Raw genomic sequence first — 49,261 nt, forward strand, 5'->3', positions numbered from 1 at the left:
GATAGTTGGTGGTACATCTATTCTAACCAAGGAATCGGGTTCATGTCTCCTTTTTTGTTTAGTTGTAAATTTATGTCAGTGAATTTGCTCATCTACAGTGAATAAAGAAAAAATGTTAGAGTTAATAAATAACAACCGTATTCATTTTGGAGAGGATGAAACCACTATACCATGTTACAAACGTTACTTATTTGAAAGTGAGTACCAAGTCCCATACAGTGTTTTTTATCAGGATAATAGAAGCGCTTCAAAGAGATTGAAAGATTTATTTGGAAAAAAAGTATTCGATTTCCCTAAAGATGAAAATATAATAAAAAAATTAATTAGTATTGCTTCATATGCCCAAGAAGGTGCAAATAGTTCGACTAATGATATCATTTTAGATTTCTTCTCCGGCTCGGCCACAACTGCCCATGCAGTCATGCAGTTAAACGCGGAGGATGGCGGCAATCGCAAGTTTATTATGGTCCAGCTGCCGGAAAAAACGGATGAAACGTCGGATGCGTATAAAGCGGGATATAAAAACATTTGCGAAATCGGCAAGGAGCGCATCCGTCGGGCGGGGGAGAAAATCGTTCAAGAAACCGGAAAGACCGATTTGGATATCGGTTTTAAAGTGTTTAAGCTCGATTCTTCCAATATTAAAGAATGGGATCCGGACTTTGACAACCTCGAACAAACGCTTTTCGATTTGCAGAATAACATTAAGGAAGATCGGACGAAAGAAGACTTGTTGTATGAGATTTTGCTGAAAATCGGGTTGCCGTTGACGGTGCCGATTGAGGAAATCGACTGCCGCGGCAAAACGATTTACAACGTCGCCTACGGTTCTGTGTTGGTCTGCCTAGAAGATGAGATTGACCTTGACCTTGTTCAGGAGATGTTGAACTACAGGTCCGAGCATATGCCGCCGAAAGTCATTTTTAAAGAATCCGGCTTTATGAGCGACGCGGTGAAAACGAACGCCTTGCAAACGTTGAAAAAGCACGGCATCACGGATGTTAGGAGTGTATAACCGATGAAGCTGAAGTTTAACGCGGATTTGGACTACCAACGGCGCGCGATTGAGTCGGTGGTGCATATTTTCAAAGGACAGGAATTGAGCCAGTCAAACTTCACCGTTTCGTACGGCCCTGAGGCGGGAATGCTTCAAACGGACTTGGGCGTCGGGAATCGGCTTGACCTGACGCCTGAGGAAATTTTAAAAAACGTCCAAGACATCCAGGTGAGAAACGGCCTGCCGCGCAGCGAGCGGCTCGATGGCATGCATTTTACGATTGAAATGGAGACGGGGACGGGGAAGACGTACGTCTATTTGCGGACGATTTATGAGCTCCATAAGCATTATGGATTTACGAAATTTGTCATCGTCGTCCCGTCCGTGGCGATTCGTGAAGGAGTATACAAGTCGCTGCAAATCACTCGCGACCATTTCGATGAACTGTACGACCGCACTCCGGCGGAATATTTTATTTACGATTCGCAGAAGCTTGATCAAGTCCGCAATTTTGCGACGGCGACAACGATTCAAATCATGATCATCAATATCGATGCGTTCCGCAAAAGCTTTGAAGATCCGGAAAAAGAAGATAAGGCGAACGTCATTCATCGGCCGAACGACCGTCTAAACGGGTATCGCCCGATTGAATTTATCCAACAGACGAATCCGATCGTGATCATCGATGAGCCGCAAAGCGTCGATACGACGCCGAAATCGAAGGAAGCGATCGCGTCGCTCAACCCGCTTTGTACGCTGCGCTACTCGGCGACGCATGTGGACAAGTATCATATGGTGTACCGCCTTGATGCGGTTGACGCCTATAATCAAAAGCTGGTGAAAAAAATTGAAGTCATGTCTGTCCGATCCGAACCGTCGTTCAATGTGCCGTACATCAAGCTCATTGAGGTGAAAGAGCGAAAAGCGAAAATTGAGCTCGATGTCGAATCGCGCGGGAAGATCAAACGGATGACGAAAACGGTCAAATACGGCGATGATTTGTATGACATTTCCGGAGAGCGCGAACTGTACCGTGGATATATCGTCGAGCAAATCGATTGGACGGAAGGAAATGAAGCGGTTGAAATCAACGGCTACCGACTCGGTGTGGGCGACGCAATCGGGGATGTCGATGACGATGCCATCAAGCGGTATCAAATCCGCAAAACGATTGAAGAGCATTTAAATAAAGAATTGTGGCTCCGCCCGCGTGGGATTAAAGTGCTCAGCTTGTTCTTTATCGACAAGGTCGCTCATTACCGCGACTATGATCAAGAAGGCCAGCCGGTAAAAGGAAAATATGCGATCATGTTTGAGGAAGAGTATCGGAACTTAATGCAAAAGCCGAAATACCGTCCCCTCTGGGAAGATCCGGGCATTGACCAAGATATCGAGAAGGTGCATAATGGCTATTTTGCCCAAGATAAAAGAGGACGGTTGAAAGATACGAAAGGGAATACAGAGGCGGATACGGATGTATACAATCTCATTATGAGGGACAAAGAACGGCTGCTCAGCCTCGATGAGCCGCTCCGCTTCATTTTCTCCCACTCCGCGCTCCGTGAAGGATGGGACAACCCGAACGTCTTCCAAATTTGCACGTTGAAAGACTCCTCCGGCACGTACGTATCGAGGCGCCAGGAAATCGGGCGCGGATTGCGGTTGGCTGTCGATCAAAACGGAGAGCGGGTGCATGACGATCATGTCAACATATTAACGGTGATGGCGAATGAGTCATATGAAGAATTTGTTGCCACTTTGCAAAGAGAGATTGAAGAAGATACGGGCATCCAGTTCGGCAAAATCGAAAAACATGTATTTGCCAAACTCGTTTATGTGGACGAGGCGACGGAAGAGCCGGTGCAAATGGGTTATGATTTATCATTGAAGCTGTATGAGGAATTAAAACAAAACGGCTATATTGACAAACAGAGCAAAGCAACGGAAAAACTCAAACGAGCCATTGAAAACTATGATCTCCATCTGAGCGATGAATTCCAGCCGTGGCTATTGTCCATCGTGAAAGAGATCAAACGCCATTTGCAAGCATTGCCGATCAAAGACGGGACGAAAAAGAAAAAAGTCCATGTCAATATGGCGGTCCTTAATCAAGAGGAGTTCACGCGGCTGTGGGATAAAATCAAATATAAAACCGTTTATTCCGTTGATTTTGACAGCGAACAGCTCATTGACTTGTGCATTGCCGCCATTCAAGAAATGAGGCCGATTGAGAAAATCCGCATTGTCAGCCGAAAAGGACGGGTGGAAATTGATCATGTGACAGGCGTACAGGCGCAAACGATCAGCGAAAAAGTGGAGGATTACGTGAGCTTGCACCATACGCTTCCGGATGTCATCACCGAGCTGCAAAACCGGACGAATTTAACGCGGAAGACGATCGTGCGCATTTTGACCGGCTGCAAACGGCTCGATGATTTCAAAAACAATCCGCAAAAGTTTATTGAAGAAGTGGCGAACATCATCCAGCGCCAAATGAGGCTGTTGCTGAAAGATGGCGTGAAATATTACAAAATTGGTGATGATGCGTATTACGCGGTCGAACTGTTCCAAAACGAAGAGCTGCTCGCCTATTTGAACGACAACGCCATCCCGAGCGAAAAATCGCCGTTTGACCATATCCTTTACGATTCCGATGTGGAAGAGCGGTTCGCCAAACGTTTTGAACACGATGAGAACGTAAAAGTGTACGTCAAACTGCCGAGTTGGTTTAAAATTGACACACCGATCGGCTCCTACAATCCCGACTGGGCGCTTGTCATCGAAAAGGATGGAGAGGAAAAACTGTACTTCGTCCTTGAGACGAAAGGACAGGAATGGGAGGGCGAACTGCGTCCCGGTGAAGCAGCGAAAATTGCCTTCGCCCGCAAACACTTCCAAGCCATCGGAACGGACGTGGAATTCATCGGACCGGAGAATGATGTCGAGCGGTTTATGTTACGAGCCTTAAGCCGTTGAAGGTGGGGACAAAACAGAAGCCAAGCGGGCTTCTGCTTTGTCTTAGCATCACATTATGAATTGACCCGGTTGAATGCAAAATCTTTGAGACATCCAAGAGCACATTCCCGAGCAGCAACAGGGCGCTAGTGTATTGCACACTTAGAGAAATAGGAGTTGATAAAAAATGAGCTTCAAAGCGGAAGCGTTGCGAGTTTTCATCGCTTCGCCATCGGAGGCAGAAAAGGGAGCGGCACCGCACCGCTCTTTTTGTATTTTTTGGTCGGTCGACAAAGTTCGACGGCAATGTTTTACAAAAGTTGATACAATCAAATCAATCGAATCTTTTTATCTATGACAAAGGGAGGGGACACGGATGGCGACGATTCGCAAAGCGGATTATTACTATGGAGCGCTTCTTTCCGCGCTGGTCAACGGCGGGTTGGCGCCGGCGCTGTTTGAAAAGGAAAATGACAACCGACAAATTTATGAAGTCACGACGAATAAAGCGAGCTATATTATGTACACGAAATACAACACGAATCCATCCGGCTCCAAAGATTTCACTTGGTCGTTTGTATTCAGCGATCATGAGATTGCTGAAATTAACAAGATTGATCTCGAACACAGCCAGGAAAAAGAAATCGTGTTTGCATTTGTCTGCGCACAGAAACAGCCGAGTGACTCCAATCAAGTGATTGCCATCGTCCGTTGGAATGAGTTTCTCGAGTGTGTCGACCTGCAAAGACAACAAGTGCGGGGAACTCCGCGGCTTTCCATAAAAGCGGTGAAAGGCTCTCCCAAGCTTCGCCTCTACGGCAGCAAGCGCGCAGATGTATTGGATGGAAAAGATCATACGATCAAAATTGAACGAAATCGATTAAACAGTTTGTAATTAGGTGAAGAACACCGATGGATGGGCTTATGTTATACGGTTTGTTCGTTTTGGCACATCTTAAATGTAGTGCCTATAGCGGTGAGCTATAGGCTCATTGTTTCGGCTCCTGTTTTTAGAAGAATGGCTGCTTCACAGTCGGAGCGATTTCTTTTTGCCAAAAGGAGGAACCCGGATGTCAAAATGGTGGATGATCCGCGCGGGCGACCGCAATGAACTGATTCCGCTTTGGCTGGAAAAGGGCATTGCATCGATCGGTTGGGCGAGATTGGGCGACCCGAAGAACTTTCAGTCGAAGGAACAGTTGCAGCGAAAGGCTGATGAAGTGTTCGCCGAGTCAAAACCAAAATCGAGAACGAGCTGGGTGAATCAAGTATGGCGTTTTGCCCATGAAATCAAAAAAGGCGATCGTGTGATCACATATTCGAAAGAGAAAAGGGAGTACATTGTTGGAACCGTGACAGAAGAGCATCGTTACGATCCTGCCATCGGGCATCCCTATTATCCGAACATCATCCGTGTAAAATGGGAAAATGCCACAGTTCCAAGGGATTCGTTGTCAGACGGAGCGAAGAACAGTTTAGGTTCGACGCTGACGGTTTTTCGAGTGGACGAATGGGGCGATGAAATCGAGCAGCGTTTAAACAGCCAATCATTCCCAAAACCTCGGGATGAATCTGAAGAGGGGGAAACGGAAGAAATCGTCGAAGACCTTGTTGGAAAAGCGTTGATGATGATCCAAGATAAGGTGGATCAGCTTGATCCGTGGCAAATGCAAGATTTAGTGGCAGGCTTGCTTCAAGCGATGGGGTACAACGTGCAAGTGAGCCCGAAAGGCCCTGACGGCGGTGTGGATGTGTTGGCCTATAAGGACGCGTTTGGCTTTGAAAAACCCATAATTAAGGTGCAAGTGAAGCATCGCAAAAGCGCCGCCTCGGCTCCGGAAATCCAGCAGCTTCTCGGAGCCAACCCGATTGATGCCAATTGCCTGTTCGTCTCAACAGGCGGTTTCACTTCCCATGCAGAGGCAGTCGCCAAACATAATTCCGTGAAACTGATTGATTTGGAAGAGCTGGTCAACTTGATTGTCCATTGGTATGAGAACATGCCCAGCGATGCAAGGGCGTTGCTTCCGCTGCAGAGAATGTATGTGCCTGAATTTTGATAAACATACGGCTTCATCCCCGCGTGACAAGTGCGAGAGGATGAAGCCTTTGGTGATGATCGATATGTTTTTACTCCAAAACGTTGCGATATTGATCGTACACCAGCGAGGTCAAACTAATCTTGTCTAAATAACGAATGGGGCACAAGAAGGTCACGGTGATGACCCCAGGATGTCGGCCAATTTCGATGGCGCCGGTAATCGTGGCACGGTTCATCACCTCAGGGACAGAGATGCCTAATGTTTTTGCTGCCCGTTGCAACCCGTTTTCTGTTGCCTCGTTTAAGTTGGCGCCTGTCCCGACAAAGGAAATCGGCAACGATTCTTCCAATTTGTTTACTCCCCATGATTGTGCCAAATCGAGGGCGATCTCTTTTTCTTTTTTTGTCAATGGCTTTGCCAAGTAGGGGAGGTCCTCAGCAACAGGAAGAAGAATCGGTCCGTCAATGGTCAACCCTTTGATCACTTTCACTTGAAGGGTGACGATGCCAGATACGTCGGTCGTATGCCCAGCAATTTCCCCGTCGCCCTGCATGGCATGCATATCACCGAGATAAACGCCTCCGCCCCGCACTTTCACAGGGCAGATCAACACGGCGCCTTCGCGTACACGGTTAATGTCCATATGTCCGTCCGTGCGATCTTCCAGCTGTTCTTTCGTAATCCCGTATTCATGTGGGGCGTTGATCAGAAATTGGCCAAAGTCGCCAGCATTATGTGAATCCGGCAACGGACGCGCCGGGGTGGTGCCGAGCTGTCCGAGGAACGGGCGGAGTCTGGCCACCGTTCCGACTAAGTCATGGGGCGCAAACGTGACGATCGGGTTTTGGACGGAGTTGTCGGGTGTCGCCATGTAGTACCGTCCTTGTCGAGCGATGTGTTCTGCCGCTTCTTTATGCACGGTCACGCCGATTTGTCGGTTTGGATCAAACGTCATCGTATAGCCGTTCGTAAATACAAATGGAGTCACGTCCGCGCCACAATTCGCGCACCGGATGGCTTCCGGGCCGATCCCCTCGATCTTCGTTTCCGGGTACATCGTTCCGCACTGTGGGCATTTGACAGCAACGAACGGATCGCCGACAAACCGACCTTCCATTGGCTTATCATTTCCTGAGGATGTGGCGATAGAGGTGACGCGAATCGATTTGATCTTAATCGCAATGGCGTCTCCTACTTCAGCTCCTTCGACAAAAACGGGCTTTGTCACTTCATGGCCACCGCGGATGCAAGGAGTGATCATCGGCCCCCAGCAGCCAGGAGTAGTATTGGCGACAATGTATCCCCCATCCTGCACGGGGCCAAGCATGTTTCCATGAGGATCTAAGATGCCGTTTGTGAACTCATTGACAAACACGGTTTGTTTCGCTTCCATGACGTTCCCCCTCTTTACTTTTAGGTTTTAGGATTGGTTACATAGGAACCTTGGATCGCTGACCACGAACCTTCGATAGATAATGTCTAACTACATTTTAGGAAATTCGGTAGAGTATTGTCAAAATAATCGTTGTAATATTTATTATATTTTGTTAAGAAAAAATATTTTGTAATTTAATTCTTGTAATGTATAATCATTTTGGAAGGGAGGCGACGAAATGAGAAGTAGCATAGAAAAGAAATTAAGAGAAAAAGGGATTAAGTGTTCAGAACAGGAATTGATGATGCTTGAGCATCAGTGGAAAGCCATTCAGCAACTAAAACAGGGAGTCGAAAAACTCGGTTTGAATGAGGAAGATATTGGAGTCGTCCACCAACCGGGAGGTGTGTATCGTGGAAAAACGGCTAAATACGAAAACAATCTCTGAACTTTCCCCTCTTCTAAAAAACAAAGAAGTTTCACCTGTTGAACTCGTTGACGATGTACTCGAACAAATTGAAACATTAAACGATAAGCTGAATGCCTATATAGAGGTGACAGCAGAGAAAGCACGCAAGCAAGCTGAGTTGGCGGAATCGGAAATCCGATCTGGAAATTACCGCGGCCCGCTACATGGCATCCCTATAGCAATCAAAGATATTCTTTACGTAGCTAATGAAACAACAACGATGGGGTCAAAAATTCACCGAAACTTCCGGCCAACTTACAGTGCGACAGTAATCGAGAAGTTGACGGAAGCGGGAGCAGTGTTTCCTGGAAAAACAAACTTGCATGAGTATGCTTGGGGAGCAACGAACAATAATCCTCATTTCGGACCTGCCCGAAATCCTTGGGATCCTGAACGCATTCCCGGAGGCTCAAGCGGAGGATCGGGGGTCGCAACGGCGGCGCATATGACGATTGCTTCCCTAGGAACAGATACCGGTGGTTCGATTCGAATTCCTTCTTCGTTTTGCGGCATTGTCGGTTTAAAGCCCACCTATGGACTAGTAAGCAAATATGGTTGTTTCCCGCTTGCATGGTCGTTGGACCATATCGGTCCGATGGCGAAAACGGCGAGGGACGCCGCCTATATTTTAGAAGCCATGGCAGGATACGACCCAAAAGATCCTACTTCCACCAATGCCCCTGCAACGAGTTATTCCACACAATTCATGGAGTCTGTTAAAGGTGTAAAAATTGGCATAGAACCGTACTTCTTTGATCATGTGGATGAAGGAGTCGAAAGAGCGGTTAAACAGGCGATTGCTTCTTTGGAACGCGAAGGTGCTGTTGTAGAAACCGTGCGAATTCCAACATTGCAATATGCGCAGTATGCGGAAATGATCACGATTCTTTCAGAAGCCAGCGCTATTCATCACAATCATTTAGTAGAAAGGGAAGAAGATTTTGGCGATGATGTCCGTTTCCTTTTAAAGCTTGGAGAACTCCCTTCCGCTGTAGACTACTTGGAAGCACAACAAATTCGTTTGAAATTGGATCACGAGTTCATGGAAATATTCAATAAGGTAGATGTTTTGATCACCCCAACCATTCCGTTTCTCCCTCCCAAAATCGGGCAGGATACGGTATGGATCAATGGAGAGGAAGTAAACTTTCTTGACCATATCATCCGTTTTACAGGACCGTTTAACTTGACGGGCTTGCCTGTTGTAACGGTGCCATGTGGTTTTGTTCAAGGACTTCCTGTAGGGATGCAAATCATCGGCCCAGCCTTTGGAGAAGGAACGATATTAAATGTTGCTGATGTGTTTGAAACGCTGCATCCTGAGCTGAAATACCCACCGGCCGTTCCAAGAAAGTAAAAGCAAACGCTGGTCGTGGCGATGTACTTACTGAAGGGCGGTCTCAAAAGGTGATGATGACATAACTTTTTGGGACATCCTTTTTCAACTGAGTGTTTTTCACTTGCGTTCGCTGCTGTTTGTATGACGGGGAGCAAGCACAAAACGGAGAGCTTTTTTCCTGGCTCTCCATTTTTTATGTCTTCCATGCAGGATTTTCGCCTCGTGCTCACGAATGATAGTTGGTGAACATCTTCATCGTGAGGTGATCGGATGGCGATTGACCATGACCGGTTGTTCAAAGAGCTGATCCAGACGTTCTTCGAAGAGTTTTTCCTCCTCTTTTTCCCCGACATGCACGAGCATATCGATTTCCGCCATTTGTCCTTTTTGTCCGAAGAACTGTTCACCGATGTGACCGCAGGAGAAAAATACCGCGTCGATCTGTTGGTCGAGACGAAGCTGAAAGGGGAAGATGGATTGATCATCGTTCATGTGGAGAATCAAAGCTGCGTGCAGTCGTCCTTTCCGGAGCGCATGTTTGTCTATTTCAGCCGTTTGTTTGAAAATACCGCATCCGCATTGTTCCCATTGCCGTCTTCAGCCATGATGCCCTCCGTGATGAACCGTCCGTGTTTTCGATTGAGTTTCCCTTTGGCGAGGTGCTGCAGTTCCGCTTTTTCCCGGTGGAGCTGCGCAAGAAACATTGGCGGGATTCTATTCGGCATGACAATCCGATTGCGGCTGCCCTCCTTGGCAAAATGGGGTATACTGAAAGTGAGAAAGTCGAGTTGAAAAAAGAGTTTTTGCGCATGTTGGTGCGATTGGAGCTGGATGAAGCGAGGCAGCGGCTGCTCTTGGGCTTTTTTGAAACGTATGTGAAGTTGTCGGAGGAGGAAGAGCAACAACTGCAAAGAGAAGTGAAGGCGATGGAAACGAAAGAAAAAGAGAAAGTGTTGGAGCTGATCATTTCCTATGAGCAAAAGGGAAGGAAGGAGGGGTTGGAAGAAGGGATCGAACGTGGAATTCAACAAGGAATGAAACAACTGATTCGTAACATGGAGCGCAAAGGAATGACGGTGGAAGACATTGCTCGGTTGGTGGATCTTCTAGAGGAAGATGTTCGGGGATTGCTTGAAGAGTAGGGAAATAAAAAACAAGGGGATGGCCATGGGGAATAAGAAGGTTGGTGACGACAAGCGGCCAATTGATCGTCGTATGGACGGCATGGCCTAAGGATGCCGAAGGGCCGCCGCGTTTGTGAAGACCGTGACCGCGGAAGCGCCTTGCTTGATTACGAAATTTGGCCGCCTTTCATCCTACGGTTTCCATTGCGGGATGAAAGACGGTGTTGTTTCGCATCTTCTTGTGAGGGAGGAAGAGAAAAATTGGATTTCCGTGATATCCCGCAACTCATTGCCCGAATGCTCATGGAAGTGATTCAAACGCATATACCGCACCAATGGATATACACCGCTGAACCATTCATCAACCCATACAACGGCAAGATCAGCTATGACTATTCCGGTGAAGTGAGGAAAATGAAGAAGGAAGAGTTTGCCGAGCTTGTCCGATCGCTGGGGAGAAGTAAGGGCTCGCGATTTTATTGTTCTCCGTTAGATGAGTTGTTAAACAACGTTTACATTGATCAATGGGTGCCGACGTATATGTCTAACTATGGAAAGCGTTGGGTGACATACTGTGACTTGCTTAGGGAAACATTTGATCAATGGAAGTACAGCCACTTTGAGATTTATGACGAGGACGGGAATGAGGTCAATGAAGATCTCAACTTGCAACTTGATGAAATATTCGAAGATTTTTTAGAGAATACTTCGCACGAGCCGTTTGTTAGAGAAATTGAAAAAACGATTGCCTAATGTAATGTTTGGGTGAAAAAACGTGATTTTTTCCTGGCAAATCCAATGTTCTGCAGGTAGCAATGGTGAAAACCATTGCTGTATAGATGCAATTTGAAGTTTTCACATTTATAGCTTTTACTGGGCATTGGATCGACTGTCGGGCGACCGAACAACACCGCTTTCAGCCCCATGTATGGGTCTGAGAAGCGGGGGGTTGTTCGGTCGTCCGTCACGCCAAGGCGTGACGGGGGCAAGCCTGCGGCTTGCCCTCGACAGTCGAAAAATCGATAAGTGGCTTTTCTGTCAAAGATATGTTAAACGTTTTGGTTGCATCTATATGGCTGTATCATGGTGTATACCGTAACGGCTAAGCGGGTTTGCCGTACTGGGTGTCTGTCATCAGCAAGAACCATTAGCCAGTAGAAGATCGAAGGGAGATGACAAAGACATGGAAGTGTTCGCAAACTATTTAGCTGGCATTGACAATCCGGACCATCGCAGCCGAACAGAAGAGGTTTTGAGGTGGGTCACTCATCAGTTCCCGAATTTGGAACCGCAAATGAAGTGGAACAAGCCGACCTTTACCAACCATGGCACATACATAATCATGTTTGCCGTTGCCAAGAACCATTTGAGTGTTTTGCCTGAAGAAAAGGCAATGGTTCATTTTTCCTCTGATATCGCTCAAGCGGGTTACAGCGCTTCGTCACGCTTGTTTCGCATAAAATGGACTCAGCCTGTTGACTATGAATTGCTTCGAAACATTATTGAATTTAACATTCGCGATAAGGCAGGGCATACGCGTTTTTGGCGAAAGTGAAATCCCTATACTTGATGGATGTCACCTTGGAATGTTTCGGGTGTAGATGGCTTATATGACGCTTTGGCGGCATGGAGCCGTCTTTTTTGCTGCTATGAAATGATTTCGTTTGTTTTTCATCAGTCTTCTTGAAAAATCTCTGCGTTTTTTCTCGAGATGGTGGCGAAATATTCAACGATTTTGTAAAATTATTGTGAAGGGCGATTGCGGATGGTCGTGTTGATGTCATGAATATGCAACGGTGCATTGAATTATATTAATATATTTTTGTTAAAATCGATAATAGTGACATACTATTAATCAATTGTGTTATAATAAATTTTGTAATCGCCCTCAAAAACAAAAGGGGTATCGGTGGAATCATTTCGAGCGATCGCTCGATGCTCTTTTACAACTATTCATGGATAGGGATGGTAAACATGGGCAACAAACAAGGAAAAACGGATGTCATTTTAATCGGCGCTGGCATTATGAGCGCGACGTTGGGGACGCTCTTGAAGGAATTGGCGCCAGAGTGGGACATTGTCGTCTTTGAAAGACTGGAAGAGGCAGGAGCGGAAAGCTCCAACGAGTGGAACAACGCCGGGACGGGGCATGCGGCGCTGTGTGAGTTGAACTATACGGTTGAGAAGGCCGATGGGTCGATTGACATCGGCAAAGCGATTAAAATCAATGAGCAGTTTTACGTCTCTTTGCAGTTTTGGGCTTATTTGGTCAACAGCGGCGTCCTTCGTGACCCGAAAGATTTCGTCCGTCCGCTGCCGCATATGAGCTTTGTGCAAGGGGAAGACAATGTGGCGTTTTTGAAGAAGCGCCACGAAACGATGGCGGCCAATCCGCTGTTTAAAGGGATGGAATTCACAGATGATCCGAAGAAGCTGGCCGAATGGGTGCCGCTCATGATGGAAGGGCGGGTGGTGGACGAGCCGATCGCGGCGACGCGGATCGAATCGGGAACGGACGTGAACTTCGGGGCGTTGACGCGTCAACTGTTTGAACATTTGAAACGGAAAAATGTCAACATTTACTACCGCCATCATGTCGAGGATATCCAACGGACAAGCGATGGCTTATGGGAGTTGAAGGTGCGGAATTTGGACACGGGCGCGGTGGAGCTTCATGCGGCCAAGTTCGTCTTCATCGGGGCCGGGGGAGGCAGCCTCCATCTGTTGCAAAAGTCCGGCATTCCGGAAGGGAAGGGAATCGGCGGCTTCCCGGTGAGCGGGTTGTTTATGGTGTGCAACAATCCCGAGGTCGTCGAGCAGCACCATGCGAAAGTGTACGGCAAAGCGAAAGTCGGCGCGCCGCCGATGTCGGTGCCGCATTTGGACACGCGGTTTATCGACAATCAAAAGATGCTGCTGTTTGGGCCATTTGCCGGGTTTTCGCCGAAGTTTTTGAAAAACGGCTCGATGCTCGACTTGTTCACCTCGATCAAGCCGCATAACGTCTTGACGATCTTGGCGGCGGGCGTGAAAAATATGTCCTTGACCAACTATTTAATCCAGCAAGTGCTGTTGTCGAAAGAACAGCGCATGCAAGAGCTGCGGGAATTCGTCCCGACGGCGAAAAGCGACGAGTGGGACATCGTCGTGGCGGGTCAGCGCGTGCAAGTGATCAAAGACACGGAAGCTGGCGGCAAAGGAACGCTGCAGTTTGGCACGGAAGTCGTCCATGCGGCTGATGGCTCGATCGCGGCGTTGCTCGGCGCTTCGCCAGGGGCATCGACGGCGGTTCATGTCATGCTTGAAGTGATGGAGAAGTGCTTCCCAGAACGGATGAACGAGTGGCGGGCGAAAGTGAAAGAGATGATCCCGTCTTACGGTGAGTCGTTGATGAAAAACGAGTCGCTTTTGCGGCAAGTGCAAGCGTCTACAGCGGAAGCGCTCGGATTGAACGGCCACTTTGCGATGCAGTTGGCGTAGGCTTATAGGTTTGAGCAATGGAAAGGAAAGCCGAGAGCCCGTTGCTTAGAAGGAGCAGCCGCCTGGAAATGAAGGGCGGCTGTTTTTCTATTTCGTTTGCCGCTTGGTGTCGGAATGAAAGGGGCCTTGCCCTGTGGTTTTCAGATGCACGGCGGGGCGCAATCAAGTATACTGGAAAACAAAGACGTGAATGGAATAGCAATGGATCATCGAGGCTTGTTGAGACGATCTTGCGCTGCGGCCGCTGTTATCTTCCATGGAGAAGCAGTTGAAGGGGGTGAGGCTATGACGAGATGGGTGTCCTATTCAGAAAAGCGGCAGTTCTTAACAACGTTTTTGCAGCAGCATCGTTTGAAGCATCCCGATGCCCGATTTGTGCTGCAATACTTGCTTCAACACCCCCATTTGCTTGAGAACGTCCATTTTACGGAAACCGAGCAAAAGCAGGCGCGGTGGCTGATCATTTCGACTGCGATGGCGGAAGAGGAAGGGCTCGTCTTTTATCGGCGCGGTCAAAAAAGCACGAGCCTTGCCTCGATTATGGGCGATTTGGCGCTGCATCCGAACGAGACGCTCTATTTGACGCTCCATTTTCCAGGAAAGGCAAGGAATTTTTCGTACCTTCGGCTTATTGATCACCAAGCGTTTGAAAATGTCAGGCGGCACGAGCGGCATGAGAAAATGGCGAAGGCGGCCGAGCAAGTGTTGGATGAGGCGCTGAAACGTCATGAACTATCGGTGTTGAAAATGCAAATTGACCAGGCGCTTGACCGAAAAGATATGGCGTTGTTTCAACAGCTGACGGAACAGTTGAAAAAATACGAAGGACAAAACAGCTAAACGGGCTGCGGGCCTGCATGGGGCAAGCCCGCAGCCGGCGCTGGCCGCTGAACGCGGCAGTTGGGCATCGGGTGGGAGTGCTAGTGTTGCACCGTGCGGCAGCGTCAGGAAGGCGGGATGATGGCCTCGGCGACGTTGTAGTCGAACGGATCAAGTTCAGTCGGGCGGCCGAGCACAAGCTTGGCAAGTTCTGCGCCTAAATATGGCCCGACGGTGAGCCCGGAAGAGCCAAGGCCGTTGGCTGCGTAAAGTCCGGTAAAACCGGGAAGAGCCCCGAAGACAGGGAGAAATCCAGGCGTGCGCGGGCGGAACCCGACCCGTGTTTCCACGTAGGTGCACGCCGACAGCCCTGGCGCGACGGCGAGCGCTTTGTCCAGTATTTCGTGGATGCCGCCGGCGGTGGCGCGGACATCCATCCCCGCTTCATCTTCATGGGTCGTTCCGATGATGATTCGCCCTCCAGGGAAGGCGAGCATATACTGATTGTTCGGGGGCATGACGACCGGCCATCGGCCAGTCTCGCCTGCCAACCATTCGAGATGAACGATTTGTCCTTTTTGCGGGCTGACGGCAAACCGAACGCCCAGCGGCTCAAGCAGTTCGCCAGCCCATGCGCCGGCTGTGACGATGACCGCTTCGGCCGTGTATTTCGCTCCATTGACTTCCACGCCGATGACGCGGGAGCCTTCAAACAGGATCTGGGCGTTTCCGCGGATGTAGGCGGCGCCAAGCTTTTGGGCCGCGTTTGTGAGGGCGTCCCGCACCGCCCGGCCGTTCACTCGGGCGGCGCCGCTCACATATAGGGCATGATGCTCACCGCCAAGCGGCGGAAACAGCTCCTTCGCCTCATGGGGATGAAGCCGCACGATCTCTCCCATTTCCGGCGCGTCTTCGCGCCGTTTGCGAGCGCGCTCCTCCATTTGTTCCAGTTTCTGTTCGTCTGTATGCAGGCAAAGCGCCCCGACGCGCGCATAACCGGTGTCCGTTTCCCCGAGCGCTTGCAGTTCTTCGATGAGGGAGGGGTAAAACTTCGCTCCGTTTTTGGCTAATCGGTACCATTTTTGGTTGCGGCGCTGCGACAGCCAAGGGCAGACAATCCCCGCCGCCGCACCGGTCGCCTGCCCTTTGTCGCCGCGGTCGATGATGATCACGTTTGCGCCTTCCTTGGCCAAATGGTAAGCGGTCGAGGCCCCTAAAATGCCGGCTCCGACGATGATGTACTTCATTCATGAACACCTTTTCCTTTTTTCTACTAGCATACCATAGACGGCGCCAATCGGGAACCGGTGTGGGCCGGCCCGAAAGCCGGCAGGCGTCAAAAAGGCGCCCGCGTCAAACGGTGTTCGGCATATTTTTTCCGTAAAAGATTTCATCCATTTCCCTTCTCAGCTTGGCGGTTGTTTCATTCGCTTCTTGTTCGCTCAAATCCTCTTTTGCATAGCCAAACAAGTAGTTGTCCAAGTCAAACTGTTTCAACTTGCATTTTGTGTGAAAAATATTCTCTTGGTAAATGTTTACGTCGATCATATCGTACTTTTCGCGAATGTGCTCCGGGATATAATCTTGAATCGACGTAATGTCATGGTCGATAAACAGCTTGTATCCGTGAATGTCGCGCGTAAATCCGCGCACGCGGTAGTCGATGATCATAATGTCGGCGTCAAATGAATGAATCAAATAGTTGAGCGCTTTGAGCGGCGAAATTTCCCCGCATGTGACGACATCAATATCGGCGCGGAACGTGCTGATTCCGTCATTCGGGTGGTATTCTGGGTATGTATGGACGGTGATATGGCTTTTGTCAAGGGAAAGCACCACCGCCTCCGGCAAAGGGCCGTCATCTTCGGGCACCTCGACGACCGGCCCCTCGGAAACGAGCATCGTCACGCTCGCGCCCTGCGGAACGTAATCTTGTTTGGCGATGTTTAACACATGGGCGCCGATCATGTCGGCGACACGTTTTAAAATATTCGTCAGCCGTTCGGCATTGTACACGTCGTCAATATATTCGATATACGCCTCCCGCTCCTTCGCCGTTTTCGTATAGCAAATATCGTACATATTGAAGCTGAGCGATTTCGTCAAGTTGTTGAACCCGTGCAGCTTGACGCGCGGTGTTTCGTTCATCGACGGGACCCATCCTTTCGTTTTTTCTTAATTTGTCCCGTTGCTGGCGAAGATAGTAATTTTTCATTTGAAATGGAAGAAAACGGAACAGAAGCTTGCCCTAATGGTCTATGGCCATTTCCGGGAAGCCTCCGCTTCAGCTTGCCCGTTTCGCTTGATATTCTTGAATGACCGACCGGACAATGTGAAGGGAGTCCCACTCCTTGGCCGAAAAAAAGACGATCGGATATTTTTTCGGGAAAAGCGTTTCCTGAATTTGTTTCGGCGGCATGCCTTTTTCGTATAAATCGATGATGTTGCCTTGAAGTTCAAGCAAGTAATCGAGTTTTCGCTGCAAGGCCTCGCGCCCGTTCGGGAGATAGCCCGCATGGGCGCAGAAGACGTCGTTGAAATCGTATGTCAACGTGTGTTGCAAGGAGGCGATGATCGCCGGGATGTTTTCCTCGCGCAAGATGACTTTCGTTTTCTCCTGACAGTACAAGTCGCCGCTGAACAATTGCCCCGTTTCGCGGTTCAAAAACGCCACATGATCGATGGAATGGCCTGGCGTCGGGATGACGTCCCACGTTGCGCTTCGCGAGGAAAACGTCGTGCCGATCGGCTTGGCGGTGAATGGATCGCGCTTGCCCCAAAACACTTTTCGGTATAGCGGATAGTCCGCCTTTTGCTGGCAATAATGGATCATCAGTTCGTGCATGTAGATGGGCAGGCCCATCTTTCGCTGCAAAAATGCCGCGCAGCCGGTATGGTCTTCGTGATAGTGGGTGATGACGACTTGATCGATGTCTTGGTGTTGAAAAAACGAGGTGAATTCGTGCTCCATTGATTTGGCGCCGGTGTCAATCAGCACCCCATCGATGACAAAGCAGCGGACGGTGAGGCGGACGCCTTGAAACGTCGCCGTTCCTTTGGCGATATGCACGTTTTGAACCACTTCCGTTTCAAACCGTTTTTTGATCACTTTCTCGATCAGCATGGCGAACGGGCCTCCTTATTGGTGTGAGGATGTTGTTACCATTATACCACAACAGAATGAATGTTCATTCATTTTTTGTTGGCGTTTCACACGCATCATGTGCTTGATGGGATGGAGAAAAGCGATGCTACAGTTAAGCTTACTTCAATTAAGCGTCTGTGAATATCCCCTCTTTTGGGGGATTGAACGTTTAGTAGAGCGGAACGATTCGGAAATATACAGGGGATGGTTTTGCGCAACTTGTATGATAAAATGATAGAAGATCGTATCGGAATGCGGATGCAATGGATGGACATTTGCGCCGACGCCTCCAATGGAGGACCGTCCATATTTCCGAAAGGTGAGAAGGGGATGTTCATGAAAACCGTTATTCACGCTTTCGTCATTTCGATCATCGTTCATGTCGTGTATTTGGCATCCACCATCGGCATAGGGTATTGGAAAACGAAGCTTTACAAGCCCGATGTGGAGAATGCTTGGGAGAAAGCGGCCATGCTGCAAAATGAAGTGGTGTTTGGCCACACGGGGTCGCCGATTTTGTATTTGGTGTCGTTTGTTGGAGTGGCAGCGATCGTTGCTTTGGTAATGCATGTGTACCAAATGGTTCGCGGCTGACAAAAGGAAAAAAGCCGGTCCCGACGGGGAACGAAGCCTGTTGGGGCGGCTTTTTCTTTTCGATTTCGTCTTCAAAAGGTGCCTCTCTCCCCTAACCGGAAAAGCGGAAGGGGGCGGCGCGTCAATACGCCGTCCATCCGGCATCGGCGACGATCACAGCGCCGTTTAGAAAACTGGCATCGTCGGAAGCTAAAAACAAGGCGATGTTGGCGATTTCCTCTGGTCTCCTGCGTGAGGTTTGAGGGCGGCGTCTGCCATGGCTATTTCGAATGGAGTTGACGCCGTAATCGTGGCGCTGAATGTTTGTTCGTACTGACTCCCAGGTGCGCCCAGGTGCGATGGCGTTGCAACCTTCAAGCGTTAGCTAAGAGGGGGAAGTGGACCGGCGACGTCATAGATGCAATGTAGTATAATGGAATTGGGTGCTTCCACCTATTATGATGAGCCACGAGGGGGACATAGCTGTGATTGTCACGACCACCAACACCATTGAGGGAAAAGAAATTGAAGAGTATTTGGGCATCGTAGCGGGAGAAGTCATTTTGGGCGCCAATGTCGTCCGCGATTTTCTCGCCAGCATCACTGACATCATCGGCGGGCGGAGCGGAACGTATGAAAGCAAGCTGGCCGAAGGGCGGGAGATGGCGATCAAGGAGATGGTCAATAAGGCGAGAAGCCTTGGCGCCAACGCCGTCATCGGGGTGGATCTTGATTTTGAAACGCTGCGCGATGGCATGATGATGTGCATTGCGACAGGGACGGCAGTGCGGGTGAGATCGTAATGGAAAAGCAGAGGGTCTATCGGCCCCTGCTTTTTTTGCTTTGCTGGCTGCCGTTGTGGGGTGTCAGTGCATCGGCTGTTGATGCTGATGGGGTTTTGCGGCTTGAAATTGGATTGACAGAGGAAAAAAAGAGGGTTATGATTCACATATATGAACAAATGCTCATATGTTAAAATGAGAGGGAACGATGATGAAGGCAGAAGATCATTTGTTTTTAGATGAAAGCGTCGTGGAGGAAGTGTCGAAAATCTTTAAAGCGTTGGCGGATCCGACGCGGATGAAGATGTTGTATTTGTTGTCGCAGGAAGAATGCCATGTCGGCCATATTGCGGAAGTGCTCGGCATGTCGCAGTCGGCCGTTTCCCATCAACTGGCGCTGCTTCGGGCGCTGCGGCTTGTGAAATATCGCCGTGAGGGGAAGATGTTGGTTTACTCATGTGATGACGAACATGTCATATCGTTGCTAAAGCAGGCGATTGATCACGCTCAACATCCATAAAAGGGAGAGAAGAACGATGCATCATCATGAACACGGCCATTGCGGCCACCATCACGGGCATCATCATGGCTTGGGCAGAGAGGGGAGCCAAAAAGGGTTGGCGGCCGCTCTTGTCATTACCGTTGGGATTATGGTTCTGGAGTTTGTCGGCGGGCTTGTGACGAACAGCCTTGCTCTTCTTTCGGATTCGGGGCATATGCTGAGTGATGCCATTTCGCTTCTGTTAAGCCTGGCGGCGGTTTGGCTGGCGGCGAAGCCCGCGTCGCCGAAGAGAACGTATGGATTTTACCGGTTCGAGATTTTAGCGGCGCTAGTAAACGGGGTCACGTTGGTGGTGATTGCCGCTTGGATTATTTGGGAAGCGGTCGCGAGGTTTGTGAATCCACCTGCTGTCGCGAGCGGGCCAATGATGGCCATTGCTGTCATAGGGTTGCTGGCTAATTTGGCAAGCGCTTGGGTGTTAATGCGCAAAGGGGATGTCAAAGAGAACGTCAATGTCCGCAGCGCCTATCTTCATGTACTTGGCGATGCGTTAGGCTCGGTCGGGGCGATCGCGGCGGGGCTTGTCATCTGGCTGTTCGATTGGTACGCGGCTGATCCGCTCATTTCCATTGCGGTGTCGGTGCTGATTTTAAAAGGAGCGTTGGCCGTCGTGAAACAGACAGTGCATATTTTAATGGAAGGAACGCCAACGGCGATTGACCATGGGGAAGTAAAAGCGGCGCTCTCCGGCATTGAGGGCGTGATCGATGTGCACGATTTGCATATTTGGACGATCACCTCGGGGCTTGATTCGTTAAGCTGCCATTTGCTCATTGAGGAAGGTTGCGATGGCCAGGCGGTTTTGCAGCGGGCGATTGATTTGATCGAGACGCGCTTTCACATTCGCCATGCGACGATTCAAATCGAAATGCCGCATATTCGCCATGGGGAGATGGAAGTATAGGGGAGGGCTGCCAAGCTTCTCCCCGTGTTTTTTAGGATCTCCAATTGTGTTGCAACGTTTCAAGGAAGATACGTACATTTTGCTTGTTTTCCATAATCGGTGCACAAATATAGGAAAACATTCGGTAAAACGGTGGATGGTTCAAGTGAACGATGGACAGGTGGCCGTGCTCGATGTCGCGGGCGACGACGCTGCGCGACAGCAAGGACAGGGCGTTGCCGTTGATCAGCGTTTCTTTAATGCCTTGGTTGCTGCTGATGATCATGAGCGATTGGATTTTCAGCCCGTTCGAGCGGATGAAATGGTTGAAATATTCCCTTGTTCCCGACCCGACTTCGCGCGCCACCCACGCCTCGTTTTGCAGCTCGCCGATCGTGACTTCGCCTTTTTGCGCTAGCTCGTGCCGCTTGGAGGCGACGATGACGAGCTCGTCTTGCATAAACGGGTGGACGGACAATTCTTTTTCGTTCGTTTGCCCTTCGATCAAGCCGATGTCGACTTGATACGATTTGACGAGTTCGACAATTTCTTTCGTGTTGCCGATCATCACCTCAAGCTCCAATTCTGGATAGCGCTTTTGGAAATCGGGCAAAAGCGGGGGCAAAATATACTCTCCAATCGTAAAGCTGGCGCCGATGGTCAATTTGCCTTTCACTGAGTGATGGTGCTCCAAAATGTCTTGCTTCGTTTGTTCATAGAGCGCCATCATTTGTTTGGCGCGATCGTACAAAAGTTCACCTGTCGGCGTCATGCGCAGCCGCTTCGGGGAGCGGATGAACAGTTTCGTCTGGAACTCCTTCTCTAAATTTTTAATGTGCAAGCTGACACTTGGCTGGGATAAATGGAGAATTTCCGCAGTTTTGGTGAAGTTTTTTACTTCAGCTAAGGTGATGAACGTTTTTAACTCTTCATAGTACATGTCCGCCTCTCCTCCGTCCCCATGATGACCGTACTATTAGAAATACTAATAGTTTTAATAATTTATATTTATTTTACTAATGTTTTGTTTTGCGGTAAAGTGTAAATATGATACCCTCATTAAAGTATACTTGGCTTATAGGAATAATGGAATTTGGCGTTCGTCCTGTCGTTGAGACCGAAACGGCGCCAATCGTTCCATTTTATTTTATATTGTGAGGTGGACACCGTTGCAGCTGCAAGTAACCAACAGTCCGTTTACCCAGGAGCAGATTGAGCTTTTGAATCGTTTGTTGCCGACGTTGACGCCGTCGCAAAAGCTTTGGCTGAGCGGGTATTTGGCTGCTGCCGAGGCGGCGGTCGCCGTTTTGGATGCCGAAGCGCCGGCGCTGTTTGCTGGAAGCAGCAAACCGGTTTCGAAAGAAGTGACGGTATTGTACGGCTCGCAAACCGGCAATGCGCAAAAGTTGGCTGAAAAAGCCGGCAAAGCGCTCAAAGAGCGTGGTTTTGAAGCGAAAGTGTTGTCCATGCTTGATTTTAAGCCGAACGAATTAAAGAAAGTGGAGACGCTGCTCATTGTCGTGAGCACGCATGGGGAAGGCGATCCGCCGGACAATGCGGTATCGTTTTACGAATTTCTCCACAGCAAACGGGCGCCGAAGCTGAATCATTTACGCTTTTCCGTCTTGGCGCTTGGCGATACGTCGTATGAACATTTTTGCCAGACGGGGAAAGATTTTGACAAGCGGCTCGAGGAGCTCGGGGGAGCGCGGTTTTATCCGCGCGTCGATTGCGATGTCGACTATGAAGAAGCGGCGGCGAAATGGCTTGATGGCGTGCTTGGCGAGCTGAGCAAGGGGATCAATGCCGAGGCCGCGCCAGTGTTGTCGGCCGCTGCGGCCGTGCCGAAAGCCGAACCGGCGGTCGTCTATTCGCGGAAAAATCCGTTCCCGGCTGAGGTGCTTGAAAACATCAACTTAAACGGCCGCGGATCGAACAAGGAAACGCGCCATCTCGAATTGTCTCTTGAAGGATCGGGGTTGAAGTACGAACCGGGCGATGCGCTTGGCATCTTCCCGAAAAACGATCCGGAGCTTGTCGATCTCATCATTCAAGAAATGAAATGGAACCCGGAAGAAACGGTGACGATCGACAAAGATGGGGAAGTGCGGTCGCTCAAAGAAGCGCTCACGTCCCATTTTGAAATCACCGTGTTGACCAAAGCGCTGTTGCAAAAGCTGGCGACGCTGTCAAAAAACAGTGAGCTCCAAGCGCTTGTGGCGCCCGGCAATGAAGCCAAATTGAAAGAATACGCCAAAGGCCGTGATTTGTTGGATGCGCTCCGCGATTTCGGCCCATGGGACGCCACTTTGCAGCAACTCATCTCCATCTTGCGGAAAATGCCGCCGCGCCTGTACTCGATCGCGAGTAGCTTAGCGGCCTATCCAGATGAAGTGCACTTGACGATCGGTGCGGTCCGTTATGAGTCGCACGGCCGCCTGCGCAAAGGGGTGTGCTCGACGTTCTGCGCCGAACGCGTCCAAATCGGCGATACGTTGCCGGTCTTTGTGCAGCCGAACCCGAACTTTAAGTTGCCGAAGGATCCCGACACGCCGATCATTATGATCGGTCCAGGCACCGGAGTGGCGCCGTTCCGCGCCTTTATGCAAGAGCGCGAGGCCATCGAGGCGAAAGGAAAATCGTGGCTCTTTTTCGGGGACCAACACTTTATGACCGACTTCCTGTATCAAACCGAATGGCTCGCATGGTTGAAAAGCGGTGTGCTGACCAAAATGGATGTCGCCTTCTCTCGCGATACGGAGAAGAAAGTGTATGTGCAGCACCGGATGATTGAACGAAGCAAAGAGCTGTTCGGTTGGCTTGAGGAAGGTGCTGTCGTCTACGTTTGCGGCGACAAGCAACACATGGCGCGCGACGTTCATCAGACGTTGATCGAGATTATCGAAAAAGAGGGCGGCATGAGCCGCGAACAGGCGGAAGCGTATTTGACGGAAATGCAAAAGCAAAAACGGTACCAACGCGACGTCTATTAATCTCTAAAGAAGGAGTGGAATCGGAAATGGCGAAAGTCGTGTTAAAAGCGCCGGACGGACCGCCAAGCGATGTCGAGCGCATTAAACAGGAAAGCCGTTACTTGCGCGGCACGCTTGCCGAAACGATGGAAGACCCGCTCAGCGCGGGCATCCCAGATGATGACAACCGGCTGATGAAGTTTCACGGCAGCTACTTGCAAGACGACCGCGACGTGCGCACCGAACGGCAAAAACAAAAGCTTGAACCGGCCTATCAATTTATGATCCGCGTGCGCACGCCGGGCGGGGTGGCGACGCCCGAACAGTGGCTTGTCATGGATGAACTTGCCCGCAAATACGCGAACGGCACGTTAAAATTAACGACGCGCCAGGCGTTCCAACTGCACGGCGTCTTGAAATGGAACGTGAAAAAAACGATGCAAGCCATCAATGGCGCCTTGATGACGACACTCGCCGCCTGTGGCGACGTCAACCGAAACGTCATGTGCAACCCGAACCCGTACCAGTCGGAAGTGCATGCGGAAGTGTATGAATGGGCGAAGCTGATCAGCGACCATTTGCTGCCGCGGACGAGGGCGTATTACGAAATTTGGCTTGATGATGAAAAAGTCGCCGGCACGCCGCCGGTCGACGGTGAAGAAGAACCGATTTACGGTCCGACGTATTTGCCGCGGAAGTTTAAAATCGGCATCGCCGTTCCGCCGTCCAACGACGTGGATGTGTTCTCGCAAGACATTGGGTTCATCGCCATTGTCGAGGACGGCAAGCTCGCCGGGTTTAATGTCGCCATCGGCGGCGGCATGGGGATGACCCATGGGGACAAAACGACGTATCCGCAACTGGCGAAAGTGATCGGCTTCTGCAAGCCGGATCAAGTCGTGGAAGTGGCGGAGAAAATTATGACCGTTCAGCGCGACTACGGCAACCGCTCATCGCGCAAACACGCCCGCTTCAAATACACGATCGATCGGCTTGGGCTGGAAGCGGTGAAAGAAGAAATTGAGCGCCGCCTCGGCTGGAAGCTCGGCGAAGCGCGCCCGTACCATTTCGAGCATAGCGGCGACCGCTACGGCTGGGTCGAAGGCGTCAATGGGACGTGGCATTTCACGCTCTTTGTCGAAGGCGGCCGCGTCAAAGACTACGACGATTACAAGCTGATGACCGGCCTGCGCGAAATCGCGAAAGTCCATACCGGCGATTTCCGGTTGACGCCAAACCAAAACTTGATCATCGCCAATGTCACGAGCGAGAAAAAGCCGGAAATCGAGGCGCTCATCGCCAAATACGGCTTGACCGACGGCCGCCGGTACACCGCCTTGCGCCGCAACGCGCTCGCCTGTGTCGCCTTGCCGACGTGCGGTTTGGCGATGGCGGAAGCGGAGCGGTACTTGCCGAAACTGCTCGATAAAATCGAGGAAATTATCGATGAAAACGGTTTGCGCGACGAAGAAATCACGATCCGCATGACGGGCTGTCCGAACGGCTGCGCCCGCCACGTGCTCGCGGAAATCGCCTTCGTCGGCAAAGCGGTCGGCAAATACAACATGTACCTTGGAGCCGCGTTCAACGGCACGCGCTTAGGCAAACTGTACCGCGAAAACATCGGCGAGGAGGAAATTTTGCGCGAACTGCGCATGCTCCTATCCCGCTATGCGAAAGAGCGGCTTGACGGTGAACACTTCGGCGACTTCGTCATCCGCGCCGGCATCGTCAAAGAAGTGACGGATGGGACGAATTTCCATGATTAAAGTGGTCAGGGTGAAATGGAAACCAGCCTCTCCTTGTTTAGGGGAGGTTGGTTTTTTGTTGCTTTCATGCAATGGCTTCGGTGTTTTGTTCATTGTAGCCGCATTCAATCTATATTAGGTTGTAATAAAGGATTTCCGATCTCCATGTCCTATCTTTATCACTTGAAAAGCTGGCACGGTGACAAAAAGAGCGAACAATGCTATGTAAAAAAGTTGCAACTTATATAATTCACAAAATATTTCAACTATATTATAGTAGTGTTATGAACTTGTATTTTTCAGATCATGACCAGGGGCAAACATTTTTTCCAAGATCGTATGCAGCGATCACGTGAATGGAAAGGGGGAGAAGATATTATGAAGATGGGAACAGAAAAACAAACATACTTGAATTACATCAATGGCGAATGGATTCATTCCTCGACTGGAAAAATCGAAGCCAGCCTTAACCCAGCCAACATCGATGATATCGTCGGCTACGTTCAAGAGTCCGGAGTCGAGGATGTGAACGTTGCGGTTGAGGCGGCGCGAAGGGCGCAGGCGGCATGGCGGAAGCTGTCCGGCCCGAAACGCGGAGAGTATTTGTTCCGCGCGGCTGACGTTCTTGAGAAACGGCTTGACGAGATCGCCGAAACGATGACAAGAGAAATGGGAAAAACGCTCCCGGAAGCAAAAGGGGAAGTGCAGCGGGGAGTCAATATTTTGCGCTACTATGCTGGGGAGGGGATGCGGTCCATCGGCGAGGTCATTCCATCCATGGACAGCGAAGCGTTGATGTTTACCACGCGCGTGCCTCTTGGCGTGGTTGGGGTCATCACGCCGTGGAACTTTCCAGTCGCGATTCCGATTTGGAAAATCGCACCCGCCATCGTCTATGGAAACACCGTTGTGTTTAAGCCGGCGCAAGAAACAGCTGTCACCGCCGCGAAAATCGTGGAGTGCTTTGATCAAGCGGGGCTGCCGGCCGGCGTTGTGAATTTGGTGACGGGCAAAGGATCGGTCATCGGCAATGCGATCGCCGAACACCCCCATATTCACGGCATCACCTTCACCGGCTCCAATGAAGTCGGCAAAACGATCGCCCAAAAAGCGGTAGCCCGAGGGGCGAAATACCAGCTGGAAATGGGCGGAAAGAATCCGGTGATCGTGCTCGAGGACGCTGACCTTGATCGCGCCGTCGAAGCGACGATTAGCGGAGGACTGCGTTCGACGGGGCAAAAATGTACGGCGACAAGCCGTGTCTTCGTTCAGAGTTCCATCTATGAATCGTTTAAAGAACAATTATTAGCGAAGATTAAACAGTTGAAAATTGGCGACGGACTGAAAGAAGGCGTCTGGATGGGCCCGTGCGCCAGCCGGAAGCAGTTGGAGACGATTCTTTCTTATATCGAAAAAGGGATCGAAGAAGGGGCGACATTGCTTTGCGGCGGCCGCCGCTTGGTCGATGGAGAGCTCGGAAACGGGTTTTATATAGAGCCGACGGTGTTTGAGAACGTATCCCCGAACATGACGATCGCTCGCGAGGAAATTTTCGGGCCGGTGCTCTCCTTAATTAAAGTGGACACGTTTGAAGAAGCGTTAGCCTTAGCCAATGACACACCGTTTGGCCTTAGCGCCTCGATTTTCACGCAAAATATCGGCAAGATGCTCGCGTTCATCCAAGACATCGAGGCCGGACTCGTCCGGATTAATGAAGAAAGCGCCGGCGTCGAACTGCAAGCGCCGTTTGGCGGGATGAAGCAGTCCAGCTCCCACTCGCGGGAACAAGGACGGGCGGCCATCGAGTTTTTCACGGCGATTAAAACGGTGTTTGTAAAAGGATAAGAAGTTGAGGAAAGTGCGCTGCCGTTTGGGCAGGGCGCTTTTTTAGCGTGAGGGAATTGGCAAAGGCGATTGTCGGCGAGCAAACGGTTTGCTTACATATAGAGGAAATAGCATGTGCGGGAGGGAGAGCGGCATGAGCCAATCAGGCGAGCAACGCCGGTATACGCTCGGCGAGTTCTTTTCTTTAGCTGGAGACGAGCGGATGGAGCTGTACGAAGGAACGATTGTGTTGATGTCCCCAGCTCCTTATGAGCATGAAGGGGTGGTCGCCAATTTGATTGCCGAGTTTCGCATGGCGTTAAAAGGAAGTCCTTGCCTTGTGTTCGGCAGCAATCTCCAAGTCGTTCTTTTGTTTGAAGATGAACAAAAAGGAACGAAAAATGTAACGGTGTTGCCTGACCTATCCATTATTTGCGATCGAACGAAACTGCGCCAAGGGCGGTGTTACGGCGCTCCCGACCTGGTGGTGGAAGTGTTGTCGCCAAGCACGGCCCGCAACGATCGGCTGCTTAAGCGTCATTATTATGAGAAAGCAGGAGTCCGCGAGTAATGGCTTGTCGATTATCAGCACCAGGTGATGGAAAAATATGTTTGGCAATCGGGGACGTTTCAGCTAGAAGACGTGTACGATGCAGCCAACGGGGCGGCTGCATCGACCATGTTTCCCGAGGTGCGTTTTTCCGTGAAGGAGATTTTTGCGTTTTTGTCGTCGTAAAGAGCGGCACAGGCACATACAAAATAACAACAAGCATAACGGCCGACTCAAAGAAATGATCCGTATCGCGAAACGGGCAGCAGAGTCGGACTTGCCAGTGTTAATTATGGGGGAAAGCGGAACCGGCAAGGAGCTGTTCGCCTAGGCGATTCATCAGGAAAGCCCGCGGGCTGACCGCCCATTCGTTCCTGTAAACTGTGCGGCCATTCCTGACGCTTTGCTGGAAAGCGAATTGTTCGGCTATGTGGAGGGATCGTTTACACATGCGAAAAAAGGAGGAAAAATCGGGCTGTTTGAACTGACGGACGGGGGAAATGGTTAAATAAGTTGAACAAGAGCGTAGCTAACGGACAGGCGGGCTTAGGCGGCCCGCCTGCTTTATCGTCATAAAATGATATTCTTAATTTTGTAGATTTCCCGTTCGTGTTCGATGACTTTGTTCGAGAGGAAGGTGATGTCAAGTTTGATGTTGTTCAGCTGTTCATTGAATGATTGGGCATGGGAATCGACTTTTTTCTCTAAGGAGTCGAGTCTTTGGTGGATGGAAGAAACTTCACCGTGAAGTTTGTGCACGTCCATCGCGAGGGCGTCGAGTGCGGCGTCGGTTTCATCCTGGCGGTGAAGCAGGGCAGACATCAGATCATACAGTTCTTTTTGGCCGGCTTTGATATGGGCTTGTTCTTCTTCTAACCGCTTTTGGCCTTCAAGGAGAGCTTGCTGGATCCGCCGGAATTCTTCTTGCTCTTTGCGCATTTCCTGCTGTTCTCTACGGATCTCCTGTTGTTCTTTCCGCATTTCTTGCTGTTCTCTTCGGATCTCCTGTTGCTCTTTCCGCATTTCCTGTTGTTCTCTTCGGATCTCCTGTTGCTCTTTCCGTATTTCTTGTTGTTCTCTTCGGATCTCCTGCTGTTCTTTTCGCATTTCTTGTTGTTCTCTTCGGATTTCCTGTTGCTCTTTTCGGATTTCTTGTTGTTCTGCTTCCAGCCGTTTGTGGCTTTCGACGAGGAGGTGCAGCGTGTTCTCGATATGACCAAGGCGGTTGAACAACTGCAAGAGGATCTCTTCGCTCATGGTTGGCCCCTCTTTCATTCTAATTTCTTTCATTATAGCACATATGTTCTTGTCGGACAAGCACGAATGGTGTATATAGGAAAGCGTACAAACATATGATACAATGAATAAACAAACTGACAAGTCCCAGTGCGGATGTCGGCTAGTATGTTTTTAGAAAGGGATCGATGTATGCTTTACGTTTCTCCTGCCAAAATCGCAAGCTATTTTTATCACGAGTGCGAGCGGAATTTTTATTTTCAGTCGTTGGCGAAAGAACGGCGAAGCGAGCTCGATGTGCCGGAAGAGCTGTTTGAGCAGCCTGCGGTTCATGAGAGCGTGCTGCGCCGAGGGGTTGAGTGGGAAGAGGAAGTGATTACGACCTATTTGGCCGGCCAAGTGCAGATGGGGAAGCGAGAGCCTGGCGCACCGATTTCCCACTGCTATTTGGATGGAGAGGAGACGATCCGCGAGCTGAAGCAGCCGAGCAAGCGCTATTTATACCAGCCGACATTGATCGCGCCGCCGCGCTTTTACGAACGGTACGGGTTGGATCTGAAAGTGATCCGATTTGCGGCGTGTCGTCCGGATTTGATTGAGTGCATTCCGGGGCAAAACGGCTTTGTGTTCCGCATCATCGACATCAAATCATCAGATGTGTTAAAGATTTCCCACCGCGTGCAAACGGCGCTGTACGCGTTGATGTTGTCCTCGGTGTTAGAGGAGCACGGTGTTAAGGGCAGCGTCGATTTGCGCGAAGCCGGGATATGGACGTACAAAACCGAGCAGCCGCAGCTGACAGATATCGGACAGCTGCTTCCGTTTCTTGAGCAGTTTTTGGCTGGCGAATTGACGGCGCTGGCTGGGAAGCAACTTGATGAGCTGTTTTGGCATTTGGATTATCGCTGTGAATGGTGCCCGTTCTATGATTACTGTTTCGACAAAGCGCGGAAACAGTCGCATATTTCCCTCGTTCCGTACTTATCGAGCCATGCGTCCCGCTTTATCCGCGAGCGGCAGCTTCCGGAGACGATCGGAGAGTTTCGCCAACTTCTTGAGCGTCAAGAAACGAGACACGTCCTAAAACAAAACGCTGGATTGGCGCGTCAACTTGGGCGGCTTGAAGCGCAGCTTGAGGCGATTGCGGAGGAAAAGGTCGTTCCGTATGACCAGGCGGTGACGCATATGCCGATATGGGAAGACATTCGTCTGATTCTCACCGCGCAACGCGATCCGTTGACGGGGAAGATTGCGGCGGCATCGTTGTACCGTGTTGGTGGAACAGATGTGTTTGGAACGGGATCGGAAATGCATCATGTTATTGCTGGTTCTCTGGAAGAATGCGACGCGGTCGGCCGAACGTTTGCCGATGCGCTGGACCGCCTGCTTCAGACGGTGCACGATTACAACCGGGATCGAGAGTGGCGGTCGCAAAAATCGGTGCAGGCGTATGTCACCGACAACTATGAATGGGACAATGTGCAGCAGCTGCTTCAAGCGCTTTTGTTCGATCCAGACTATAACGAAAAAGCTGTTCGGCTGCTGTCGTATTTTCATAGCAGCTCACTAGCAAGTGCCAACGATCATCCAGATGAAATCGTTCCGCTTCCTGTCGTTGTCCTGACAACGGCTGTGAGCCAGCTGTTCGCCTTGCCGACGCATGTTGCGTACCGTCTTGAAGACTTGTCGCGGTATATTGCGGCCTACCATGATTCGCCGTTTCTGTACTCGGCGAGCGAGCGCTTTTCGTTCCGCTTGACAAACGCCATGAAACTGGATGTGCTGCATGATGCCTGGCAAACAGGGGACACGGAAACACGGCAAGCGGTCGAGAAGGAGCTGAGCCGCCGCCTTTGGGCCGCTCACAGCATCATTCAAGGAATCCGTGCGTGGGCCGAGAGCGTCCATCCTTCGCCACTTATGGTCTGGCCGGAAAAATTTGCGTTTCCTCATTCGGCTGATTACCGCGATCCGCTTGTGTCCAAGCTGGCGTTTATGGCGCGCTACGAGGCGCTATTAAACTACTTGGATATTCGCCAAAAGCGCCTGCTCCCGCTTTCGGAGCGGCTTGAGAACGGAGTGACGCTTCATGTCACGTACCTTGGCGGCGATCGGTTCCGATTGAACAACCGCCAGGCGCTTGAAACGATCGATCTAAAGGCGAGCTGGCTTTTGACGGAGTGCAATGAGGAAGGAGAAAAGGCGCAACAGACGTTTCCTGATCATAAGTACGCCAGTGAATGGAAGCCGCCCCAATGGGCCAATGTCTATTTTGTCCGCATTCGCGCCATCGAAGATAATGGCAAGACAGCTGAACTCAAGCTCGAGTTGCCCAAATGGCTCGATCGGTTCCCGCTTGTGGAAGGAGAGGAGTATTGGCTGTCGCTTCGGCATGCGGATTTTACCACCCCGCGCGTCTTGCAGGCGTTGCAACAGTTGGATAAGGACAATCATCGCATCTTGGACTTGATTCGCGATCCGATTCGCTATCGGAAAACGTTTCGTCCCAACTGGGATGCAGAGGAAGTCAAGGCGCTTCTCCGCCAAAGCAGGCTGACGAAAAGCCAGCGTCAGGCGTTTCTCCACTTTCTCCGTCATACGTTGACGCTCGTCTGGGGGCCGCCTGGCACCGGGAAAACGCATTTTATTGCCGTCGCTCTTCGGCTGCTTATGCCGATTTACGAAAAGCAGGGGCGCAGGCTTGCCATTCTTGTTTCGGGTTTCACCCATGCGGCGATCGAAAACGTTCTGCGCAAAATTCAGGAGCTTGCGCCGCGGCGCAGCGTCCATATCGCGAAACTTGGTGAGATTCAGACGGAAAACGCCAAAGGAATCGCCGAGGTGGCGGACCGTGACCTTCCCCGATGGCTGGGCAACGGCGGGCATCGGGTGCTTGGCGCTACGCTGTACGGCATTCAAAGAGCGTATGAAAAAGGCTGTCTAGAAGAGTTTGACGTCGTCATTCTGGATGAGGCGTCGCAAATTCGTGTTGCCGATTCGCTATTGGCGTTGCGCCATGTCAAAAAAGCAGGCAGGCTGCTTATCGTCGGCGACCATTTCCAGCTGCCGCCAATCATTCAAGGGGCGTATGCGGCCGCGGAAGGGGAGCCGCACCTGTTCGACTCGATTTTCCGCCTGCTGTTTGACGCGGATGTGGAGAAGCGGTATACCCGCCAACTGACGGACAATTTCCGCATGAACGAGGCGCTTTGCCGCTACCCGGCCGAGCGGATTTACAGCTCCCAGTATACCGCGTTCACCCGCCAGATTGCCGAACAAACGTTGACGCTCGCCCCTGCGCCCCGGGCCGATGGGTGGATCGAAGCGGCGATCGACCCTGACTATCCGCTTGTCGTCTGCACGTATGACGGTGTATACGGTGCGCAAGAAAACGAGGCGGAGGCGCGCTGGGTGGCGAGCATCGCGAAGGTGTTGCGGGAACGGCTTCTCGACAGCGAGGGGAAACGGTACGATGACTCATCAGAAGGCGACCAAGCGTTTTGGCGCCGCGGGCTGTTTATCATCTCGCCGCATCGGGCGCAAATCCGCGCCATTCGCCGTGAGCTTGAACACCAAGGACTGCGTCCGCCGTTTTTCGTCGATACGGTTGATAAAATGCAAGGACAAGAAGCGGATACGGCGATCATCAGCTACGGCGTCGCCGATCCGGAACTGGCTGTGATGGAAGGGGAGTTCATCTACAGTTTGAACCGCCTCAACGTGTCGCTCACGCGGGCGCGGAAAAAGGCGATCCTCTTCCTCTCGCGCCAACTTATGTCGCCGCCGCTTCAGGTGATCGGCAACGAGGAATACCGTGAAGGAGTCAACTTTATGGTTGGGCTTGAGCAGTACGCTTTACGTCATGGGGAAGCGCAAACGTTTATGGTCGACGGTGTTGCGCTGCAAATGTACCGAGTCAGTCGTCCGAAGATGGAAAACATGGACACTCTATGAAGCTGCTGAGTTTGACAGGAAAAAAGGATGAATCAAGGCGCTGTTCAACTTGAGAAATTCTTTGATGCATCCGAGAATCCCCCATTTTCTTGCTCACAAACCGCATAAACAGTCGCCATCCGCCATGCCGCCTTCTCCGTTTGTTGGCTCGTTTTGTTTCCATGCTGAGCGCAGCCGCGCACGGTTCGGAAGAGGGGGGCATGGGGGACGGAATGGGTATTGATGTGCGAACGGTGAATAGTTGATAAGAAAATTAAGGAAGGAAACCGCCGAGCCATGGAGAAATAATGGAAATAAGATTTGTCGATAAGAAGCACTGTGCTAGGAATACGCGACAAGAGAGGGGGCGTGCCATGGCAAACGTCGGCGGGAGAAGACCGGTGTCGGATGCAAGGCTTGAGGCGATCAAAAAGCTCTTTCCGGAAGCGGTTGTAGATGGGGGCATCGATTGGGAGTTGCTGAAGAAAGTGTTTGGCGGTCACGAACGGCAAGAAGCATATGAGTTCACGTGGCCGGGGAAGGCGGAGGCGAGGCGGCTCGCTGAGCTGCCTGCGTCCGGAGTATTGCGGCCGGACCGGGCGACGAGCAAACAGTGGGAGACGACGAACAATTGGTATATTGAAGGAGACAATTTAGAGGCGTTAAAGCTGCTGAGAACGTCGCATGCGGGAACCATTCAAATGATTTACATCGATCCGCCGTACAATACAGGAAAAGTGCTCACGTACAAAGACAATTGGCGCAAGGGGAAAGCCGTTGTTCCTAGCGGAATCCAGGAAGAAGCGCGTGCCCATGCCGGCTGGCTCAACATGATGTACCCGCGCCTTTGGGTGGCGAGGGAGCTGTTGGCCGAGACGGGGGCCATCTTTATCTCCATTGATGATACGGAGCAGGCGAATTTGAGAAAAATGTGCGATGAAATTTTTGGCGAGCGGAATTTTGTCGCCACGTTCATTTGGCAGCGGGCGTTTTCGCCCGTGAATATGAACAAGTTCGCCTCGCGCAACCATGATTTCATTTTATGTTATGCGAAAAACATCGATCGCCTGGCTTGGTACGGCTTGCCGCGCCATCCGGAAGCGGATGGGCGGTATGCCAACCCAGACAATGACCCGCGCGGTCCATGGACGTCAGGCGATTTGTCGGTGGGTCCGCCGATTCCCGAAAAGATTTATAAGATTGTGACGCCAAGCGGTCGGGTCGTTTCTCCGCCGAATGGGTATTGCTGGCGGGTGACGAAGGAGCGCTTCGCCGAGCTGGCGGCGGATAACCGCATTTGGTTTGGCAAAGACGGAAACGGGGTGCCGCGCCTGAAGCGGTTTTTAAGCGAAGTGAAGTCGACGGTGACGCCGCTTACGATTTGGACGCATGACGAGGTGTCCCATTCGCAGGAGGCGAAAAAGGAGCTGAAGGAGCTGTTCGATGGGCTCGCGGTGATGGATTACCCGAAGCCGGTGAAGCTCATTCAGCGCATGGTGGCGCTGACAACGAGGGATGATGATCTCATCCTCGACTTTTTTTCCGGCTCGGCGACAACGGCCCATGCCGTCATGCAGCAAAACGCCGAAGACGGCGGCCGGCGGTCGTTTATAATGGTGCAGCTTCCCGAACGGCTTGCGGAAACGTCCGAGGCGTATCGGGTGGGGTTTCGGACGATTTGCGACATTGGCCGCGAGCGCATCCGCCGCGCGGGGGAGAAAATCGTTTATGAAACGGGGAAGACGGAGCTTGATATCGGCTTTAAAGTGTTTCGGATTGAGAGAACAAACCAGCCCGCTCGCTAGGCGAACGGGCTGTTCCTTGACTAGGTTGATGAAAGGCGCTTTGGTTGAGGTGATACCCGTGTTTTCCGAGTCTCTGATGTCCAACGTTTCGGGCGTTTTTTACAATGACGGCGCGGCCCAGCGGTGGTCGACAAAGACGTCGTACTCCGCGGCAATCGTTTCTTTGAGCTCCGCTAAAGACGGGATGCCGTCGGCGAACGTGTAGGTGTCAAGGCAAATGAGGGAGTATTCGTCGCCGGGATCAAATACGATGGTGACGACTTCTTCCGTTCCGGCGTCCACTTGCCGGACGGTGTCGCCGTCTTCCGGCTCAACGAGTACGTTTTGGTATGTTTCGCGAATCACGTAGTAGCCTTCCTGCAATTGTTCAGTGAATAGATGTTCGATGTCTGTCAGTTCGTGGACAATCATTATTTAAGTCCTCCTAACTTGTGAAATCATTCTCAATGTCAGTATATAACGTAGTCGCTGTCGATATAATAGATGCCGTGGAAAGTTCGAAAAGTTGTCATGTTTGCATGCCAAGCGTAGATAAGGTTGGGTGCAGGATTGATAAGGGAAAATAGCAGCTTCCTGCAAAAAGAAAGCGCCCTCGTGGGAGGAATTCAAATATGAACAGGAAATTTATAGGAGTAATGTCCCTCTTTTTGATAATATTATTCGGAATGTATGGTGTCGGGACTAAAATTGTCGCCAAATCAAAAATTTATGAAACAGAGTCAACAACTACATTAGTGGTTAATAAAAATGATTTAGAGGACCTTTCAATTTACTTCTTAACGCCTTATATAACCAAAGCAGTACAGGATTATTATGGAAAACCATCTGGAATTCAGTGGTGGAAGCCTAAAATATTAGAGATTAAAAATTTAGAACCCGGGAGTCGTTATAAATTCTTACTCAAAATTCGTGTAGAAACATTTAAAGGGGCTCACAACCCTCCTTACGGAATTGATATAATAACACTTGAAATCGATTTTGACAAAATTCGTATTATTGATTACAAGCACATCGAAGAGAAGATAAAAAAACAAACATAGGGTATTACCTCCTTTTATATATTAAGGTTTTTATAAGGTTCATCACCAAAAGATGTACTTGATTTTTATGTTAAAATGTGATAGAGGTCTCTAGACGGACACGCAAAGTAAAACGCTGGATATTTCGATACCCATATCCTCGCCTTTTGATCAATTTTATTTTGTTGTTGATTCCTTCCATTGGACCATTTGAGTAAGAAAAAACGATGCAAGAAAGCACTGCGTCTCTTCGGGTGATGAGTGCCTTGGCAATACTGCGTACGGCGGCACAGTCGCTAAAAAGGTACCGGTCAAACCATTGGGTCAAACGAGTTTCGGCTTGCTTTCTTGTTTGGCTTTTGGATACGTAACGGAAATGTTGAAGTGCTTGATAGACATCACGTAAATAAGCACTTTCTTGGCACCATTGTCGAACTTCCTGTCTCTCTTCTTCTGTTAATTTTTCTGGACGTTGGCTTAACAATCGGCACACGCGGCGAACGCTTCCATGTTTGGTTCCGCCTTTGGCAAGGTATTTGCGACAACGTTCCAGTGCATCGGTGAATAACTGAATCACATGGAAGTGGTCAAGAACATGGATGGCTTTTGGACATACCTTTTCAATGGCTTTTCTCATGGCAGGAGCCAAGTCGCTGACAACATACTTCACTTTGGAGGCGACGGGTTGAAGCGCCTCCACAATGGCTTCTTCATTTTTTCCAGAAGCAATGGAAAGGACATTCCGAGTCTGTATGTCCATCACCGCTACTCCGTAATCATGTCCCTTTCGGAAAGCGAATTCATCCACACATACTACTGTAGGATTCGATGTTGGTAAAAGAGCCGGGGCATATTGATAAAACCAGCGTTCTACTGTCGTATAGGCGAGTTGTAACAAGCGAGCGACTTCTTGAATCGTTTTTCCGATGCATAACTGGGCGACCCAATGTTGAAACGATTCCGTCGCGATCCTGTGAGACGGAAGTCCCGGATAAGAAACGGTGAACGTCAGAAAACAGGCTTGGCAACGCCGTCTTTCTATGGGAAGTTCAATCCAAAATAAACCGACCGTATTGGTATAGCCATGAATCCATTGTTTTCGTTTCGATGATATTTTGGTTGTCCGTCCGAAGCAAGTCGGGCAGATCGGACAATGAGGAGGGAGGGAAAGTTCAAAAATCCATCGTTCTCCCTCTTTTCGTTCTCCATGAATAAGAAAGCCTGGTAAAGTGATCAAATCTTTGATAAACTGAGATTGCATGCGAAATTTCCTCCATGGTTGATGGTTTGGTCACCTTTACCATACAGGAAATTTCGCATTTTTTGTACCCTTGATCAGAAAACAACCTGATTGTCAAGTACATTTTGTGGTGAAGAGCCAAATATTTAACTCCATTAGTAGAATCCTTAAATAAATTAGTTAATTTTCCTATCAAAAAAGCGAGGGAATAAAATTGTCGAAAAGATTAGGACGCAATTTCTATCATTTACTTATAGCTGTATCTTTTTCCACCTTTGGTGATGGACTGACGTTACTGGCTATGCCTTGGTTAGCATCTACGATTACATCTAATACATTTTCTGTTTCGTTGGTTTCTGCCTCGATGACTTTACCTTGGTTGTTATTCAGTTTATACATAGGAGCCCTCATTGATTATTATCCAAAAAAGAAATTAATGATTGTAGCAGCCATTATTAGAATAATAGTGTTGATTGTACTAAGTGTAAGTATTTTATTCAAAATAATAAGCATCCCTCTGTTAATTTTTGTAGCATTTCTCATCGGAATAACAAAAGTAGTATTTGACAGTACAGCCCAAACATTAGTTCCCTCTATAGTTTCAAAAGATATTTTAGAGAAAGCCAACGGTTATATAATGACTTCAAGACTAACTATGAGCGATGTGGTAGGACGGTCCATAGGCGGAATCCTGATTAGTTTTGGAATATTTATCCCATTTGCTCTCGATATCATTTCACTCCTAGCCACTATTCCTTTTTTATTTTTATTAAAGACAACAGCTAGTTTGAAAAATCATGCTTTAAATAAAAAGAGGAAGTTAGATATTCTTGAAGGAGTAAAATTTGTTTGGAAAAACCAATTATTATTGACTTTAGCTTTAATGGGGATTGGGATTACTCTCATGTTCACCTCTACGTTGGCCATACAAGTTTTTTATGTGAAAGAGATATTAAAGCTAGACTCCTCTGGCTTTGGACTGTTAATAGCCGTTGGCACTATTGGAAGCATTATTGGCAGCCAAAGTATATCGTTATTGAAAAATAAATTCGGTTTTAATGCCACCATTTTAACGTCGCTATTAATGATGGGATTTACACTTGGAAGTGTTGGATTAACAAGCAATCCGTTTATTGTTGGAATTCTTTATTTTATTGCCAGCATTTTTATTGCAACTTTCAATATTTGTAACTTATCATTGCGCCAGAGAATAATCCCTGACAATAAATTAGGCAGGGTAGGTGGAGTCTTTCAATTATTATCTTTGGGAATGAGTCCATTAGGCATGTTGCTTGGAGGAGGAATTGTAAATCTTGCGGAAAAATATGTGAGTAGAGATATTGCTTTAAGAATTCCTAACATCTCCTTAGGAATTGTTTATTCTGTGTTATTTGTAGTCTTGTTCATCGCTTTAAAGAAATTTAACAAAGAACTTTCAATGAATAATCTCAGAAACAAGCAAGCTGAGCCAAATTAAAATGAAAGTCCGTCTTGGCCACCGTCGTTTTGTTATGAAACACATCTCCTACAAGGAATGGAGGAAGCACTGGTTAAATGGGATAAGAAAACACCAAAGGCCATGGCAATCTTCGAAGAATGATTTCCATGGCCGTACTGGACTATCCAAATCGTTATCGGTGACGCCTACTCACAAAAAACTTTGTTAAAATTTCGGCAGCGCCTCCACGGCATCTGCCAAATCACTATAGCTGTCTTTTAAGTATCGGGACGTTGTGGCGATATTACTGTGACCAGCAAGTCTCCGTACTTTCTCGATATCATTGTTCGTCGCTTTTAACATCCACTTACAAAATGTATGCCGGAACATATGGGGCGTCAGTTTTTTATTCGGCAGGCTGTAGCTCTCGATCATTCGCTGGATACCCCTTACCGAAAACTTCGGAGAACGCTGGCTGTAAAAGACGTATGGCGATTGGGCGACATGCGGTTTCTTTTTCGCCATTTCCGCGCGAAACTTAAGCCAATCCTCGAGTTCCGCCAGCAGGATGTTTGAGATCGGCACCGTTCTTACTTTCATCCCTTTTCCGACAATGCGAATCCGCTTCATTTCTAAATCCAAGTCCGTTAATTTTAAATTGGACAACTCTTCCACCCGCAGTCCCGCATAGGTAAGCAGGTACACTACCGCCCGGTCCCGGCGATATTTCTCCTCGGGATCGACTCCTCGGCTTTGCACCGGTTTTTTCCGCATTCGATGCAACAGATCTTCGAATTCTTCTTCCGTCAGCCACATAATTTTTTCGTTATCTTCATCTGCTGATTTTAGATCCTGGATGTCTTTCATTGGGTTCTGTTCAATCTTATGATGTTTGACGGCCCACGCATCTCACATTTCGCACCCTAACAAGGTCAAAACAAAGGATTTTTTATTTAGTTTTTCAGAATAACTTTTTGACCAACACAACGAGCGATGGCGATCCTTTTTTTACCATCGCTGGTCGTTCCGTATCACGTTACACGTAGATGCTCTCATCCATGCCCAATCCCTGCAGAATCCTTCGCTGATCAGGGGTAAGGGAGCGATCCAGTGAGCGTTGGATGCGCCCATCCGGCAGCTTGAACAGGACGACGTTCACATATTGAAACAGCTGAAAAATCGCCTGTCCCGTCGGCCGGGTCAGCTTGCGGCCTCCAAGACCCTTCAACGGGTGTTCTGGAGTAATAAACTGACGCACTCGGCGCTGAAAAACGCGGTAAATAGCCAAGGCCAACAGAAACAAATAGCCTAATACTGCGACCCGTTCTGGTTTTTTGACGTAAATCTCATCCGTGAAAAACGGATCTTTCAAAAAAGCGAAGTTCATTTCCACCGAGATCTGCCCTTTATACAGCTTCAAGATCTCTTGGGCATCCATGGGTTGGCCCTTCCATTCCTTCGGAACGGTCGTGACAAGGACAAACCGGGACGCTTTCCGTCTCGCCTGTTCCCACGCGTCTTGGTCGAATTCGACGTCAAGGTGCAAGAAATACAGCGTCTCCACCTCGGGTTCCGCCCCTTTTTTCGGCCGTCCGCGCCGTTTTTTCAGGCGTACGATCTCTTCGACCGCGGCCTCAACCCGATGAAACCGGGGGCGAAGGGACGCCTTGAGGGACGCCAAGGCTTGTTCGGCATCTTCCCGGCAGGAGAAGGGGTGGCGCTCCCAACGGACTTGTTCCTCGCGAAGAAGCTCCGCTTCTTTGGTTCGTTCTTTTTCAAGCGTCTTTCCTTTTCGCTGGTCGAGCGCGCTCGATTCAACAACGATCAGCCGAACGGGGTGGCCTTCATACGTCGAGGCCGTTTCCCATACCCGGTACGTGGCGCCGTTTCTCTCCGCCAACGTAAAGGGATCGCTCCACGTCGTGTCCTCAGCATCCGCTTCGGCCAGCGCGGTTTTCACGATCCGGAGCGACGAAGGGCCTCTGGTGATCAAAAAGGCGTTGGCCGCTTTGGTTTGCGCCAGGGTCTCTTTCGTCATCGCGGCGGAATCGGCCACGTAAATCCATTCGTCTTCGATTTTGGCCTGCTTCAGCTGTTCATGGACACGAGACAGCACCTCGGGATTCCATGTTTTATCGGGCAGGTTGCCATCGTGCACATCGCCGTAAAACGGGATGCCGTCCTCGTTGCCGACCAGTCCGAAACCGATCTGTTTTTGCCAACGATGATGGCGGTTGTAGCCATGTGTGATTTGTAAGGCCTCTAACGAGGCCGATTCATACGCGCCGTAAACGGTCTTGTCCGTCGTATCGGCGTGGAAGGCTCGGAGGGAAAGGCCTTCTTTGCGATAAATATGAATCAAGCAAGTGCTGATGACGTTGTGAATGCCAGCCTCATACAGGCGATCGAGATGACGGGCCAACGCATCGTCGTTCAACCAGGAAGGATGGAGATCGGGACGGATGAGTTTCTCACAATCGACCTCCTGAGCCCAATGTTCCAAGTGAACAAGGGCTTGCCGGCCGTCAAACACATTGTAGAGGATGGCCTGAACGGCATCGCTGACTCGCGTTTGGCACTGCGGATCGACGGGCACGAGATGGTCAATCAATTGAGGCAGACCCAGTTTCTTGAATAGGGCACTTATTATATTCAAATAAGAATTGCGATAGACCTTTTTGACTTGAACATTCATAAGAGAAAAACTCCTTTACGTTCCTTGTGTGTCAAGGATTCATTCGACATCGGAACGAAAAAATCCTCCCGATTTTCGTCGAGAGGGTGCGAAATGTGAGTTACAAATATACATTGTTCGAATCAATCACTAGATAATAGTGGCAGTCTTCATCACCTATATTGGTAAAACTATGTTCAATATCTGCTTCATAATACATGGAATCGCCTTCTTCTAGGTCATACGTTTCATTTCCTAATTTTACTCTTAATTTACCCTTAGCTACCGAGATATACTCCTTAACTCCTTTTTTGTGCTTTGGGAAAATTCCTGAAGCTTTTTTATTTATAAGGAATAATATTTAAAATAAATTCGATCCCCCTTGATGGGAAAGAAGGAGATAAAAGATGTCTTTCAAAACCACTATGTTCATCCTTATAAATATATCTTTCCTCCTTTTTTATAACAATCACCTCTTTTCTAGCATCTTCTCCTAATAATTGTGAAAGGGTCATATCTAAACCTTCTGCAATTTGACAAGCCACTTGGATAGTAGGGTTTTTTCCCCTCTTTCGATTTGCGAAAGCATAGAGCGACTTACTCCACAACGATCAGATAATTCCTGTAAAGAAAGTGACTTAGATTTTCTAGCTTTTTTAACGTTTTCCCCGAAACTCATGATGAATCCCTCCTGCTATAAGTTCAGATTGAAAAAAAGATATAATATAAATGTTTAAGTTAAGCAAAAGATCGAATGGAAAGTTTCATTATATGGCGGAAAATCAATTTGATACATAACTATATTACACTATAGTGGAATTTTTGTCTTGACTTTCATGATAATTAGTAATAATATGGAAACATATCCGCTATAGTGGAATTTAAACTATGGAAAAAGTGATATTTATTAATTCTCCAATGTTAACACAACAAAACTTTAAAGACTATTGTTATCAATAACAATACATAGGGGTGATAAAACTGAGCTCGACATTAGTTTTTATTGATGGTGAATTTTATCCTAAAGAACATGCAAAGATTAGTGTTTACGATCATGGATTATTATATGGGGACGGTATCTACGAAGGAATGCGCTGTTATTCCGGATATGTCTTTCAAATGAATGAGCACTTGGAAAGATTGATGAAATCAGCAAAAAGCCTGAGAATTGAAATTCCTTATAATAAGCAAGAGATTGGCGAATTCGTATTAGAAACTTTAAGGAAGAATCGGTTAAATAATGCCTATATACGGTTATTAGTTACAAGGGGGATTGGAGCAATTGGCCCTGATCCTCGTTCGTGTAAACGTCCATCCCTCATTATTATTGTTGAAGATTTACCGAATGTCCATGGAACTGATGCTTTAACAAAGGGAATATCAATGGCGATTGTTTCGATTCGCCGAGATGCCATCGATGCAACATCTCATGAAATCAAATCTCTTAATTATCTTAATAGTATTCAGGCAAAAATGGAATCCATTCAATACAACGCTGATGATGCTATACTTCTTGATTCGAGAGGATTTATCTCTGAATCTCCCATCTGTAATATATTTATCTATTCAAATGGCGAAATTGCCACTCCGCATTCAGGAAATGGAATTTTATTAGGAATCACTCGTCAAAACGTTATTGAAATTGCTAAAGAAATGGGACTGTCTGTAGTACAACGCGATATAACACCGTATGAATTGATCAATGCCGATGAAGTTTTTATAACTGGGACACATGCTGAAATTGTAGGAGTGACCAAAGTTAATAATATTGAGATTGGTAGTGGATGTGTTGGGGAAATTACAAAACAAATTATGTCACGATTTCGTGAAAGAACTCTTAACCCGAAATTTGGAACACCTATAGAAAAACAGTTTGTTTAAAATCATTTGAATATTAATTATTTTATTAATTAAATTATAAAATTAAAGGTGGTAGATAAAATTGTTATTTACAACAAATATTGAACAAAATTATAAGACTTTACTTTCCAATTTATCGTCCGGAAAAAGTACTATAAGTGAAACATTAATTGACTTAACGGAAACTCACTTGATGGAAATGTTGTTACCATCGTTTAGATATACAGGAAAAGAATTATTGGTTGGAGAAGGTGATGGGATATTACCAGGTGATGTTACTGGGCAGTTAGTATTGAATCGAGAATTAGGAGAGAAGCTATTAGATGAAGCAAGAAGAAGAAATACGAAAATTGATTTAATTTATTCAACCCCATACGGAGATCTCGAAGATTTTCGTCTCATTCAATCTATTAGAGGTTTCTTCACCAATCAAAAAGGTCGTACAACATTTTGTCCGGTTCAGGCAAGTTGCGAAGGAATTCCATCTATAGTGGGAGTGAATTGCACTTATATTGAAGAACAAGACCAAATGACTTATAAATATTTTTTTAAAGATGGAAGTTATATAGAAATTGAACAACCTATAAGAAAGGTCTATTTTTCCATATATGGAAATACCATCGAAATTCTTGAAGGACAATTTCTTTCAATGAGCGGAAGGCATGGAAGAATATATAAAGGTGAATTGCTCGTAGAAGAGCCGTTAATTGCTAAAGTTTATAAACTGCTTACCCAATGTTATTTAGAAGCTATTGAGATGGTAGGTCCATTAAAGGCACACACTTGTATAGTTGAGACAAATACTTTCCAACAAAACAAACAATGGCTCATTGATTCTATTCAATCAGAAGAGTTTCAGTTATTCCAAGAGCTTGTTCACCATGCCCAAGATGTAACTGATTTAGAGGTATTTGCCACAGCCCATACTACAAAAGGAATGGTTCAAACACTTTTGTATGCAAGCCATATCTCGATAGATGACGATAACCGAGTGGTAATCAAGGTTAGAGAAGATAAATATGCACTTGGTCTTTTACGTGATGAACGTATGTGGAATGATCCAGAGGCAATTGATTTGATGAGATTGATTTTTCTAGGTCCGGATGTTGTTGGTAAACATTTCAACAAATTCAAAAACCAATATGTAGAAATTTTCTCTAATCTTCTTTATCAAACATTTAAAGTTGGGGTAGGCAAAATTGCGGTCATCAGATTATTATGTATGCCATTTAAGATGATTTTTACAGAAAAATTTGATGTGAAACGTTTCTCTCAGAAGTTCGATTTAGATGAAAAGGCTGTTAGAAATCGAGTAAATGTTCTCACAAATGAAACTGAGACGTACCATGGTTGTCGTGGTGTAAGGGTTACTGTTCAACGTGAAGATATATGCGAACTTTGGTGTGAAGGTTTACTAAAAGCAGCAAAAAGAGCTAATGATGAAGGGATAAAAACACAAATCCAGATTCTCTTATCCATGGTAACGTTCCCTCAAGAAGTTGAGATGTTTATTGAGGTGTTTGAGCGAAAGATAAGAGAAATGATTGGAACCAAATGTGACTGGATTCGCGGTATATCGGTAATGATAGAAACGTCTGGAGCGTTTCATTTAATAGAAGATATTTTGGATTTGAAAGGGAAAAATTATTTGTTAAATGGTGCTTTGTTCGGTGGCAATGATTTTACCGCTGCGTGTCTAAATATGAATCGCACGGATTCAGCTAATTCCATTATTCCTAGCTATGTTCAACTCGGGATAATGAATAGAAGCCCTTTTCAAACAATAAATACTCAAATTGTAGGTAAAGCAATTGTGACAAGTTTGCAACGTATTCGCAATTTACGAAGAATTAATAACCGTGATTACTTAATTGGCTTGGGGGGTGAAATTGCAGGAGACTGGGAATCTGTTCAATGGTTAACTCGTCATGCGGCACCCCTCGGTTTAAATTATGTATCCACACCCCCTGAACGTATTCTGTTTTCACTATTTGCTAGCGCACAAGCATCTTTAGTGGAATTTTAAGCTCATAAAGAGAAGAGAGTTTTGACGATGAGCATTCAAAACTTTTTTTACCTTTTTTCTTATCAAAAAACAAACGTTCAAGAAAGGGTGTGTAGATACAATGCAACTTTTTTTTAACTTTATACTGTCTGTATCACCAATTTTATTAGCTCTAGTTTGTTTGATTTGGTTAAAAATTTCAGGAATGTACACAGCAATATATTCATATTTGTTGTCGGTTATCGTATCACTGTTGCCTTTCCATTTTGAAACATCATTAAAAGATTTATTACATTCCTCTATCCAAGGTTTATTGATATCAATTACTGTTATTTATGTTTTGATATTTGGGTTACTTTTATATAACGTATTAAGTGAAAGCCAGGCTATTAACATTATTTCTAACAGATTATCTTTTTTTTGTAGCTCACCGGTAGAACAAGGGTTACTAATTTCCTCAGCATTAGGTCCTTTTCTTGAAGCAACTAGTGGTTTTGGTATCGGAATTGTTATAGCCGCCCCCCTATATCTTTCGTTAGGCTTTCAACCAAGAAAGGCGGCTCTCTTGTCTTTATTGACGCAGTCTGCTGTTCCATGGGGGGCGCTTGCTATTGGAACAGTAATCAACGCTGAATTATCGAGTGTCCCCCTCAATGAACTGGGAAAGTATAGCGCCTTAGTAAGTATTCCTCTTTATTTTTTTTATACAGTAATGGTAGTTATCATTAGTGGAGGGAAGAGAGCTATAAAAAATTACTTTTTAGAGATATTAATTGTTTCAACAACGTTATCATTAACTACATGGTTGATAAGCGCTTATGTTTCAACGGAATTAGCTGGTGTATTAGCAGGATTTACATCCTCTTTATGTTTGATAACTTATTGGAAATTAAAAGAGTTAATTTACAAAAAATTTGCTAAAGAAGTTGCGGTATCAAAATCAACTCTTCTAACAAATAAAAGGGATTTTCTAAAAGCTATTATACCTTACCTTATTTTAACGACTTATATCTTTATATCACATTTTTATTCGTCTTTGAAATTAATCCTTACTAATGTAATGGTGGTTAGATTACCAAAATATAATTTTCATTTAGAACTCTTGTATAGCCCGGGATTTGCATTGTTTTTAGCTTCTATTGTGACCATTGGGATATACCGCTTAAAAATGTTTCAGATCAAATCCTGCATTATTAGAACGATACAACAAGTATATCCAGCAAGTATGGCAACAATCGGATTTGTTGCTATGTCCAGTGTAATGCAACAATCTGGAATGACAGATTTTATCGCGACAAATGTGGCCGCTTTATTGGGTTCTTGGTTTATTATTGCATCTCCTATAATCGGTGCAATCGGTGGATTTATGAGTGGTAGCAACAGTGCTTCTAATGCAATGTTCTCACATTTTCAAAGCACAATGGCAAATAAATTACATAGTTCAGAACTGTTGTATGCTACATCCCAAAATGTTTCAGCATCTAATATGACTATGGCTTCACCATCTAGGGTTGCATTAGTTGCTTCCATTACAAAAAATTCAGGAAATGAGGGACAATTGGTACGAGGTATTCTTCCAATATCTCTAACGGCTATGTTGATTATTATTATTTTTATATTATGTTTGAATTTTTTTACATGATTGTTTAGAAATCTTAGTTAAGTCTAAGTTGACATGAAGGACAGGGGACTAAGCAGGGGTGTAAATTAGCACATTATTTCAGAATCCCTTTTTCAAATTATTTCGGACGGATTCGGAAATAATGTGCAAAATCTTTGCGAATTATTCCAGGTTTTGCAGATTATTTCCGAACGTTTGCACATTATTTCGGATGATTAACTAGAATGAGGATGGATCGGGATGAAACATAACAGGGGCCGATCAGCCCCTGCTGTGTCAGTACCCCATTTCTTCGGCTGCCATACGCACAATGTCTTCGTCAATCATATGTTTTTTTAATTGAGCGCCGTATAACAGGCAAGTGGTGGCGAGGTTGTTGATGATCCGCGGCCACCCCTGCGACTGCAGGGCAATCGCTTCTAAGGCAGCTGGGGTAAAAATCGGGTGTTTCGCCCCCGCCTGTTTCAGGCGGTGTTCGATATATCCTACCACTTCTTCCTTATCAAGAGGCCCCATCTGGTATCGCATGATGATTCGTTGGTGAAGCGGACGGTGTTGATTCAACCGTAGTTTTGCCTGTAAATGGGGCAGCCCCGCCAAAATCAAGACAAACGGATTCGTTGAGTCCATGTGAAAGTTGAACAGGATCGCGATATCCTGCAGAAAGGCATCCTTCGCTAAATGCATTTCATCGAGGATGAACACTGACGTTACCCGTTGTTCATGATACAAGCGCTCGATCCCTTGTTGGATTTGATAAAACAAGTCGACCTTGCGGTATTTCGGCTCTTCCCCGAGCCCGAAGGCAAGGCCGCGATAAAAGTCCATCACGCTTCCCGTTGACAATGGAAAATAAACGACGTGATACAGTGACGGATTCAGGGATTCCTTAAACGCCCGAAGGGCGAATGTCTTGCCGGCCCCTGGTTCACCGATCAATAGCCCGATCCCTCTTGTTCGTTTCACGTAGTCCAAAGCGGCGAGGGCCTCTTGATACGAGGCCCCTTGATAAGCCTCTGGTGGATTCGTCTCCTTCGAAAACGGCTCTCGGGAAAGGGAATAAAACGTTTTATACATCGTTTTCGCCTCCCTCTACCGGAACCGCCGCAAACGGTGACCGATGGCGTTTCACATAGGCATTGTCCTCGAAGCGAACAAGGACCGCTTCGGCGACCCGTTGACCGTCTTCGTACACATACACGCCTTGTTCATCATAACGGAGTTCGATCGATTGTCCGATGAACCGGGGCGGAACTTCATACAGCTGCTTGTTCAACGTGACCGTACCATCGGCCTTCACTTTACGGTATTCGCGTTTCAAAAAGATCGAGTCGAGCCAATCCGAATCCTCGACGAACGACACCAAATGGACTTGCGATTGAAACACTTCATGTGGCGTCTTCCCGTTCAACGAGGCATGCGGTTTTCGATGGTAATCTTCCTCCAACCACTTCCAAAATCGCTCGTTTAGCTCTTCGAGCGACTTCGGTGAATTCATTTCGAGCAACGGGTAAAACCGCGTCTGTACGGTGCGGAAAAATCGTTCGATTTTCCCTTTGCTTTGCGGATCGTACGGCTGGGTATGGATCAAGGTGATCCCTAACTCCGCGCAGGCGTACTGCAAGGGTTCCGCCCGATAAATCTTGCCGTTATCCGAGTAAATTCGCTTCGGCTTTCCGTATCGAAGCAGCGCTTCCTTGGTTACGATCCGCAACCCGTCAAATTTCTCGGAAGAGAAACTATACGTACGGCACGACCCGCGAGCAGTCATCGATATAGGCAATCAAAAACGTTTTTTGCGTTTTGCCATTCACGCGAATCAACGGGCCATGGGACAAATCACCTTGCCAGAGCTCATTGACCTGATCGTACGCGAATCGTTTTCGTTCAGGAATCGGTAAAATTTCTTTCCCCACGAGGTTGTATTTTTTTAAAAGTCGGTATATAGTGAAATAAGAGATGGATTGGATTTCCCCCTGCTCGATAAGGTGTTGGTAAAACACCGTCACGGGCATGTGGGGGTGTTTTTTTCTCAGGGCTAAAATGTGATCCTCTTCTTCAGGTGACAGCCTCCGGGAATGGCCACGGTCCGACCGTCGTTTCGGCTTCAGCGCCTCAAAGCCCCCTTTTTTGTACTGCGTGCACCAGTCGAGGATCGTTTTGGCGGCGATGCGTTTCTCTCCATGGTGGGGAACTTGATGGATCCGTTCCGCTACTTCCTTCAAGTACGTTTTTGGATCGACTTGTCCATTCACCAATGGAGCGATCAATCCATACCGAAATAAAGCGATCTCCTGTCTCATCGACTCATTCATTTCGATCTCCTCCTTCGTTCATCCCATTCTAGGACCTTATCGGTCCATCCTGTCTCTATCCTATCGGATCATTCCCCCGACCGTCGAGAGGAAAGGTTTGTGGAATCTATAAATGATTCCATATAAGGGGATATAAGTAAAATCAGGAACTGAATGTACGTGCAAAAAGATGCGTCGATCGGTGCTCCCATATCTCTTGGATGACGAAAAAGAGGCCGATCTCCTCCATCGTCTGGATCCACCATAGGGCTCGTTCTCTCGCTTGGGCGATGGCAGGACCAATTTTTCTCCAGCGCTCCGCAAAAAACCAATGAAGGTGGTTCAAATTTCGGAATAAACGTCGGACATAAAATAAAACCCCTTCATCCGTAGGAAGGAGTGGAGCCTCCTCCATCCCCCGTTTCGGAGTCAGGCCCAACCGTTCTTTCACCACTCTCCATATGGTGGGCAACGTATACTGAAAATAGGGGAGAAGA

At 48.0% G+C, this 49,261-nt stretch carries 38 protein-coding genes and 6 pseudogenes; 28 read left to right on the forward strand and 16 right to left on the reverse strand.

Annotated features, from left to right (window positions below; translation table 11 throughout):
- Window positions 1–97 precede the first annotated feature (97 nt).
- From JCR24_RS14765 to JCR24_RS14780, 4 genes and pseudogenes are all read left to right on the forward strand, one after another.
- Window positions 98–1,015: pseudogene (locus JCR24_RS14765) on the forward strand (DNA methyltransferase); the annotation flags it as partial.
- A 3-nt stretch (window positions 1,016–1,018) separates the two neighbouring features.
- The gene (locus tag JCR24_RS14770; RefSeq protein ID WP_238980859.1) at window positions 1,019–3,973 is read left to right on the forward strand and encodes a type III restriction-modification system endonuclease; all 2,955 of its coding nucleotides are present in this window, start codon (window positions 1,019–1,021) and stop codon (window positions 3,971–3,973) included.
- Between the two features lie 355 nt (window positions 3,974–4,328).
- Window positions 4,329–4,847 carry a hypothetical protein gene (locus JCR24_RS14775; RefSeq protein ID WP_011230885.1) on the forward strand — a complete coding sequence of 173 codons (519 nt, stop codon included), beginning with the start codon at window positions 4,329–4,331 and terminating at the stop codon, window positions 4,845–4,847.
- A 175-nt stretch (window positions 4,848–5,022) separates the two neighbouring features.
- Complete coding sequence (locus JCR24_RS14780; RefSeq protein WP_013145630.1) at window positions 5,023–6,012, forward strand: restriction endonuclease; 990 nt, start codon at window positions 5,023–5,025, stop codon at window positions 6,010–6,012.
- Window positions 6,013–6,082: 70 nt separating this feature from the next.
- Here JCR24_RS14780 and JCR24_RS14785 read toward each other — a convergent pair whose 3' ends face one another.
- Window positions 6,083–7,387 (reverse strand): acetamidase/formamidase family protein, encoded by a 1,305-nt coding sequence (locus JCR24_RS14785; protein WP_238980860.1) that lies wholly within the window; start codon window positions 7,385–7,387, stop codon window positions 6,083–6,085.
- Between the two features lie 220 nt (window positions 7,388–7,607).
- Between JCR24_RS14785 and JCR24_RS14790 the strand changes: the two genes are divergently transcribed.
- From JCR24_RS14790 to JCR24_RS14820, 7 genes and pseudogenes are all read left to right on the forward strand, one after another.
- Window positions 7,608–7,817 carry a hypothetical protein gene (locus JCR24_RS14790; RefSeq protein WP_013145628.1) on the forward strand — a complete coding sequence of 70 codons (210 nt, stop codon included), beginning with the start codon at window positions 7,608–7,610 and terminating at the stop codon, window positions 7,815–7,817.
- The gene (locus tag JCR24_RS14795; RefSeq protein WP_013145627.1) at window positions 7,783–9,195 is read left to right on the forward strand and encodes an amidase; all 1,413 of its coding nucleotides are present in this window, start codon (window positions 7,783–7,785) and stop codon (window positions 9,193–9,195) included. Before JCR24_RS14790 ends, JCR24_RS14795 begins: the two co-directional genes overlap by 35 nt.
- A 252-nt stretch (window positions 9,196–9,447) precedes the next feature.
- A pseudogene (locus JCR24_RS14800) lies at window positions 9,448–10,319 on the forward strand (Rpn family recombination-promoting nuclease/putative transposase).
- Window positions 10,320–10,562: 243 nt separating this feature from the next.
- Window positions 10,563–11,054: a hypothetical protein gene (locus JCR24_RS14805; protein WP_011230891.1), complete on the forward strand. Its 492-nt coding sequence runs from the start codon at window positions 10,563–10,565 to the stop codon at window positions 11,052–11,054.
- 430 nt (window positions 11,055–11,484) lie between these two features.
- Complete coding sequence (locus JCR24_RS14810; protein WP_238980862.1) at window positions 11,485–11,856, forward strand: iron chaperone; 372 nt, start codon at window positions 11,485–11,487, stop codon at window positions 11,854–11,856.
- Between the two features lie 410 nt (window positions 11,857–12,266).
- The gene (locus tag JCR24_RS14815; protein WP_238980877.1) at window positions 12,267–13,781 is read left to right on the forward strand and encodes a malate:quinone oxidoreductase; all 1,515 of its coding nucleotides are present in this window, start codon (window positions 12,267–12,269) and stop codon (window positions 13,779–13,781) included.
- Window positions 13,782–14,066: 285 nt separating this feature from the next.
- A complete protein-coding gene (locus tag JCR24_RS14820) occupies window positions 14,067–14,621 on the forward strand; it encodes a YpiB family protein (protein WP_015374576.1) in 555 nt (184 codons plus the stop codon).
- Window positions 14,622–14,725: 104 nt separating this feature from the next.
- On the opposite strand, the gene JCR24_RS14825 is transcribed toward JCR24_RS14820, so the two are convergent.
- The 3 genes from JCR24_RS14825 to JCR24_RS14835 all read right to left on the reverse strand — a co-directional run bounded on the left by JCR24_RS14825 (window position 14,726) and on the right by JCR24_RS14835 (window position 17,724).
- On the reverse strand, window positions 14,726–15,847 hold the full coding sequence (locus JCR24_RS14825) for an NAD(P)/FAD-dependent oxidoreductase (RefSeq protein WP_238980863.1): 1,122 nt from the start codon (window positions 15,845–15,847) through the stop codon (window positions 14,726–14,728).
- 106 nt (window positions 15,848–15,953) lie between these two features.
- Window positions 15,954–16,748 carry an adenosylmethionine decarboxylase gene (gene speD, locus JCR24_RS14830; protein WP_238980864.1) on the reverse strand — a complete coding sequence of 265 codons (795 nt, stop codon included), beginning with the start codon at window positions 16,746–16,748 and terminating at the stop codon, window positions 15,954–15,956.
- A 136-nt stretch (window positions 16,749–16,884) separates the two neighbouring features.
- Window positions 16,885–17,724, reverse strand: a complete 840-nt coding sequence (locus tag JCR24_RS14835) for an MBL fold metallo-hydrolase (RefSeq protein ID WP_238980865.1) — start codon at window positions 17,722–17,724, stop codon at window positions 16,885–16,887.
- Between the two features lie 357 nt (window positions 17,725–18,081).
- On the opposite strand from JCR24_RS14835, the gene JCR24_RS14840 reads away from it, so the two are divergent.
- Window positions 18,082–18,339, forward strand: coding sequence for a hypothetical protein (locus JCR24_RS14840; protein ID WP_193443837.1), 258 nt, complete (start codon window positions 18,082–18,084; stop codon window positions 18,337–18,339).
- Window positions 18,340–18,460: 121 nt separating this feature from the next.
- Here the strand turns inward: JCR24_RS14840 and JCR24_RS14845 are convergent.
- Window positions 18,461–18,688 (reverse strand): annotated as a pseudogene (locus tag JCR24_RS14845) (SDR family oxidoreductase); the annotation flags it as partial.
- Between the two features lie 115 nt (window positions 18,689–18,803).
- Between JCR24_RS14845 and JCR24_RS14850 the strand changes: the two are divergent.
- The 3 genes from JCR24_RS14850 (at window position 18,804) to JCR24_RS14860 (ending at window position 20,566) form a co-directional block, all read left to right on the forward strand.
- The gene (locus tag JCR24_RS14850) at window positions 18,804–19,121 is read left to right on the forward strand and encodes a YbjQ family protein (RefSeq protein WP_033017392.1); all 318 of its coding nucleotides are present in this window, start codon (window positions 18,804–18,806) and stop codon (window positions 19,119–19,121) included.
- Window positions 19,122–19,311: 190 nt separating this feature from the next.
- Window positions 19,312–19,620 (forward strand): ArsR/SmtB family transcription factor, encoded by a 309-nt coding sequence (locus tag JCR24_RS14855; RefSeq protein ID WP_238980879.1) that lies wholly within the window; start codon window positions 19,312–19,314, stop codon window positions 19,618–19,620.
- A 16-nt stretch (window positions 19,621–19,636) separates the two neighbouring features.
- Entirely contained in the window at window positions 19,637–20,566 is a 930-nt protein-coding gene (locus tag JCR24_RS14860; protein WP_238980866.1) for a cation diffusion facilitator family transporter, read from the forward strand.
- A 31-nt stretch (window positions 20,567–20,597) separates the two neighbouring features.
- On the opposite strand, the gene JCR24_RS14865 is transcribed toward JCR24_RS14860, so the two are convergent.
- Window positions 20,598–21,485, reverse strand: coding sequence for a LysR family transcriptional regulator (locus JCR24_RS14865; RefSeq protein WP_238980867.1), 888 nt, complete (start codon window positions 21,483–21,485; stop codon window positions 20,598–20,600).
- A 229-nt stretch (window positions 21,486–21,714) separates the two neighbouring features.
- Between JCR24_RS14865 and JCR24_RS14870 the strand changes: the two genes are divergently transcribed.
- The 6 genes and pseudogenes from JCR24_RS14870 to JCR24_RS14895 all read left to right on the forward strand — a co-directional run.
- Entirely contained in the window at window positions 21,715–23,538 is a 1,824-nt protein-coding gene (locus JCR24_RS14870) for an assimilatory sulfite reductase (NADPH) flavoprotein subunit (RefSeq protein WP_238980868.1), read from the forward strand.
- Window positions 23,539–23,564: 26 nt separating this feature from the next.
- Window positions 23,565–25,286: an assimilatory sulfite reductase (NADPH) hemoprotein subunit gene (cysI, locus tag JCR24_RS14875; RefSeq protein WP_238980869.1), complete on the forward strand. Its 1,722-nt coding sequence runs from the start codon at window positions 23,565–23,567 to the stop codon at window positions 25,284–25,286.
- Between the two features lie 357 nt (window positions 25,287–25,643).
- The gene (gene gucD / locus JCR24_RS14880; RefSeq protein WP_011230907.1) at window positions 25,644–27,110 is read left to right on the forward strand and encodes an alpha-ketoglutaric semialdehyde dehydrogenase GucD; all 1,467 of its coding nucleotides are present in this window, start codon (window positions 25,644–25,646) and stop codon (window positions 27,108–27,110) included.
- Window positions 27,111–27,243: 133 nt separating this feature from the next.
- On the forward strand, window positions 27,244–27,660 hold the full coding sequence (locus tag JCR24_RS14885) for a Uma2 family endonuclease (protein ID WP_238980870.1): 417 nt from the start codon (window positions 27,244–27,246) through the stop codon (window positions 27,658–27,660).
- 27 nt (window positions 27,661–27,687) lie between these two features.
- Window positions 27,688–27,825 (forward strand): hypothetical protein, encoded by a 138-nt coding sequence (locus JCR24_RS14890; protein ID WP_238980871.1) that lies wholly within the window; start codon window positions 27,688–27,690, stop codon window positions 27,823–27,825.
- Between the two features lie 46 nt (window positions 27,826–27,871).
- Window positions 27,872–28,138: pseudogene (locus tag JCR24_RS14895) on the forward strand (sigma 54-interacting transcriptional regulator); the annotation flags it as partial.
- A gap of 71 nt (window positions 28,139–28,209) precedes the next feature.
- Here JCR24_RS14895 and JCR24_RS14900 read toward each other — a convergent pair.
- Window positions 28,210–28,896 carry a coiled-coil domain-containing protein gene (locus JCR24_RS14900; RefSeq protein ID WP_081132487.1) on the reverse strand — a complete coding sequence of 229 codons (687 nt, stop codon included), beginning with the start codon at window positions 28,894–28,896 and terminating at the stop codon, window positions 28,210–28,212.
- Between the two features lie 171 nt (window positions 28,897–29,067).
- Here JCR24_RS14900 and JCR24_RS14905 point away from each other — a divergent pair, with 171 nt between their 5' ends.
- Both JCR24_RS14905 and JCR24_RS14910 read left to right on the forward strand, forming a co-directional pair.
- On the forward strand, window positions 29,068–32,829 hold the full coding sequence (locus JCR24_RS14905) for a bifunctional RecB family nuclease/DEAD/DEAH box helicase (RefSeq protein ID WP_238980872.1): 3,762 nt from the start codon (window positions 29,068–29,070) through the stop codon (window positions 32,827–32,829).
- A 353-nt stretch (window positions 32,830–33,182) separates the two neighbouring features.
- A complete protein-coding gene (locus JCR24_RS14910; RefSeq protein WP_238980873.1) occupies window positions 33,183–34,613 on the forward strand; it encodes a site-specific DNA-methyltransferase in 1,431 nt (476 codons plus the stop codon).
- A gap of 99 nt (window positions 34,614–34,712) precedes the next feature.
- Here the strand turns inward: JCR24_RS14910 and JCR24_RS14915 are convergent, their stop codons facing one another.
- On the reverse strand, window positions 34,713–35,024 hold the full coding sequence (locus JCR24_RS14915; RefSeq protein ID WP_074044626.1) for a hypothetical protein: 312 nt from the start codon (window positions 35,022–35,024) through the stop codon (window positions 34,713–34,715).
- Window positions 35,025–35,224: 200 nt separating this feature from the next.
- On the opposite strand from JCR24_RS14915, the gene JCR24_RS14920 reads away from it, so the two are divergent.
- Entirely contained in the window at window positions 35,225–35,653 is a 429-nt protein-coding gene (locus JCR24_RS14920; protein WP_015374612.1) for a DUF3888 domain-containing protein, read from the forward strand.
- Window positions 35,654–35,723: 70 nt separating this feature from the next.
- Here JCR24_RS14920 and JCR24_RS14925 read toward each other — a convergent pair whose 3' ends face one another.
- Entirely contained in the window at window positions 35,724–36,893 is a 1,170-nt protein-coding gene (locus JCR24_RS14925) for an ISL3 family transposase (RefSeq protein ID WP_047818221.1), read from the reverse strand.
- A 193-nt stretch (window positions 36,894–37,086) separates the two neighbouring features.
- Between JCR24_RS14925 and JCR24_RS14930 the strand changes: the two genes are divergently transcribed.
- Window positions 37,087–38,349 carry an MFS transporter gene (locus JCR24_RS14930; RefSeq protein ID WP_238980874.1) on the forward strand — a complete coding sequence of 421 codons (1,263 nt, stop codon included), beginning with the start codon at window positions 37,087–37,089 and terminating at the stop codon, window positions 38,347–38,349.
- Window positions 38,350–38,535: 186 nt separating this feature from the next.
- On the opposite strand, the pseudogene JCR24_RS14935 reads toward JCR24_RS14930, so the two are convergent.
- From JCR24_RS14935 to JCR24_RS17600, 5 genes and pseudogenes are all read right to left on the reverse strand, one after another.
- Window positions 38,536–39,216 (reverse strand): annotated as a pseudogene (locus JCR24_RS14935) (tyrosine-type recombinase/integrase); the annotation flags it as partial.
- Between the two features lie 130 nt (window positions 39,217–39,346).
- The gene (locus JCR24_RS14940) at window positions 39,347–41,005 is read right to left on the reverse strand and encodes an IS1634 family transposase (RefSeq protein ID WP_238980875.1); all 1,659 of its coding nucleotides are present in this window, start codon (window positions 41,003–41,005) and stop codon (window positions 39,347–39,349) included.
- A gap of 100 nt (window positions 41,006–41,105) precedes the next feature.
- Window positions 41,106–41,345 (reverse strand): cupin domain-containing protein, encoded by a 240-nt coding sequence (locus JCR24_RS14945; protein ID WP_370643377.1) that lies wholly within the window; start codon window positions 41,343–41,345, stop codon window positions 41,106–41,108.
- Window positions 41,326–41,499, reverse strand: a complete 174-nt coding sequence (locus tag JCR24_RS17595) for a hypothetical protein (RefSeq protein WP_370643375.1) — start codon at window positions 41,497–41,499, stop codon at window positions 41,326–41,328. Before JCR24_RS17595 ends, JCR24_RS14945 begins: the two co-directional genes overlap by 20 nt.
- Before the next feature lie 2 nt (window positions 41,500–41,501).
- Window positions 41,502–41,663, reverse strand: coding sequence for a helix-turn-helix domain-containing protein (locus JCR24_RS17600; RefSeq protein ID WP_370643376.1), 162 nt, complete (start codon window positions 41,661–41,663; stop codon window positions 41,502–41,504).
- 293 nt (window positions 41,664–41,956) lie between these two features.
- Between JCR24_RS17600 and ilvE the strand changes: the two genes are divergently transcribed.
- The 3 genes from ilvE (at window position 41,957) to JCR24_RS14970 (ending at window position 46,491) form a co-directional block, all read left to right on the forward strand.
- Entirely contained in the window at window positions 41,957–42,865 is a 909-nt protein-coding gene (gene ilvE, locus JCR24_RS14960; protein WP_212744049.1) for a branched-chain-amino-acid transaminase, read from the forward strand.
- 61 nt (window positions 42,866–42,926) lie between these two features.
- Window positions 42,927–44,870, forward strand: coding sequence for a putative PEP-binding protein (locus JCR24_RS14965; RefSeq protein ID WP_238980876.1), 1,944 nt, complete (start codon window positions 42,927–42,929; stop codon window positions 44,868–44,870).
- 100 nt (window positions 44,871–44,970) lie between these two features.
- On the forward strand, window positions 44,971–46,491 hold the full coding sequence (locus JCR24_RS14970; protein WP_138187231.1) for an L-lactate permease: 1,521 nt from the start codon (window positions 44,971–44,973) through the stop codon (window positions 46,489–46,491).
- Between the two features lie 255 nt (window positions 46,492–46,746).
- Here JCR24_RS14970 and JCR24_RS14975 read toward each other — a convergent pair whose 3' ends face one another.
- On the reverse strand, window positions 46,747–47,547 hold the full coding sequence (locus JCR24_RS14975) for an ExeA family protein (protein ID WP_011229854.1): 801 nt from the start codon (window positions 47,545–47,547) through the stop codon (window positions 46,747–46,749).
- Window positions 47,540–48,785, reverse strand: a pseudogene (locus JCR24_RS14980) (IS481 family transposase). The gene JCR24_RS14975 and the pseudogene JCR24_RS14980 overlap by 8 nt, the downstream one beginning before the upstream one ends.
- Window positions 48,786–49,261: the final 476 nt, after the last annotated feature.

Source organism: Geobacillus sp. YHL, from assembly GCF_022341265.1.
Classification (GTDB): Bacteria; Bacillota; Bacilli; order Bacillales; family Anoxybacillaceae; genus Geobacillus; species Geobacillus thermoleovorans.

What these genes read in the sequence shown, in the direction of transcription:
- JCR24_RS14770 (WP_238980859.1), top strand. Translation starts at nt 1,019, where the DNA reads ATGAAGCTGAAGTTTAACGCGGATTTGGACTACCAACGGCGCGCGATT.
- JCR24_RS14775 (WP_011230885.1), top strand. Translation starts at nt 4,329, where the DNA reads ATGGCGACGATTCGCAAAGCGGATTATTACTATGGAGCGCTTCTTTCC.
- JCR24_RS14780 (WP_013145630.1), top strand. Translation starts at nt 5,023, where the DNA reads ATGTCAAAATGGTGGATGATCCGCGCGGGCGACCGCAATGAACTGATT.
- JCR24_RS14785 (WP_238980860.1), bottom strand. Translation starts at nt 7,387, where the DNA reads ATGGAAGCGAAACAAACCGTGTTTGTCAATGAGTTCACAAACGGCATC.
- JCR24_RS14790 (WP_013145628.1), top strand. Translation starts at nt 7,608, where the DNA reads ATGAGAAGTAGCATAGAAAAGAAATTAAGAGAAAAAGGGATTAAGTGT.
- JCR24_RS14810 (WP_238980862.1), top strand. Translation starts at nt 11,485, where the DNA reads ATGGAAGTGTTCGCAAACTATTTAGCTGGCATTGACAATCCGGACCAT.
- JCR24_RS14815 (WP_238980877.1), top strand. Translation starts at nt 12,267, where the DNA reads ATGGTAAACATGGGCAACAAACAAGGAAAAACGGATGTCATTTTAATC.
- JCR24_RS14820 (WP_015374576.1), top strand. Translation starts at nt 14,067, where the DNA reads ATGACGAGATGGGTGTCCTATTCAGAAAAGCGGCAGTTCTTAACAACG.
- JCR24_RS14825 (WP_238980863.1), bottom strand. Translation starts at nt 15,847, where the DNA reads ATGAAGTACATCATCGTCGGAGCCGGCATTTTAGGGGCCTCGACCGCT.
- speD (WP_238980864.1), bottom strand. Translation starts at nt 16,748, where the DNA reads ATGAACGAAACACCGCGCGTCAAGCTGCACGGGTTCAACAACTTGACG.
- JCR24_RS14835 (WP_238980865.1), bottom strand. Translation starts at nt 17,724, where the DNA reads ATGCTGATCGAGAAAGTGATCAAAAAACGGTTTGAAACGGAAGTGGTT.
- JCR24_RS14840 (WP_193443837.1), top strand. Translation starts at nt 18,082, where the DNA reads ATGAAAACCGTTATTCACGCTTTCGTCATTTCGATCATCGTTCATGTC.
- JCR24_RS14855 (WP_238980879.1), top strand. Translation starts at nt 19,312, where the DNA reads ATGAAGGCAGAAGATCATTTGTTTTTAGATGAAAGCGTCGTGGAGGAA.
- JCR24_RS14860 (WP_238980866.1), top strand. Translation starts at nt 19,637, where the DNA reads ATGCATCATCATGAACACGGCCATTGCGGCCACCATCACGGGCATCAT.
- JCR24_RS14865 (WP_238980867.1), bottom strand. Translation starts at nt 21,485, where the DNA reads ATGTACTATGAAGAGTTAAAAACGTTCATCACCTTAGCTGAAGTAAAA.
- cysI (WP_238980869.1), top strand. Translation starts at nt 23,565, where the DNA reads ATGGCGAAAGTCGTGTTAAAAGCGCCGGACGGACCGCCAAGCGATGTC.
- gucD (WP_011230907.1), top strand. Translation starts at nt 25,644, where the DNA reads ATGAAGATGGGAACAGAAAAACAAACATACTTGAATTACATCAATGGC.
- JCR24_RS14885 (WP_238980870.1), top strand. Translation starts at nt 27,244, where the DNA reads ATGAGCCAATCAGGCGAGCAACGCCGGTATACGCTCGGCGAGTTCTTT.
- JCR24_RS14890 (WP_238980871.1), top strand. Translation starts at nt 27,688, where the DNA reads ATGGAAAAATATGTTTGGCAATCGGGGACGTTTCAGCTAGAAGACGTG.
- JCR24_RS14900 (WP_081132487.1), bottom strand. Translation starts at nt 28,896, where the DNA reads ATGAGCGAAGAGATCCTCTTGCAGTTGTTCAACCGCCTTGGTCATATC.
- JCR24_RS14905 (WP_238980872.1), top strand. Translation starts at nt 29,068, where the DNA reads ATGCTTTACGTTTCTCCTGCCAAAATCGCAAGCTATTTTTATCACGAG.
- JCR24_RS14910 (WP_238980873.1), top strand. Translation starts at nt 33,183, where the DNA reads ATGGCAAACGTCGGCGGGAGAAGACCGGTGTCGGATGCAAGGCTTGAG.
- JCR24_RS14915 (WP_074044626.1), bottom strand. Translation starts at nt 35,024, where the DNA reads ATGATTGTCCACGAACTGACAGACATCGAACATCTATTCACTGAACAA.
- JCR24_RS14920 (WP_015374612.1), top strand. Translation starts at nt 35,225, where the DNA reads ATGAACAGGAAATTTATAGGAGTAATGTCCCTCTTTTTGATAATATTA.
- JCR24_RS14925 (WP_047818221.1), bottom strand. Translation starts at nt 36,893, where the DNA reads ATGCAATCTCAGTTTATCAAAGATTTGATCACTTTACCAGGCTTTCTT.
- JCR24_RS14940 (WP_238980875.1), bottom strand. Translation starts at nt 41,005, where the DNA reads ATGAATGTTCAAGTCAAAAAGGTCTATCGCAATTCTTATTTGAATATA.
- JCR24_RS17595 (WP_370643375.1), bottom strand. Translation starts at nt 41,499, where the DNA reads ATGACCCTTTCACAATTATTAGGAGAAGATGCTAGAAAAGAGGTGATT.
- JCR24_RS17600 (WP_370643376.1), bottom strand. Translation starts at nt 41,663, where the DNA reads ATGAGTTTCGGGGAAAACGTTAAAAAAGCTAGAAAATCTAAGTCACTT.
- JCR24_RS14970 (WP_138187231.1), top strand. Translation starts at nt 44,971, where the DNA reads ATGCAACTTTTTTTTAACTTTATACTGTCTGTATCACCAATTTTATTA.
- JCR24_RS14975 (WP_011229854.1), bottom strand. Translation starts at nt 47,547, where the DNA reads ATGTATAAAACGTTTTATTCCCTTTCCCGAGAGCCGTTTTCGAAGGAG.